The following is a 57671-nucleotide window of genomic DNA, read 5'->3' on the forward strand; positions in this document are numbered from 1 at the left end:
GTGAGTTCGGCGATGCCGTGCGCCCGCCCGTACCGCTCGACGGCTCCGGCCAGCGCGACGACCTCGCCCCCGCGCAGCCCGGGGTTGGCCCAACCCCACATCCAGCTCTGCTCGTTCATGTCGTACGTGCCGAGGACCCCGACCCTCAGCTCGACCGGGCCCTGCCGGTAGCGGCAGGCCGCCAGGTCGGCCGCCCAGTCCCCTTCGGGCAGGAAGTCCGTCAGGGCCTCGAGCTGCGCCGCGCCCCACGCGGCGTGCCGCTCGGCCTCCAGCAGGAACGCGTCGCTGAATTCGTTGGTGATCACTCGACCGACCCTACGGGGCGTCCCGCCGCACCTCGTAGTGGAAGCAGCCGTACTCCACGGCCCGTACGTGCACGAGCGCGACGGCCGGATCGGCGAAGGCCTCCGCGAAGGCCCGGTCGAAGCCCTCGTTCGACGCCTCCGGGATCTCCAGGAGCCGCCCCCCGACGATCCGCCCCGCGGCGTCGTAACGGCGCAGGGTGCGCAGCGCGCCGGGCCGGTCGAAGGGGTACGCCTCGGGCGCGGCGGGCGGACCCGCGCACTCCTCGGCGTGGATGAAGACCGGCCCCTGCTCGTCGTACGCCCCGGGCTCGGCCCCCGTCTCGGCGGCCCACCGCCGCAACGGGGCGTACGACACGAGCGCGATCCGCTCCCCCTCGCGCGAGGAGCGCAGACAGCAGCGCAACGGATTCCCGGCGGCCTCGGCGTCCGCCGTGAAAGGCCGGCACGCGCGGCCCGCGTCGTCGGTACGGCGGAGTTCGGCCAGGGCGGCGGGCGGGATGGCGCGTGGGGTGTAGGTCGTCGTGGTCATGCGCCCACCTTCACGCGGGCGCGGGACGCATGCTGGCGCTATTCGGACGCGAAGCTCACGAACCCGGCCCAGGCGCCGGGCCCGAAGGCGAGGCGCGGGCCTTCGGTGTCCTTGGAGTCGCGGACGTGGACGGTGCCGGGGGTGGCGGCGACCTCGACGCAGTCGTTGCCGTTGCTGCTGTCGCTGTAGCTGCTTTTGAACCAGTCCAGCTCGGGCTTGCCGATCATGTCTCTCCCAGCAGTTGCTCGATGAAGTCCCGTGACTCCCCAGGAGTGAGGGCCTTGGATCGGATGATGCCATAGCGCAGCTCCAAGATCCGGAGTCGCTTGAGGTCATCAACCGGGCGCCCGCCGAACTCTCCGTCGGTGCGCCCGACGGCGCTGCCGTCCTCGAACTTCAGCAGCGCAATCCGCCCCGCCGTCCCGGGGTGATCAGCGCGCTCCGTCGGCATCACCTGGATCTCGACGTTGGGCAACTCTCCCACCTCCAGAAGATGTTCGAGCTGGCGACGCAGCACCATTTTGCCCCCGATAGGCTGTTTGAGCGTCGCTTCTTCCTGGACGAAACTGAACTCGGGTCCGGGGGTCTTCTCGAGGACCGCCCGACGCTTCACCCTTGCGGCCACGTACCGCTCCAGCTCGTCCGGCTCGTACGCCGGACGCCAGGTTCGCAGCAGCGCCCGCGAGAACTCCTCGGTCTGCAGGAGACCGTGGATGTTGAAGTTGGAGTACATACAGAACTCGACGGCCCGGTCCTCCAACTTCGCCAGGCTCCGCACCTTCTTCGGGTAGCGGACCTCCTCGATGTCCTTCTTCATGGCCGAGATCAGCCCACCCGCCCCCAGCACCCCGTCCGCCTTGTCCAGGTACTCCGGGCGCGGAATCCGGGCACCCCGCTCGACTTTCCGGATCAAGTCCTCGCCGTAACCGATCCGCGCCCCGAAATCGACCGCGCTCAGCCCCTTCGCCTCGCGCCACAGCCTGATCTGGCGGCCCACCGCCGCGACCACGGCCGCGCCCGACTCGTCGCCGGGCTCCACCTCCCAGCCCGCGTCCTCTGTCCCCGTACCGTCAGCTTCGTTCACGCTCATGCGCGCCCACCTCCTTCGGGCAGAGCCCTTCCCGGAGCGTCGCGCGGGACAGTCGGGACACGGCCGGACAGTCCCGGGACAGTAACCGTACGTAAGGGCATGTTCGATGGGCAGCGTAAGCAGGCACGACCACGCTGGGTGACATGAATCAGGAACCCACCCAACTCTTGGCGTCCGTACGCCAATTCGGAATCCAGCTCTCCGCCACGCCCAGGGGTGCTCGGCTCGCTCGGCTGCTGGCCGTCGAGCAGCTGCGCTCCTGGGGGCTGGACGCGGCTTCGGGACCGGCGGCCCAGATCGTGGCCGAACTGGCCGCCAACGCCGTGACGCACGGCCGCGTGCCCGGCCGGGACTTCACTGTCGGGCTCTTCGCCGCCGAGGACCGTCTGCGCATCGAGGTCACGGACACGCGGGGCGACCGGCTCCCCGCCGTCGCGGCCGGTTACGGGCTGCCGCTCGTCGAGGCGCTGTCGCTGAGCTGGGGCGTCCGGCGGGGGCCGGTACCCCGGAAGACGGTCTGGGCCGAGCTGCCCTTGCCCGGAGCGGCGGCGTCGCGGCCGACCGCGACGCAGGTGCTCGCGACGCGGTGGCCCACGCCGTAAAAGACCCAAGTACCAGGGAAATCACCGATCCCTCCCCTCCAGCCTCCCCGCGTCCGGCACGTCACTCACTCGGGTGATTGGTACCAACTGGGCTGGATTTCATGCCGGTTGCCTGGCATATGCTCTCGCCACAACCCCCAGACATGCGTCGGCCCCCGGCCGGGACTAGCGATCCCGATCGAGGGCCTGACCACCGAGGAAGAAGCACCTTCCCGATGGCTTCCAATCACCCTAGCGTGCCCCCGCACACCTCCGGGCTCGTTCACGACAACGTCCGGCTCACGACCCACTACACGGTCGTCGGCAACCAGCTCGCCCAGAACCACAGGCTCTCGCTGGTCGCGAGGGGGCTGGCCCTCTACCTCCAGTCGCTGCCCGCCGGAGCCTCCGTGGGCATCAAGGCCATCGCCGCCGAAGTGCCCGAGAGCGAGCTGCGCATCGCACGCGCCATGCGGGAGCTGGAAGCGCACGGCTACCTGGCCCGTTTCCGGGAGCGCCTCCCCGACGGCCGGATCGTGCCGCGCACGGTCTCGTACAACCGCCCGAGGGCTGAGCGGACCCCCTCACCTGAGACACCCGCCCCCAAGACGCCCACTCCCGAGACGCCCACTCCTGAGACGCCCGCCCCGGAGACGCCCGCCCCGGAGACGCCGGTGGAACCTCCTCCCCCACCCAGGCCTCCCCGGCGCCCCGGCAACCCGCAGCCTCCACCGCCCGCCCCGGTCCCGGAACAGCACCGCCCCGCCGCGGACCTGCTCGCGCGGCTTCGTCTCCACAGCCCCCGGCTCCTCCTCGCCGGACGCGACATCCGGCGCCTCGCCCCGGCCGTCACCACCTGGCTCGAACGCGGAGCCCACCCCGACGCCATCCTGCGCACCCTCTCGGCGGGCCTCCCCGACGACCTCGTCCACCCCGCGGGCCTCGTCGCCCACCGCCTCGCCGCACTCCTGCCGCCGCCCCTCGCCGCCGGCCCCCCGGCCCCGGACCCCTTCCAGACCTGCGACACCTGCGACCTCGCCTTCCGCTCCCCGACACCGGGCGAGTGCGGGAAGTGCCAGGCCACGACCAGAGAGGCCGCTTAGCATGAAGCTGATGACTCGGGCCCCAGGGCACACACGAGGAGCCAGCGCGATGACGGCCGCATCCCCGCTCTACCTGACCATGCGCGACGCCCTGGAGCGCCTGGACGACACGGTCCCAGGCAAGTTCGAGATCACCAGTGAAGGAATCGTTCACGACATGATGGCCCCGAGTCGCCCACACGAGTTGACCGTGTTGCAGCTGCGTCGGCGCCTCGAGAAGGGGATGCCGGAAGAGCTCGTGGCCCATACGGGAGAGCCCGACGTCGAGAGCGAGCCGCAAGGCGTCATGCGCCATCCCGACATCATGGTGATCTCCATGGCGGACATGGAGGGCGAAGGCTCCTTCGACCCCCGTACGCTCATCGCCGCCATCGAAGTCGTCTCGCGTTCCAACCCGGACAACGACTGGGTCGGCAAGCTGCGCGACTACCCCCTCCTCGGCATCCCCGTATACGCGATCTTCGACCCCCGCACCGGCACCGGCGCCGTCTTCACCGACATCCACCCCACCCCCGACGGCCCGCGCTACGCGACCCGCAAGGACTTCTTCTACGGCGAGGACGTCACCATCGCCGACTGGACCGTCTCCACCGCCGACCTGCCCCGCTATCCGTAGGTCCTGGCATCGCCGCATGGCAACCTTCGTGCATCTGACCCCGGCCGTCCACGCCGCCCGCATCCGGCGCGGCGGGATCAAGGCGCTCGGGGACGGACGCGGGCGCGGGCGCGGGCGCGGGGTGTATCTGTTCCCCGTGCTGCCCTCGTACGCGCTGACGCACCAGTGGTTGCGCGAGCTGGCCCGGCGGCCCGGGCCGCGCGGGATCGTGGCCGTGCACGTGCGGCTGCCGGACGGCGAGACGGTGAGCGTCGGGCGGTACGGGCAGCGGGAGCCGGAGGTGACGACGGCGGCGGGGGCCGTGCGGCGGATCGGGGAACTCGACGACCCGCGCGGGTGGGAGGTGTTCCTGCCCCGGGCGGTCGCGCGCGGCGAGATCCGGCACGTCCGGGCGGTACGGCAGGTCAACGGCTGGCGGTACCGGCCCGACGCCCACGGCACCGCACCCTGCGTCTGCGACGCCTGTCAGCTGCCCGGCGAGTACGGCTCGCGGCGGCTGCGGGAGCGTCACGCGGATCCCGAGTACGGCCCCGCGCCGGCCGCCCGTCTGCTGCTCACCCGCCTCGACCGGGCCGAACTCGGCGGCGATGACCGTGAGTTGTGCGAGACGCTGCGCTGGTACAGGCTGCGCCGGCGCGGGCCCGTAGCGCGGCTCGCCCGGCTGGCCGGGCATCCGGACCCCGAGGTGCGGCAGCGGCTCGCCCGAGCGGTGGCGCGCTGGTCCACGCCCGGAGTGGACGCCCTGCTGCGGGAGCTGGCGGGCCACGCCGAAGCGCCCGTACGCCACGCCGTGGCCGAGAGCATCGCGTACCGCGACACCCCCGGCGCCGACGCCCTCCTGCTCGAACTGGCCGGCGACCCCGACCCCGCCGTGCGCGACGCCGTGGTCGAGGGACTGGTCCACCGCGAGACGCCCGCGGCCGACGCCCTCCTGACGGCCCTCGCGGACGACCCGGACGAGCGGGTGCGCGAGTCGGTGGCCCTGCTGTGGGACGAGGAACCGAGCCCTAGGCCGCTTCTTCCGGACCCGGCCGAGATCCGGAAGAGACGGCCTGGGAGCGTGCCCGGTGCGCCTCGCCGACGATCGGGGCGTCAGGCATCGATCAGCCGCCACGCCGTCAGCGCAAGCCGCGCCCTCGTCAGGCCCGTCGGGGCCGTGAGGTCCAGGCCGAGCATCCGCGACAGGTGGTCGAGGCGGCGCGAGACGCTGCTGTGGTGGAGGTGGAGCAGGTCGGCGGCGCGGCGGAGCGAGCCGGTGGCGCAGTAGGCGTCCAGGGTCTCCAGGTCCTCCGCGTTCGCCCCCTCGGCGAACCGGGCCAGGGCCGCCACGTCGGGGTTGGCCCTGGCGACCGCTTCCGGGAGCTCGGCGAGCAGCGCCAGGGCGCCCAACTCCGCGTAGTGGACGACGGGTTCGCGGGGGGACGTGAAGCGCAGTGCGGTACGGGCGCGGTGCCATGCCGTGTCGAGCGCCTCGTGCCCACCGGACGCGGTGCCGGTCGCGGTGCCGGCCGCGGAGCCGGCCGCGCCGGACGCGGAGCCGGACGCGGGGTTCGTACGCCCCGTCTCCCCCGTCCCGGCGACGGCGAGCCCCGCCCGTACCCCGTCGGGGAACGCACCGCTGTCCACGGCGGTGGCGAGCAGCACGCCGATCCCCTCGCACGGCGCGGCGAGCGTCGCCGCCTTCACCAGGCCGCCCGGGCAGACGTGCGCGCCGACCCGGTCGAGCGGTACGGCCGAGCGCACCGCGACGACGTGCAGCGGTGCCCCGGCGGCGAAGCCGAGCAGTCGCAGCGCGCGGGCCCGGGCCACCTCGTCCGTTCCGGCGCCGACGGCCAGTTCGACGAGGGCCGGGTCGGCCATGGTCGTGCGGGCCGGGCCGTAGCGTTCGACGGCCGCCGCTACGGCGATCGCGAGCCGGTCGAGCAGGACCTCGTCGAGCGGGTTCGGCGGGCCGGACCGCTCAAGCCACACCGCGCCGATCTCCTCCTCGTCGAGCGTGACCGGCACCGTCGTCGACGCGGGCGGCTCCGGGTCGGCCGTCTCCGTGCCCAGCGGAGACACGCGGACGGCCCGGCCGGTGCCGTGCAGCCGGATCCCGGTGACGCACTCCGCGAGACCGGCCGAGGCGCGGGCGAGCGCCGGGATGTCGACGCGGCGGCGCATCAGCGTGTCGTAGAACGCGACGATGCGGATCGCGCCGCCGACGTACGGATCGAGTCCCGACAACCGCAGGGCCAGTGCCTCCATGCCCCGAAGGATAGAAGGCCGGGCGGCGCGGCGGCCCGCGCCGATCGGTGCGCGATCGGGGCCGGAAGCGCGACGGACGGCGGCTGATCCGCCGGACGCCGGCCGCAAGGATGGCCGTCATGGATCCCGAACTCGAAGCATTCGTCCCGCTGTTCCCCCAGGCCGACTTCGCCGACCCGGTCGGCTCCCGCAAGCTCTTCGCCGAGCTCTCCGCCTCGGTCCCGGTGCCGGACACCTCCGGCATGGAGGTCGAGGACCTCGCGGCGCCCGCCACCGCCTCCGCGAACGCGCAGGACGCACCGAACGCGCCGGACGTGCCCGTACGCGTCTACCGGCCGCATGGCGCGCGGGCCGCCGTCGTCTGGCTGCACGGAGGCGGACACGTCATGGGAGACGTGCGTAGCGAACATCCGTGGGCGACCCGGCTCGCCGCCACCTCCGGCGCGGTGGTGCTCTCGGTCGGCTACCGGCTGTCGCCCGAGAACCCCTTCCCCGCCGCCCTGGACGACGCCTACGCCGTCCTCACCTGGGCGGCGGCGAACGCCGCCCGGCTCGGCGTCGACCCGGCGCGGATCGCGGTCGCCGGCCACAGCGCCGGCGGCGGGATCGCGGCGGCGCTGGCCCTGCGGGCGCGGGACGAGGCAGGCCCCGCGATCCGCTTCCAGCTGCTCAACCAGCCGCAGCTCGACGACCGGCAGGAGACCTGGTCGCAGCGGAACTTCACCGACACGCCGTGGGTGGACCGGGACAAGGTCGCGGCGTCGTGGCGGCACTACCTCGGCGGACGGCCCGCCGGCCCGTACGCCGCGCCGGCCCGCGCCGAGGACCTGACCGGCCTCCCACCCGCGTACATCGCGACGGCGGAGCTCTGCCCCAACCGCGACGAGGACATCGACTATGCCCTGCGGCTGCTCCGGGCCGGCGTGTCGGTCGAGCTGCACCAGTGGCCCGGCACCTTCCACGGCTCGCAGGCGATCGTCTCCGCCGACGTCTCGCAGCGGCAGAACGCCGAGCTCGGCGCCGTGCTGCGACGCGCCCTGGCCGACTGAGGCAGGCGGTACCGAACGCCCGGCAGCAGGCACAACCCGCACGCCCGGCGGCAAGCACCAAGCACTCAGCACCGCACAGCCGACACCAAGCACTCAGGCCTGGCACGCAGCACCGGCACCGGCACCGGCACCCAGCACCCACGCACGAGAGGACCGACCCATGAAACTGCGCCTGACACTCCTCGGGCTCGCCGCGTTCAGCCTGATGGCGGCGAGCACCACTCCCGCCGCCGCGGCCGACGCGCCCGGAACGGCCGGCACGGCCGACACGGCCCCCGCCCCCACTCCCGGGCTCGACCCCGTCGCGCTCCAGGCCGCCCTGGACGGCCTGCACGCCGCCGGCATGCCCGGCGCCTTCGCCGAGGTGCGGGACGCGGGGCGCACCTGGCGGGGCGCCGCCGGGGTCGCCGACCTGGAGACGGAGCGCCCGGTCCGGCCCGACCTGCTGCAACGGGTCGGCAGCATCACCAAGGTCTTCACCGCCGCCGCCGTGCTCCAGCAGGTCGAGCGGGGGCGGGTGCGGCTCGACGCGCCGGTCGGGGACTACCTGCCCGACCTGGTGCCGGGCGAGCGCGGCCGGGTGGTCACGGTGCGGATGCTGCTCAACCACACCAGCGGATTCGCCGAGTACATCCCGTACGCCTTCCCGTCCATATCCGGCGCCGACGGGCCGATCTCCTCGAAGAGCCTCGACGAGAACCGCTTCACGCGGTTCCGGGTGCCGGAACTGATCGCTCTCGGTCTCGCGGCGCCGGCGTCGGCCGAGCCGGGCGCGCTCCCCGGCGTCTACTCGAACACCAACTACCTCCTGCTCGGCGAGCTGTTGGAACGGGTGACGGGCGTGCCGGCGGAGGAGTACATCACCCGGAACGTCATCGGGCGGGCCGGGCTGCGGCACACCTTCTTCCCCACCGGGCCGCGGATCGAGGGCCCGCACTCGAAGATGTACGAGGCGCTGTGGGGCACGCTCGAACCGCCGCGCGACTACAGCGTCTACACCATGTCGTGGGACATGGCCGGGGGCGGCCTGGTGTCCTCGATGGAGGACCTGAACCGCTTCTACCGGGCGCTGCTCGGCGGCCGGATCATCGCTCCGGCCTCGCTGGCGCAGATGCAGCGGACGGTGCCGGTGATCGCCCTGGACGGGTCGACGATCTCGTACGGCCTGGGGCTGCAGAAGGTCGACGTGCCGGACTGTGGCACCTTCTGGGGCAACGAGGGCACGGTCTGGGGCGCCGGGACGATCTCCATGACCCGAGCGGACGGCAGGCGCCAGATGTCCATCGCCGTCAACCTCCAGAGGTGGAGCCGGCCTCATCCTCTCGACGACGCGATGTCGACGCTGCGACAGCGTGCGCTCGGATGTTCGGTGAGCGAACACCCGTGACCGGTTTCTGCTCTTGACGGGAAGTCAAACTCTCACTGAACATTCGTCACACACAGCGCAGCCGCACACGCTTCACTCATGCTCGAACAGCTCCAACGCCTCGCGCCACCCACGGCGCGAGGCGTCTCGCACGTTCCGTCCCATCCCCAGTTCGGAATCCGGAGCCCCCACATGAAACTCTCCGCGAGACTGTCCACGAGACTGTCGGCCCTGGTCGGCGCCTCGGCACTCGTCCTCGGCGCCTTCGCCGGCGCCGCCCCGGCCACCGCCGCGCCGGGCACCGCCGCCGTCACGCCGCCCGACATATCGGTGACCAACGTCAAGCAGCACCTGGCCGACCTCCAGACCATCGCCACGAACAACGGCGGCAACCGCGCCCATGGCCGTACGGGCTACAAGGCCTCCATCGACTTCGTGAAGGCCAAGCTGGACGCGGCCGGATACACCACCACGGTCCAGCAGTTCACGTACAACGGCTCCACCGGCTACAACCTGATCGCCGACTGGCCGGGCGGCGACCCGAACCAGGTGATCATGTCCGGCTCGCACCTGGACTCGGTCACCTCGGGGCCCGGCATCAACGACAACGGCTCGGGCTCCGCGGCCATCCTGGAGACCGCGCTGGCCGTCTCCCGCGCCCAGTTCCAGCCCACCAAGCACCTCCGGTTCGGCTGGTGGGGCGCGGAGGAGCTGGGCCTGGTCGGCTCGAAGTACTACGCCAACAACCTGCCCAGCACCGAGCGTTCGAAGATCAAGGGCTACCTGAACTTCGACATGATCGGCTCGCCGAACCCGGGCTACTTCGTCTACGACGACGACCCGACGATCGAGCAGACCTTCAAGAACTACTTCGCGGGCATCGGCGTCCCGACGGAGATCGAGACCGAGGGCGACGGCCGCTCCGACCACGCCTCGTTCAAGAACGTGGGCGTCCCCGTCGGCGGCCTGTTCACCGGCGCCAGCCGGGTGAAGACCTCAGCCCAGGTGCAGAAGTGGGGCGGTACGGCCACGGCCTTCGACCGCTGCTACCACTCCTCGTGCGACACCACGGCGAACATCAACGACACCGCCCTGGACCGCAACGCCGACGCCATCGCGTACGCGGTCTGGAACCTGTCGAGCGGCACGACCACCCCGCCGACCGGCACGGTCTTCGAGAACACCGCCGACGTGTCCATCCCGGACAACAGCACCGCGGTGACCTCGTCCGTGACCGTCTCCGGCATCACGGGCAACGCGCCGAGCAACCTCTCCGTCGGCGTGGACATCGTCCACACCTACGTCGGTGACCTCGTCGTCGACCTCATCGCCCCCGACGGCTCGGTCTACAACCTGCACAACCGGTCCGGCGGCAGCGCCGACAACATCAACCAGACCTACACCGTGAACGCCTCCTCCGAGGTCGCCAACGGCGTCTGGAAGCTCCGGGCCCAGGACAAGGCCGCGATCGACACGGGCTACATCAGCGGCTTCAAGCTGACGTTCCCGTAGGCCGGAGGGCCCCGAGGCCGGAAGCGCCGAGGCCGGAGGCCCGCGGTCCGTGGTCCGCGATGCGAGGCCAAAGGCCCGCGGCCCGCGATCCGGGGCCGCGGTCCGAGGGCCGAGGACCAAGGGCCGAGGGCCGAGGGCCGAGGCCCCGGTCCGGAGAAAGAAACTCCCGGGTGGGTCGGTGACCAACGCCCCGACCCACCCGGGGTCCCAACCCTCCGCCAGGTACGACTACTTGGCGGAGTTCGCCGCATTCACGAGCGCGTCCGGCGTGACGGCGCCGACGTAGACCTTGCCGTCGTCCGTCATCAGCGCGTTGACGATCTTCGTCTTGAAGACGGTGCCGGAGCCGAACTTGCCGCTCACCTTGTCGCCGAGGGCGTCCAGGAAGCCCTGGACCTCCTTCGGCGCCTCGCCCGTCTTGGGCGCGGGGGCGCCGGTGTCGAGCTGCGCGATGGTGGTCCAGCCCTCGCCGATGATGTTCGGGCCGCCCTTCCCGCCTTCCTCCAGGCCGCCGAACAGCCCGCCGAGGCCGCCCTTGCCGAAGTCCTTGCCGAACTCCTCCTCGGCGTCCTTCCCCGCCTCGTCCGCCGCGCCCTCGGTGACCTTCGCGCCCTTCGGCGCCTTGAAGTCGAAGGTGCCGGCGGCCGGCTTGGCGAAGTCCACCTTGGTGAAGCCCGCGTCGACGACCGGCTTGCCGCCGCTGACGGAGTCGAGGGTGAACTTCAGCGGCGTACCGGTGGACGCGTCCACCGCGATCTTGACCGACTCGACCGTGGAACCGGACTGCTTGGGCTTGATCACCAGCTGGTAGGCGTCCCGGCCGGCCACCTTGGCCGTACCGCCGACGGTGATCGAGGTCGTGTCGCCGGCCGCCTTCAGGACCTCGTCGGCGAGCTCCTTCGGGGTGGCGGGCAGCTTCTCGTCGTGCTCGCCCCCCTTGCCGTGCCCGCCGTTGGCGCCCTTCTCGTGGAAGACCTCGTTCGACTTGCTGTCGTACGCCCAGAGGTCGTCGCCGTTGTGGACCAGGCTGTACTCGTCCGAGCCGTCGAGCAGCGTCAGCTTCTGCCGGTCCGGGCCGTCGGCCGCGACCCGCAGCGTGTGCGAGCCGGACACCAGCTGGGTCAGCCGCTCCGACGGGTCCGCGGAACCGGAGCCGGAGCCGCCGGGCGCCGACGGGATCAGCCCCGCGAAGGACGGCAGCCCCAGGTCGGTGCTGATCCTGAACGTGCCGGACAGGGTCTGCGTGTCCGAGGCGGCGATCTTCTCGATGAGCTGCTGCGCGGTGATGTCCGGCAGATCCGGGTCACCCGACGCGGCGAGCGCCGGCACCAGCCCGATGGTCGCCGCGGCCACCCCGGCCACCGCGACCGGGACGACGTAACGGCTCGCCTTGCGCTGTCCTGCCATGTCTGCGTTCCCTCCGTGCCCTCGTGGACCCTTCTTGATGACTCCATCCCACCAGGACGACGGCCCGGAATCGTCAGCCCGCGGGCTCAACCTCGCGTACACCTACGGGATGACCCACCCCTAGGGCCCCTCACCCGCACGGGGGCCGGCAGAGATCCGCCCCTTTCCTCCCGCTCGCCCCGCTCGTCTCTCGCACCCCTCGCACCTCTCGCACCCCTCGCACCTCTCGCACCTCTCGCACCTCTCGCACCTCTCGCACCTCTCGCACCTCTCGCACCTCAACCCGCTACGCGATGCGCCGTAATCGTGCGAGGAAATTCCCACCCGACAAACCGAAATCACAACCGATCAATTCACCTGGTCGCCGCGAGCGCCTGCGACCGAATCGGATCGTTCCGGCCCTAACTTCTTCGATGCTCCCCACCATCGTTGACCGAGGAGACCCTCAGTGATCGGATCGGTACGGTCCTGCAATACCCCAGGGCGCCGCACGAAGAAGTCAGTCATCCGCGCGCTGGCGACAGCGGCCGTCCTGGCGGCCGCCGTGGCCCCGGCGATCCCGGCATCGAGCGCACCGCTGCCCGGCACGATCAGCCTGGACGGCAGCAACTTCGAGATCGAGAAGAACGCCAACATCATCGTGGACCACGGTGGCGACGACTGGGCGAGCATTCCGCAGGGCACCGGCGACAACCAGGAGCACCGCAAGGACGACCTGCTGTCCGGCCCGAGCGACAACTCGTTCGCCGAGGGCACCAAGGAGAACGACACCGCCGCCCCGAAGATCGGCACCGGCTCGATCCCGAACAACAAGAGCGACCTCAAGACGTTCGGCGTCTACACCGAGAAGACCGCCGCGGACCGCAATTTCCTGAACCTCTTCTGGACCCGTGTGCAGGACCCGACGGGCTCCACGAACATGGACTTCGAGTTCAACCAGAGCGCGACGCTCTCCTCGAACGGCGTCACCCCGGTCCGCACGGCGGGCGACCTGCTGATCGGGTACGACCTGCCCCAGTCCAGCGTGAACAACCCCGACCCCACCCTGGACCTGTCCCTGCGCAGGTGGACGGGCTCCCAGTGGGGTCCGCCGCAGATCCTGTCGCAGCAGGGCGACGCCACCGGCGGGATCAACACCACCGCGATCACCGCCGCCAACGCCGACGGTCTGGGCGCGCTCAGCGTGCGCACCTTCGGTGAGGCCCAGCTCGACCTGGACGAGATCCTCGGTTCCGGGTCGACCTGCACCACCTTCGGGTCGGCGTACCTGAAGAGCCGCGCCTCCCAGTCGTTCAGCTCCGTGCTGAAGGACTTCATCGCCCCGCAGTCGGTCCAGGTGAGCAACTGCGGCAGCGTCACGATCACCAAGGAGGACGACAACGGCGCTCCGCTCGCGGGCGCCGAGTTCACCCTCTTCCAGGACGGCCAGGCGACCACCTTCACCTGTACGACCAACGCCCAGGGCATCTGCGGCCCCATCACCAACGTGCCGGCCGGCGACTACGTCGTCCGCGAGACCGACACCCCCGACGGCTACGAGCCGGCGCCCGACGAGGCCATCACTGTCGAGGCCGGCGAGACGGTCACGGTCGGTCCGCTGGTCGACACCAGGCAGACGGGCGCGATCAAGGTCACGAAGGTCCGCAAGATCGCGGGCAGCGGCAACGACTCCTCCCAGCCGCACGAGGGGGTGACGTTCCAGGTCCTCGGCACCACCAAGTCCGGCGTGACCGCGATCGACGCCATGGGCGACGCCACGGTCTGCTTCGACGGCCTGCCCGTGGGCACCAGTTACACGGTGCACGAGGTCGTTCCCGCCGGCTACCGTGGCGAGGCCGACAAGATCGTCCCCGTGACCCGGGCGGCGAGCTGCACGGACCAGTCCTTCCAGGGCAGCACCGTCACCTTCCGGAACACCCCGCTGACGAACCTCACGCTCACCGCCACGCCGCAGGACCCCGGGGCCACGGCGTCCGAGTTCACCTGCACCAACGGCGGAACGCTGACGCCCACCTCCACCACGACGACCTCGGCGACGTTCAACGGCCTGGTGCCCGGTACGTACACCTGCACGGTGGTCATCGACCCGTGATCCCGTCCAGCACCACCTGAACCACCACTGACACCCGAAGGGGCTCCCCGCAAGAGCGGGGAGCCCCTTCGTCGCGTTCCTGCGGCCGAGTAACCGGCCGTGACGCACGGCCCGGGATCACCCCGCCCGGTGCACCACCGCGTCGCACAGCTCCTCCAGGGCCGCCTTCGCGTAGCCCTCCGGGAGCGGGGCCAGCATCGCGCGGGCCTCCTCCGCGTAGCGGACCGTCTCGCGGCGGGCCTGCTCCAGGGCGGGGTGGGCGCGGAGGCGGCGGAGGGCCTCGGCGTGGCGGGTGTCGTCGGTGAGGTCGCCGTCGACGAGGGCGAGGAGTTCGAGGTCCTCGGGGCGGCCGTGGGCGGCCGCGGCGGCGCGCAGGTGGAGCACCGGCAGGGTGGGGACGCCCTCGCGGAGGTCGGTGCCGGGCGTCTTGCCGGACTCGTGGGAGTCGGAGGCGATGTCGAGGACGTCGTCGGCGAGCTGGAAGGCGACGCCGAGCCGCTCGCCGTACTGGGTGAGGATGTCGACGGTGCCCTCGTCGGCGCCGGACATCATCGCGCCGAAGCGGCAGGAGACGGCGACGAGCGAGCCGGTCTTGCCGCCGAGGACGTCGAGGTAGTGCGCGATCGGGTCGCGGCCCTCCTGCGGTCCGGCGGTCTCCAGGATCTGGCCGGTGACGAGCCGTTCGAACGCCTCGGACTGGATGCGTACGGCCTCGGGTCCGAGGTCCGCGAGCGTGTGCGAGGCCCGGGCGAAGAGGAAGTCACCCGTGAGGACGGCGAGCGAGTTGCCCCAGCGGCTGTTCGCGCTGGCGACACCGCGCCGTACGGCCGCCTCGTCCATGACGTCGTCGTGGTACAGCGTGGCGAGGTGGGTGAGCTCGACGACGACGGCCGAGGGCACGACGCCCGGCGCGTAGGGGTCGCCGAACTGCGCCGCGAGCATCACGAGCAGCGGCCGGAACCGCTTGCCGCCGGCCAGCACGAGGTGCTGCGCGGCCTCCGTGATGAACGGGACATCGCTCTTGGTGGCGTCGAGGAGGCCCGCCTCCACGGCGGCCAAACCGGTCTGGACATCGGCTTCGAGAGCCTGGTCCCGCACGCTAAGACCGAACGGCCCGACGACGGTCACGAGGGGATCTCCTGTCTGCTGACGCCTACTGACGCTGACCTTGACGCTGTACTTCACGATGTCCGGACCGCACGCCGACGGCCTGCCGTCCGGCCTGCCGATCGACTCGTCGACGACCCGCCGACGACCCGGCCACGAGCAGTCGATGCCTCGGATTGTCGATGTGTCGGTCCATTCGCTCAAGCCAGCGTATCCGGTCACGTTTCGATCACCGTGGGCGCCTTCCCGTCACCCCCGGTATGTTCGTGATCAGCTCATACGACCAGGAGTAGGCGTTTTGTCCCGAACAGCGATCGACACCGGCCCGAACGGCGGGCCCGGCGACGGCGCGCAGCCGCCGCCCGGGGACGACCGCGCCTTCCCCGGCTCGTACCCCGCGGTGCTCCGGGGCGGGATCCCGATCGCCGGCCACCACTACGCCATGGCGGTGCCGGCCCAGGCCGCGCCCCGGGCCGGCCCCGGCCCACTCCCGTACGTGGCCGGCCGCCGCCACCTGGACGGGCGCAAGCACGCCGCCACGCTCAGGCATGCCGCCGGGCGCGGGCACGCCGCCACACTCGGGCACGCCGCCACGCTCGGGCATGCCGCCGAGTCCGCCCTCGCGCCGGACGCGACGCGCCGCGTGATCGCCCCGGCGCCCCGGCAAAGCCGCACCATGCACCCCGTCCCCAGAGGTACCGCCGCGAGGTGTCCGGAACCATGAAGACCACGAAGATCCGTACCGACTTCCCGTACGGGACCCGTCACGAGGACATCCGCATCCCGATGCCCGACGGCACGAGGCTCTACGCCCGTGTGTGGCGGCCGGTCACCGACGAGCCCGTACCCGCCCTGCTCGAATACCTCCCCCACCGCCTGACCGACTGGACCGCGCCCCGCGATTGGCAGCGCCACCCCTGGTACGCGGGCCACGGCTACGCCTCCGTACGGGTGGACGTGCGCGGCCACGGCAACAGCGAGGGGCTCCCCGGCGACGAGTACGACGCGACCGAGCTGGCCGACGGCGTGGCCGTCGTGCACTGGCTCGCCGAGCAGCCCTGGTGCACCGGCAGGGTCGGCATGTTCGGCATCTCCTGGGGCGGCACCAACAGCCTCCAGATCGCCGCGCTCGCGCCCGAGCCGCTGAAGGCGGTCGTCACGGTCTGCTCGACGGACGACCGCTACGACAACGACGTCCACTACATGGGCGGCTCCGTCCTCGCCGTCGACATGCACGCCTGGGCCGCCACCATGCTCGCCTTCGTGTCCCGGCCGCCGGACCCGCGGTACGTGGGCGATGAATGGCGCGAGATGTGGCTGAAGCGGCTGGAGGCCGTGGCGCCCTTCACCCACACGTGGCTCGCCCACCAGACCCGCGACGACTACTGGAAGCACGGCAGCGTCTGCGAGGACTACGCCTCGATCCGCTCGGCCGTCCTCGCCGTGGGCGGCTGGCACGACCCGTACCGGGACACCGTCCTCCGGCTCGTCGAACACCTCCCCCAGGACCGCGTCCGCGGCATCGTCGGCCCCTGGCCGCACCAGTACCCCGACCGCGGGCTGCCCCCGGGCCCGGCGATCGGCTTCCTCCAGGAGACCCTGCGCTGGTGGGACCACCACCTCAAGGGCGTCGAGAACGACGTGATGGCCGAGCCGCTGCTGCGCTCCTGGATCAGCGGCTCGCACCCGCCGGCGACGGTGTACGGGGAGCTGCCGGGCCGCTGGGTCACCGACCCGGCCTGGCCGTCGCCGAACGTCACTCCGGTGACGTACGGCTTCCAGGGCGACCCGGTGGAGGTGGCCTCGCCCCAGCAGACGGGCCTCGACGCGGGCCGCTTCCTCCCCTTCGGCAACGACGCCGACCTGCCGCCGGACCAGCGCGAGGAGGACGCCCACTCGGCATGCTTCGACTTCCCGGTGCCGGAGGCCCCGGAGGGCGGCGGCCCGATCGAGATCCTCGGCCGCCCGTCCGTCCGTCTCCGTCTGATGACGCCCGCACCCACCGGCCAGGTCATCGCCCGGCTCTGCGACATCGCGCCGGACGGCTCGTCCACCCTGGTCACCCGCGGCGTGCTGAACCTCTCCGCCCGTTACGGCCGGGACCGGGCGGTCGAGGCCCAGATCGGCGAGTGGGAGTCGTACGACCTCCGGCTGAACGGCATCGGCCACACCTTCCCGCCCGGCCACCGGGTCCGCCTCGCCGTCTCCTCCACGTACTGGCCGTGGATCTGGCCCCAGCCGGACGCCGCCGGCTTCACCCTCGACCCGACGGGCTCGTCCCTCACTCTCCCTGTCCGCGCCCGCACGGCCGACGCCGTCGAGTTCGGGGAACCCGAGCACGCCGAGCCGCTGGGCGTCACCTTCCCGCGCACCCTGGACGAGCCGCGCCCGGAGCGGGTGGTCGTCCGCGACGTGGCGAAGGGCGAGTGGCGCCTGGAGGTCGACCCGCGCTACGGCGGCACCCGGGTGTACCCGGACGGCCTGGAGTACACCGAGGACGCGCTGGACACCTACACGATCGCCGAGTCCGGCCCGCTGACGGCCCGCACCCGCTCGGACTGGACGATCCGCCTCCACCGCCCGGAACTGGCGTGGGACGTCCGCATCGAGACCCACTCGGAGATCACCTGCGACGCGGACGCGTTCTTCACGTCGGACGAGGTGGTCTGCCGGGAGGGCGGAGAGGTCGTCTTCCACCGCACGTGGGAGAAACGCATCCCGCGCACGGCGGGCTGATTCCCCGGGGAAATGGAAAAGGGCCCCTCCCGGAATCCGGGAGGGGCCCTTTCACCGTTTGCGTACGGGTTACGCGTCGGCGCCGGCCTTACGGCGACGCACGACCACCATCGCACCGGCACCGAGCACCACGGCCGCGCCGCCCGCGAGGGCGATCGGCATCGTGGAGGAGCCGGCACCAGTGTTGGCGAGCGTGCCGCCGGTGGTGCCGGTGGTCACCGGCGTGGTGGACGAGCCGCCCTGCTGGGTGGTGTTGCCGTTGCCACCGGTGGAGCCGGTGCCCGGCTTGGTGGGCTTGACGACGGCAAAGCCGGCGTAGGTGCCCTGCTCGGTCCAGCCGCAGGAGCCGTCCTCGTTGACGTAGCCGGCGCCCGCGGACACGGCACCGTCACCTGCGGGCGCCCCGGCGTCGACCGTGACCTTCAGCTTGAAGTCGAAGGACTTGCCCGGCTTGAGCGCGGAGGTGGAGAACATGTCCTCCTCCTCGATCGGCTGCCACTTCGGGTCGGTGGTGGAGGACCAGGACACGTGCAGGAACTTGTCGAGGCCGATGTGCTCGTACATGTACGCCTCGGCGGACCCATCCACCGACTCGATCTCGGTGTTGCCCTTGTTGGTGACGCGGAAGGTGAAGACACCGCTCTGACCGGCGGTGATCTCCTTCGGACCGGTCAGGGAGCCGATGAGGCCCTTGTCGGCCTCGCACTCTTCGCCCGGCTCCTCTTCCTCCTCCGCCAGCGCCTCGGCCAGCGCTGACTTCGCCGCGTCCAGCTCCTTGGCGGCCTTCTCCTTGGCGACCCGGGCCTTCTCGGCCTCACGGGCGCGCGCGACGCTCTCGTCGCCCAGGGCCTCCTTGGCCGCGGCCGCCTCCTTGGCCTTGGTCTCGGCGTTGGTCTTGGCGGTGGCGGCGGTGGCCTTCGCGTCGGCGACGGCCTTCTCGGCGAGGGCCTTCTCGTCCGCGGTGGCGTCCGGCTTGGCCTGGATCTCCACCAGCGCCTTCTCGGCGTCGGCCAGCTTGGCGTCCGCCACGTTCTTCTCGGCAAGGGCGAGCTCGGACGCCTTCTTGGCGTCGGCGGCCGCCTTGTTCAGCGGGTTGTCGGCCTTCTCCAGCGCGGCCAGGGCCTCCTCGGCCTTCGCGTGGGCGACGACGGCGGCCTCGTACGCGGTCTGCGCCTTGACGACGGCCTCGCGCAGCTCCTTGATCGTCTGCTTCTGGTCCTGCGTCTGCGTCGCCGGCTTGTCCTCGGCGAACGCGGGCGCGGCGGAAAGGAACATGACCGGCGTGGTCACCGCGGCGGCCACGGCCGTCGCGAGAATTCGGCGGATCTTCAAGATGGACCTTTTTCTGGTCGAACGAAGATGAAAGAAACGGAGTTGTGTGGGTCGCGCGCCTGCGGATACCTCACGCGGTGCGACGACGAGCTGATCGTATGACCGGAATAAGCCGCTGGAATAGCGGTATTGACGAGTCCGCGACAGGCTCGTCGGCGCACAGCGCACCCACAGGCGCCACAAAGCCCGCGAACCCGGACAGTTGCCCACGGAGGCCGCACTTTCTGTGTGACACATGTCATCAGCGCCTTGGCGCACGCCCCGTAACGTGTCCCCCACACACCTGGAAAGCGAGGCAAGCACCGATGCCCGAGCACAGCCCGCTCGACCTGCCCGAGGGCGACCCCTTCGGCCCGCACAACCTTCCGTACGGCGTCTTCTCCACCGCCGACGAGCCCGACCGCCGCCGGCTCGGCGTCCGGATCGGCGGGTACGTGCTCGACGCGGGGGCCGCGGCGCACGCCCTGGGGTCGCCGTACGCCGCGCTGCTCGCGCAGCCCAGCCTCAACCCGCTGCTCGCCGCCGGCCGCACCGCCTGGCGTGACGTGCGCCGGGCGCTCACCGGCTGGGTGACCGTGCCCGCGCACCGGCCCGTCGTGGAGCCGCTGCTGCACGAGCTGGACGCCGTCACGCTGCACCTGCCGTACGAGGTCGCCGACTACGTCGACTTCTACGCGAGCGAGCACCACGCCACCAACGTCGGCAAGATCTTCCGTCCGGACGGCGACGCGCTCACCCCGAACTGGAAGCACCTGCCGATCGGCTACCACGGCCGCGCCGGCACCGTCGTGGTCTCCGGGACCGACGTCGTGCGCCCGGCCGGCCAGCGCAAGGCCCCGGCCGACCCGGCGCCCGTCTTCGGGCCCTCGGTCAAGCTCGACATCGAGGCCGAGGTCGGCTTCCTCGTCGGCACGCCGTCCGAGCTCGGCCGACCGGTCGCCCTCGGCGACTTCCGCGAGCACGTCTTCGGTCTGACCCTGCTCAACGACTGGTCGGCGCGCGACATCCAGGCCTGGGAGTACGTGCCGCTCGGCCCGTTCCTCGGCAAGTCCTTCCAGACCTCCGTCTCGGCCTGGGTCACCCCGCTCGAGGCCCTGGACGCGGCCCGGGTCGCGCCGCCCGCCCGCGACTTCGCGCTCCAGCCGTACCTGGACGACTCCGCCGAGGAGGAGCCCGGCGGCTTCGACCTGCGCATCAGCGTCGCCATCAACGGCGAGGTCGTGGCCGAGCCGCCGTTCGCCTCCATGTACTGGACGGCGGCCCAGCAGCTCGCCCACATGACCGTGAACGGCGCCTCGCTGCGCACCGGCGACCTCTACGGCTCCGGCACGGTCTCCGGCCCCGAGGTCGCCCAGCGCGGCTCGCTCCTGGAGCTGACCTGGAACGGCCGCGACGCGCTCGAGCTCGCCGACGGCAAGCGGACCTTCCTGGAGGACGGCGACGAGGTCACCCTGACCGCCTGGGCCCCGGGCCCGGACGGCACCCGCGTCGCCCTCGGCGAGGTCACGGGACGCATCGCGCCGAACCCCGCCGTCTAGGCCGTTTCCTTCGGATCGCGGCGCGGACCCGGCCAAGATCCGGAAGTGACGGCCCAGGCCGCTCCTGCCATGTGTGCCTCGCCGTGGGGCACACATGGCACCGGCGGTGGGACGTCATCCGCACCACGCCGCCGTCGCGCCCGGTCAGCCGGGCCCTGTCACGCCGCCCGCCACAGCGCCGGGACCGCCGGCGGCTCCCAGCCGGGCTGGGCGGTGTGCGCCTGGAGGCACACGTAGCCCCGCCCGCCGTACGTGACGGCGTCACCCGCCCGGTACGCGGTGCCGACCGCCCAGGTGCCGCCGGGAGCCGTGGGCGTCGGCGTGGGGGTCGGTGTCGGGCCCGGGTCCTGGGGCACGTCCAGGACGAAGTCGAAGGCCGCCTCCTTCCCGCCGCCCGCGTCCCGCACGCTCATCAGCAGGCGCGCGTCGAAGATCGGGTCGGTGTTGTTGCGGGGCTCGCCCGGGAAGTACAGCTGCGTGGTGAGCACCGGCCGGCCCGGGGCCTGGACCTTGACGTGGATGTGCCGGGTACGGCCCGGATAGAGGCCCGGGACGATCGTGCTGAGCGCGAAGGCGCCGTCCGCGCCCGTGAACTGGTGGCCACGGAAGCGGAATCCGGTGTTGTCGTACGCGCCGTTCGTGTCGGCCTGCCAGAAGTCGAGCAGCGCACCGGAGACCGGTCGGCACGCCCGCCCGAAGACGTAGCCGCTCACCCGCAGCCGCACGCCGGGCACACCGGGCTCCAACAGGCTGCTCCTGCGGGGCGAGTTGGGCTTGAAGTAGGGACCCTCGGTCTGGGACGGCGTCGGGTCGTCGCCGTCGTCGCACGCCGGGGTGAGCTCCGGTGCGACGCCCGTGGCGTCGGTGACGGTACGGGCGAGCGCCGGGACGCCCATGAGCACCGCGGGCGCGGCCATGCCCGCCGCGAGGGCGGCGCGCAGGACGGTCTTGCGGGTGACGTGCCCGGTGCTGGTCTCGTGGTCCATGCCTGCTCCTGGGGTGGGGGGCCTGAGCGGTCGAGCAGAAACCTAGGCGCGGCCGGGGCCCTCTTCGATGGACGGAGCGCGGCAGTCGTGGTGCTTGTCGTGGTGTCCGTCGTGGTGCTTCCGGAAGTCTCCGGGGCTCATCCCGGTCTCCCTGCGGAAGAAGCGGCAGAAGTACGCGGGGTCGTCGAAGCCGGCCCTGGCGGCGACCTGACGTACCGACAGATCGGTTCGGGCGAGCAGTCGTTGAGCCTCCTGGGTGCGGGCCTCGCGGAGCATGCTGCCCGGGGTGCGGCCGACGGCCGCCCGTACCGCCTCGGTGAGGTAGCCGGGGCTGACCCCGAGCCGCTCGGCACACTCGCGGACGGACCGCAGGCCGACGCCCTCGGCCCCGCCGTCCCTCCCCACACGGGTGATCAGCCGGGCGAACGCGTCGGTGACGGCCGCGTGCCGCCCGGACGGCGCCACCGCTTCCGCGGGCCCGCCCAGGCGTGCCGTCCGGACGAGGAGGACGTGCAGCAGGGAACGGAGCACGGAGGCGAAGCCGGGGTCCCCGTGGCCGTACTCCTCGGCGAGTTCGGCGATCAGGCGGGCGGTGCGGGTGTGCGCGGCCGGGTCGAGGCGGAGCCAGGGGCGTTCGCCGATGCGGCGCAGGAACTCCTCGTCGCCGGGGTGGTCGACGAGGAACTCTGGGGTGAAGAGGACCACGGAGCCGTCGAGGTCCCGGGCGTTCTCCCAGTGGTGGACCTGTCCGGGCCGGATCAGACCGATGTGCGGCGGGCGGATCTCCCAGCGGTCGAGATCGACGACGTGGACGCCGGTGCCACGGGTGACATGGACGATCTCGTAGAAGGTGTGCCGGTGCGGGAAGTCCGCCCGGGACATCGGGCCGATGCCGTCGAAGGTGCCGACCGCGAACGGCACGTCGTCCGGCAGCCGCACCTCCAGCCGGTGCACGGGCGGTTGACCCGCTTTCGGTGTGACGCAGGGGGTCCCTGGTAAGGCGGTGGTGCCGCGCATCGCGCCGTCTCCCTCTCCTCGGTCTGCCCTCGACCGGCCCTCGGTCGACCAGGCCTCGACCGGCCCTCGGTCGACTGCCGACCGGCCCTCTGCCGGCCGTCGAGCGGCCCTCGACCGCCCTCTGCCGGCCCCTCGAATGGTTCCCCCGACTGGTACAGACCATTCGGCTCCGGACGGGCCGCGGCCGCCCCGCGGACCACCCTCCAATGGGTCACCCCGCGTGCGGCACCCGCCCCCGCCGTCCGATGCTGCTGGAGGTGGCGGGCACCGGGGAGAGCCCGCCCGCGTCAGGCGCCCCGCACACGGGCGCGCCCATCCTCCCGAGGAGCAGACACACATGTCCGCACGACCCCGCCCCCTCATGGCCGCACTCGCGCTGGCCGCCGTCACCTCGCTGGCCCTGGGGGCCGCCCCGGCCACCGCGCAGGCACCGGCCGGCAACGACTTCCCGCACCCGGATCTGAAGAAGACGTACGAGGCCACCAAGAAGTACAAGTCCGAGCAGGCCGCCATCGACGACGGCTACATGCGCACCGACGACTGCGTGGAGGACCCGGAGCTCGGCGGCATGGGGTACCACTACGTGAACCCCGCGAACGTCGGCTCCACCGACCCGACGAAGCCCGCCGCCGTGCTGTACGCACCGGACCACAAGACCGGGAAGCGCGAACTGGTCGCCGTCGAGTGGGTCGTCCCCAACACGGGTCAGCCCACGCCGCGGATCTTCGACCGCGACTTCGACGGGCCGTTCGACTTCCCGCCCGTGGGACCCCACTACTCGCTGCACGCCTGGATCTTCAAGAAGAACCCGAAGGGCGTCTTCACCCCGTACAACCCTCGCGTCCACTGCACCCCGTGCACGGAGGACCACGCGAAGCCGGACCAGCCGAAGCCGGCCCACCCGAAGTCGTAGGCGCACGGCAGAGGGGCCCGGCCCCGCCCTCGCGGCGGATCCGGGCCCCTCTCCTCGTACGGCGGCCTTCGCTACCGCACGAACACGCTCGCCTGGCTCGCCAGGTCCAGGAAGTACTGCGGCGCGAATCCGAGCGCCAGCGTCACGACCACGCCGGCCGTGATCGCCACCGAGGTGAGGCCCGAGGGCACGGCGACGGTGGGGCCGTCCGCCTTCGGCTCGCTGAAGAACATCAGCACGATCACCCGGATGTAGAAGAACGCGGCGACCGCCGACGAGATCACACCGACGACGACGAGCGCGCCGGCGCCGCCGTCCGCCGCCGCCTTGAAGACCGCGAACTTCCCGGAGAAGCCGGAGGTCAGCGGGATGCCGGCGAAGGCGAGCAGGAAGACCGCGAAGACCGCCGCGACCAGCGGCGAACGGCGGCCGAGCCCGGCCCACTTGGACAGGTGCGTGGCCTCGCCACCCGCGTCCCGCACCAGCGTGACCACGGCGAACGCGCCGATCGTCACGAAGGAGTAGGCCGCCAGGTAGAAGAGGACCGACGAGACGCCGGTCGGCGTGGCCGCGATGACACCGGCCAGGATGAAGCCGGCGTGCGCGATCGACGAGTACGCGAGCAGGCGCTTGATGTCGGTCTGGGTGATGGCGACGACCGCACCGCCCAGCATGGTGACGATGGCGACGGCCCACATGACCGGCCGCCAGTCCCAGGTGAGGCCCGGCAGCACCACGTAGAGGATCCGCAGCATCGCGCCGAACGCGGCGACCTTCGTGGCGGCCGCCATGAAGCCGGTGACCGGCGTCGGGGCGCCCTGGTAGACGTCCGGGGTCCACATGTGGAACGGGACGGCGCCGACCTTGAAGAGCAGCCCCATCAGGACCATGGCGAAGCCGATGAGCAGCAGCACGTCGTTGCCCATGGTCTCGGCGAGCGCCGGGTCGATCGCGGGGACGTCGCCGCTGACGACCTGGGCGATCGCGGAGTACGAGACGGAGCCCGCGTAGCCGTAGAGCAGGGCGATCCCGAAGAGCAGGAACGCCGAGGAGAAGGCGCCGAGCAGGAAGTACTTGACCGCTGCCTCCTGCGACATCAGCCGCTTGCGGCGGGCGACGGCGCACAGCAGGTAGAGCGGGAGGGAGAAGACCTCCAGGGCGATGAAGAGCGTGAGGAGGTCGTTGGCGGCCGGGAAGACCAGCATGCCGGAGACCGCGAACAGGGCCAGCGGGAAGACCTCGGTGGTGCTGAAGCCGGCCTTGACGGCCGCCTTCTCCTGCTCGCTTCCGGGCACGGCGGCGGCCTCGGCGGCGAAGGAGTCGACCCTGTGGCCGTGGTCGGCCGGGTCGAGCCTGCGCTCGGCGAAGGTGAGCACCGCCAGGACGGCGGAGAGCAGGATGACGCCCTGGAGGAACAGGGCGGGTCCGTCGACGGCGATGGCGCCCATGGCCGCGATGTGGGCCTTGGTGGAGCCGTAGCCCCCGGCGGCGAGGCCGACGACCGCGGCGAACGCGGCGACGAGGGCCAGGACGCTCAGGAAGACCTGGGCGTGGTGGCGGCCCTTGCGCGGCACGAAGGCCTCGACGAGGACGCTGACGACGGCCGCGCCGACGACGATGAGGACGGGCGAGAGCTGGGTGTACTCGATGTGGGGTGCCGGGATCTTGTCGATCGGCCCGGCGGCCGTCGTCCACAGGGTGTGGACAGCCGTGGCGCTCGCGTGGCTCACTTGGCCGCCTCCACTTCCGGGCTCGGGTCCTTCTGCTGGACATCGGACATGGTGTGCTGAACCGCCGGGTTGACGACGTCCGTCAGCGGCTTCGGGAAGACGCCGAGGAAGATCAGCACCGCGATCAGCGGGGCGACCACGGCGAGCTCGCGCGCCCGCAGGTCCGGCATGTTCCGGGTCTCCTCCTTCACCGGGCCGGTCATCGTCCGCTGGTAGAGGACGAGGACGTAGAGCGCGGCGAGGACGATGCCGGTGGTGGCGATGATCCCGGCCACCGGATAGCGGGAGAAGGTGCCGACCAGGACGAGGAACTCGCTGACGAACGGGGCGAGTCCGGGCAGCGACAGGGTGGCGAGGCCGCCGATCAGGAAGGTGCCGGCGAGGACCGGGGCGGCCTTCTGCACACCGCCGTAGTCGGCGATGAGCCGCGAGCCGCGCCGGGAGATCAGGAAGCCGGCGACCAGCATCAGGGCGGCGGTGGAGATGCCGTGGTTGACCATGTAGAGCGTGGCGCCCGACTGGCCCTGGCTGGTCATCGCGAAGATGCCCATGATGATGAAGCCGAAGTGGGAGATCGACGCGTACGCCACCAGGCGCTTCATGTCGCGCTGGCCGACGGCGAGCAGCGCCCCGTAGACGATGCTGATCAGCGCGAGGACGATGATCGCCGGGGTGGCCCACTTGCTCGCCTCGGGGAAGAGCCCGAGGCAGAAGCGGAGCATCGCGAAGGTGCCGACCTTGTCGACGACGGCGGTGATGAGGACGGCGACCGGGGCGGTGGCCTCCCCCATCGCGTTGGGCAGCCAGGTGTGCAGGGGCCACAGCGGCGCCTTCACCGCGAAGGCGAAGAAGAAGCCGAGGAACAGCCACCGCTCGGTGCTGGTGGCCATCTCCAGCGAGCCGTTCGCCCGCGCCGCGGCGATCTCGGTGAGCGAGAAGTTGCCGGCGACGACGTACAGCCCGATCACCGCGGCCAGCATGATCAGTCCGCCGACCAGGTTGTAGAGCAGGAACTTGACCGCCGCGTACGAGCGCTGGGCCGCCGCGTTCTCGTCGGTGCCGCTGTGCGCGCGGTCGCCGAAGCCGCCGATGAGGAAGTACATCGGGATGAGCATGGCTTCGAACAGGATGTAGAAGAGGAAGACGTCGGTGGCCTCGAAGGAGAGGATCACCATCGCCTCGACCATGAGGATCAGGGCGAAGAAGCCCTGGGTGGGCCGCCACCTCTTCGAGGAGGTCTCCAGCGGGTCCGCGTCGTGCCAGCCCGCCAGGATGATGAACGGGACGAGCAGGGCGGTGAGCCCGATGAGCGCCACCCCGATGCCGTCCACGCCGAGTTCGTAGCGGACGCCGAAGTCCTTGATCCAGGCGTACGACTCGGCGAGCTGGTAGCGGTCGCCGCCTGGTTCGAAGTCGACGAAAATGACCGCGGCGAAGGCCAGGGTGACGAGCGAGACCAGCAGCGCGAGCCACTTGGCGGCTGCTCTCCGGGCGGCGGGCACGGCCGCGGTGAGCACGGCGCCCACCGCGGGCACGGCCGCCGTCACGGTCAGGAGCGGGAAGCCCGCGTTGACCACTTGGGACATGTGGTTACACCGCCCTCATCAGCAGGGTCGCGGCGATGAGCACCGCCGTACCTCCGAACATGGAGACCGCGTACGACCGGGCGTAGCCGTTCTGGAGCTTGCGCAGCCGGCCGGAGAGCCCGCCGACCGAGGCCGCGGTGCCGTTGACCACCCCGTCGACGAGGCTGTGGTCGACGTAGACGAGGGAGCGGGTCAGGTGGGTGCCGCCGCGGACGAAGACGACGTGGTTGAAGTCGTCCTGGAGCAGGTCGCGGCGGGCGGCCCGGGTGAGCAGCGAGCCGCGCGGGGCGACCACCGGCACGGGGCGGCGCCCGTACTGGAGGTAGGCGACGCCGACGCCGAGGAGCATGACCACGACGGTGGCGGTGGTGACGGCCGCCGCGCTGAGCGGCGAGTGCCCGTGCTCGAAGCCGGTGACCGGCTCCAGCCACTCGACGAACCCTGCGTACTCGAAGAACGCGCCGGCGCCGACCGATCCGACGGCCAGCAGGATCATCGGCAGGGTCATCGACTTCGGCGACTCGTGCGGGTGCGGCATCTCGCCCGGGTGGGCCTCGGCGCCGGGTTCGACGCTGGGCGCCTTGTCCGGGTCGGGCGCGGGCTGCCAGCGCTTCTCGCCGAAGAAGGTCATGATCATCACGCGGGTCATGTAGTACGCGGTGATGGCGGCGCCGAGGAGGGCGCAGGCGCCGAGGATCCAGCCCTCGGTGCCGCCCTTGGCGAAGGCCGCCTCGATGATCTTGTCCTTGGAGAAGAAGCCGGACAGGCCGGGGAAGCCGATGATCGCGAGGTAGCCCAGGCCGAAGGTCACGAAGGTGACCGGCATGTACTTCCGCAGGCCGCCGTACTTGCGCATGTCGACCTCGTCGTTCATGCCGTGCATGACCGATCCGGCGCCGAGGAAGAGCCCGGCCTTGAAGAAGCCGTGGGTCACCAGGTGCATGATCGCGAAGGCGTAGCCGATGGGGCCGAGGCCGGCCGCCAGGACCATGTAGCCGATCTGCGACATCGTCGAGCCGGCGAGCGCCTTCTTGATGTCGTCCTTCGCGCAACCGACGATCGCACCGAAGAGGAGCGTGACGGCGCCGACGACGGTGACGACGAGCTGGGCGTCCGGGGCCGCGTTGAAGATGTCGGCGGAGCGGACGATCAGATAGACACCGGCGGTCACCATGGTGGCGGCGTGGATGAGGGCGGAGACCGGGGTCGGGCCCTCCATCGCGTCGCCGAGCCAGGACTGCAGGGGCACCTGGGCGGACTTGCCGCAGGCGGCGAGGAGCAGCATCAGGCCGATCGCGGTGAGCTTGCCCTCGGAGGTCTCTCCCGTCGCCTCCAGGACCGGGCCGAAGGCGAACGTGCCGAAGGTGGTGAACATCAGCATGATCGCGATGGACAGGCCCATGTCGCCGACCCGGTTGACCAGGAAGGCCTTCTTGGCGGCGGTGGCCGCGCTGGGCTTGTGCTGCCAGAAGCCGATGAGGAGGTACGAGGCGAGGCCGACGCCCTCCCAGCCGAAGTACAGCAGCAGGTAGTTGTCCGCCAGGACGAGCAGCAGCATCGCGGCGACGAACAGGTTGAGGTAGCCGAAGAAGCGGCGGCGGCGCTCGTCGTGCTCCATGTACCCGATCGAGTACACGTGGATGAGCGTGCCGACGCCGGTGATCAGCAGCACGAAGGTCATCGACAGCTGGTCGAGCTGGAAGGCGATGTCCGCCTGGAAGCCCTCGACCGGGATCCAGGTGAACAGCCGCTGGTACATGGCCCGGTCGTCGGCGCTCTTGGAGAGCATGTCGGCGAACAGGACCAGGCCGATCACGAAGGAGACGGCCGCGAGCAGGGTGCCGAGCCAGTGCCCGGTCCTGTCGAGTCGCCGCCCGCCGGTCAGCAGGACGGCCGCTCCGAGCAGGGGCGCCGCGACGAGCAGCGCAATGAGGTTGTCCACGGTCAGCCCCTCACAGCTTCATCAGGCTGGCGTCGTCGACCGAGGCCGAGTGGCGGGCACGGAAGACGGACACGATGATCGCGAGTCCGACGACGACCTCCGCGGCGGCCACGACCATCGTGAAGAAGGCGATGATCTGGCCGTCGAGGTTGCCGTGCATACGGGAGAAGGCGACGAACGCGAGGTTGCAGGCGTTGAGCATCAGCTCGACGCACATGAAGACCACGATCGCGTTCCGCCGGATGAGCACCCCGGTCGCGCCGATGGTGAACAGCAGCGCGGCGAGGTACAGGTAGTTGACGGGATTCATCGCGAGGCCTCCTCTTCGTCCCGGTCACGGTCCCGGACCTGGTCCCGGATGTCGCGGACGTCCTCCCGGTCCCGGCCCAGGCGCTCCTCGGAGCGCTGTTCCAGGGCCTTGAGGTCCGCCAGCGCCTCGCCGGACACGTCCCGGATCTGGCCGCGCTTGCGCAGGGTCGAGATCACGGTCAGGTCGGCGGGCGTGCCGTCGGGCAGCAGGCCGGCGATGTCCACGGCGTTGTGCCGGGCGTAGACGCCGGGCGCGGGGAGCGGCGGCACGTGCGTGCCTTCCCGTACGCGCTGCTCGGACAGCTCGCGCTGGGTGCGGGCGCGTTCGGTGCGCTCGCGGTGGGTGAGGACCATCGCGCCGACGGCGGCGGTGATGAGCAGGGCTCCGGTGATCTCGAAGGCGAAGACGTACTTGGTGAAGACGAGGGCGGCGAGGCCCTCCACGTTTCCGCCGTACGCCGCGTTGGCGGCGCCGAGGCCGTTGAACTCGGTCAGCGAGGCGTTGCCGATGCCGGCGGCCAGCAGGATGCCGAAGCCGAGCGCGCAGGCGACGGCCCACCAGCGCTGGCCCTTGATGGTCTCCTTCAGCGAGTCGGCGGCGGTGACGCCGACCAGCATGACCACGAAGAGGAACAGCATCATGATCGCGCCGGTGTAGACGACGATCTGGACGATGCCCAGGAAGTACGCGCCGTTGGCGAGGTAGAACACCGCCAGGATGATCATGGTCCCGGCGAGGCAGAGTGCCGAGTGGACGGCCTTCTTCATGAGGATGGTGCACAGCGCGCCGACGACGGCGACGGTGCCGAGCACCCAGAACTGGAAGGCCTCGCCGGTGGAGGTGGTGTAGGCGGCGAGCGCGCTCATCGGCCGACCACCTTCCCCGACGCCGGCTCGGACTCGCCGAAGGTCGACTCGGCCTCCTGCACGGTCTCGCCCTTGGAGACGGCGGGCTGGCGGACGGTCCCGGGCGCGGCCTCGGTGACCCGGCCCCGGTAGTAGTCCTGCTCGTCCGTGCCCGGGTAGATGGCGTGCGGGGTGTCGACCATGCCCTCCGTGAGGCCCGCGAGGAGCTGCTCCTTGGTGTAGATCAGGTTCTCGCGGGAGGAGTCGGCCAGTTCGAACTCGTTCGTCATCGTCAGCGCGCGCGTGGGGCACGCCTCGATGCAGAGTCCGCACAGGATGCAGCGGGCGTAGTTGATCTGGTACACCCGCCCGTACCGCTCGCCCGGCGAGTAGCGCTCCTCGTCGGTGTTGTCGGCGCCCTCCACGTAGATGGCGTCGGCGGGGCAGGCCCAGGCGCACAACTCGCAGCCGACGCACTTCTCCAGGCCGTCGGGGTGCCGGTTGAGCTGGTGCCTGCCGTGGAAGCGGGGCGCCGTCGTCTTCTGCTGCTCCGGGTACTGCTCCGTCAGCCGCTTCTTGAACATGGCCTTGAAGGTCACGCCGAAGCCGGCCACCGGATTCTGGAAATCAGACACCGTCCGTCTCCTTTCCATCACTCGCAGTAGCAGTATCGGGGCCACCACTGACAATCAGCTCCCGCTCGCTGCGGGGCCGACGCCGCGGTACGGGCGGCAGGGACTGTCCGGGCTTGGGCGGTACGGGGAAGCCGCCGGCCATCGGGTCGAACGGCGCCTCGGGCGCGGCCTTCTCGGCGGCGCCCTTCGCCTTCCTGTCGCGGAACAGGTCCGCGACGAAGGAGAGCAGCAGCACCGCGAGCACGGCCCCGGCGACGTACAGCACGATCGACTGGAAGTCGTAGTTCTCGTTGCGCAGCGCCCGGACGGTGGCGACCAGCATCAGCCAGACCACGGAGACCGGGATGAGCACCTTCCAGCCCAGCTTCATCAGCTGGTCGTAGCGGACGCGGGGCAGGGTGCCGCGCAGCCAGATGAAGAAGAACAGCAGCAGCTGGACCTTGAGGACGAACCAGAGCATCGGCCACCAGCCGTGGTTCGCGCCCTCCCAGAAGGTGCTGATCGGCCACGGTGCCCGCCAGCCGCCCAGGAAGAGGGTCACGGACACGGCCGAGACGGTCACCATGTTCACGTACTCGGCGAGCATGAACATCGCGAACTTGATGGACGAGTACTCGGTGTTGAAGCCGCCGACCAGGTCGCCCTCGGACTCCGGCATGTCGAACGGCGCGCGGTTGGTCTCGCCCACCATGGTGACGATGTAGATGATGAAGGAGACCGGCAGCAGGACGATGTACCAGCGGTCGGCCTGCGCCTCCACGATCTTCGAGGTCGACATCGACCCGGAGTAGAGGAAGACGGAGGCGAAGGCGGCGCCCATGGCGATCTCGTACGAGATCATCTGCGCGCACGAGCGCAGTCCGCCGAGCAGCGGGTACGTCGAGCCCGAGGACCAGCCGGCGAGGACGATGCCGTAGATGCCGACGGAGGCGACCGCGAGGACGTACAGCATCGCGATCGGCAGGTCGGTCAGCTGCATCGCGGTGCGGTGCCCGAAGATCGACACCTCGTTGCCGGCCGGGCCGAACGGGATCACGGCGATCGCCATGAAGGCCGGGATGGCGGCGACGATCGGCGCGAGCACGTACACGACCTTGTCGGCCCGCCGGACGATCACGTCCTCCTTCAGCATCAGCTTGATGCCGTCGGCGAGCGACTGGAGCATGCCCCAGGGGCCGTGCCGGTTGGGGCCGATGCGCAGCTGCATCCAGGCGACGACCTTGCGCTCCCACACGATGGAGAAGAGCACGGTCACCATCAGGAACGCGAAGCAGAAGACCGCCTTGATCGCGACGAGCCACCAGGGGTCCGTCCCGAACATGGACAGGTCCTCCGCGGCGAGCAGCGTGTTCACGCCTGCACCTCCGTCGAAGTGGTGGCCGGGCCGATGCGGACCAGGTCGCCGGGGCGGGCTCCGGTGTCGGTGAGGACGCCGTGGCCCGCGGAGTTCAGCGGGAGCCAGACCACGCGGTCGGGCATCTCGGTGACGGCGAGCGGGAAGGTCACCGCGCCGGCCGGGCCGGTGACTTCGAGCAGGTCGCCGTCCTTCACCCCCGTGTCGGCGGCGGTGCCGGCCGAGAGCCGCGCCACGGCGGCGTGCCGGGTGCCGGCCAGGGCCGTGTCGCCCTCCTGGAGGCGGCCGAGGTCGAGCAGCAGCCGGTGTCCGGCGAGGACGGCCTCGCCGTCGCCGGGCCGGGCCGCGGCCTGGCCGGGCTCGGCCGGCTCGGTGGCCCGTTCGCCGGTCCAGCCGCCGAGCCGGTCCAGCTCGCGCCGGACCGACCGCAGGTCGGGAAGGCCCAGGTGGGCGTCGAGCGCGTCGGCCAGCATGTGCAGGACGCGGGCGTCGGTCGGGGGGAGCGGCCGGGTCATCTGCTCGGGCTTGAGCGCGGCCTCGAAGAGGCGCGCCCTGCCTTCCCAGTTGAGGAAGGTGCCGGGCTTCTCGGCGACCGCGGCGACCGGCAGGATCACGTCGGCCCGCTCGGTGACCGCGCCGGGGCGCAGCTCCAGGGAGACGACGAAGGCCCGCTCGAGTGCTTCACGCGCGCGTGCCGGGTCCGGCAGGTCGTCGACGTCGACGCCGCCGACGACCAGCGCCGCGAGTTCGCCGGTGGCGGCGGCCTCGACGATCTGGCCGGTGTCGCGGCCGTAGCCGTGCGGGAGTTCGCGGACGCCCCAGACGGCGGCGACCTCTTCACGCGCGCGTGGATCGGTCGCGGGCCGCCCGCCGGGCAGCAGGGCCGGGACGGCGCCCGCCTCGACGGCGCCGCGCTCCCCGGCCCGGCGCGGGATCCACACCAGCTGCGCGCCGGTGGCGGTCGCGGCCCGGACGGCGGCGGTCAGCGCGCCGGGAACCCCGGCGAGCCGCTCGCCGACCAGGATCACGGCGCCGTCCTCGCGCAGCGCCTCGGCGGCGGCGAAGCCCTCGCGGGAGAGGCCGACGCGGGAGGTGAGGGCGTCGAGCCACTCGGTCTCGGTGCCGGGCGCGGCGGCAAGCAGCGTGCCGCCGGCCTTCTCGAGCCCGGGGGTGGCGAACGGGGCGACCGCGTACGTCCGCTGGCCCTTCTTCCGCCACGACTTGCGCAGCTTCAGGAAGACGCCGGGCGCCTCCTCCTCGGACTCGAGGCCGACGAGGAGCACCGCCGGTGCGGCCTCGAGGGAGCGGTAGGTGACGCCGCTGCCGTCGAGGTCGCGGCCCCGTCCGGCGACGACGGAGGCCAGGAAGTCGGCCTCCTCGCCGGAGTGGACCCGGGCCCGGAAGTCCACGTCGTTGGTGTCGAGGGCGACCCGGGCGAACTTGGCGTACGCGTAGGAGTCCTCGACCGTCAGACGGCCGCCGGCCAGGACGCCGGTGCGCCCGCGGACGAGGCCGCGCGCCGCCGCCTCCAGGGCCTCCGGCCAGGAGGCCTGCTCCAGGTGACCGGTCTCCGGGTTGCGGACGAGCGGGGTCGTGAGCCGGTCGCGCTGCTGCGCGTACCGGAACGCGAACCTGCCCTTGTCGCAGATCCACTCCTCGTTGACCTCGGGGTCCTCGGCGGCCAGCCGCCGCATGACCTTGCCGCGCCGGTGGTCGGTGCGGGTCGCGCAGCCGCCCGCGCAGTGCTCGCACACGCTCGGCGACGACACGAGGTCGAAGGGGCGGGAGCGGAAGCGGTAGGCGGCGGAGGTGAGCGCGCCGACCGGGCAGATCTGGATGGTGTTGCCGGAGAAGTACGACTCGAAGGGGTCGCTGTTGCCGAGGCCGACCTGCTGGAGCGCGCCGCGCTCGATCAGCTCGATCATCGGGTCGCCGGCGATCTGCTGCGAGAAGCGGGTGCAGCGCGCGCACAGCACGCAGCGCTCGCGGTCGAGCAGCACCTGGGTGGAGAGCGGGATCGGCTTCTCGTAGGTCCGCTTCTTCCCTTCGAAGCGGGACTCCGACTGGCCGTGCGACATGGCCTGGTTCTGCAGCGGGCACTCGCCGCCCTTGTCGCAGACCGGGCAGTCCAGCGGGTGGTTGATGAGCAGCAGCTCCATCACGCCGTGCTGGGCCTTCTCGGCGACCTGCGAGGTCAGCTGCGACCTGACGACCATGCCGTCGGTGCAGGTGATCGTGCAGGAGGCCATCGGCTTGCGCTGGCCCTCGACCTCGACGATGCACTGGCGGCAGGCGCCGGCCGGGTCGAGGAGCGGGTGGTCGCAGAAGCGCGGGATCTCGATGCCGAGCTGTTCGGCGGCGCGGATCACCAGGGTCCCCTTGGGGACGGAGACCTCGACGCCGTCGATCGTCAGCGTCACGAGGTCCTCCGGCGGAACCGCCGCGCTCCCGCCCCCTCCCGGGGCGGACGTGGTGACGGTCATGCGTTCACCTCCCGGTGCTTGTCCGCCCAGGCCGTCGACTTGGCGGGGTCGAAGGGGCAGCCCTTGCCCGTGATGTGCTGCTCGTACTCGTCGCGGAAGTACTTGAGCGAGGAGAAGATCGGCGAGGCGGCGCCGTCGCCGAGGGCGCAGAAGGACTTGCCGTTGATGTTGTCGGCGATGTCGTTCAGCTTGTCGAGGTCGGACATGACGCCGTTGCCGGCCTCGATGTCGCGCAGCAACTGGACGAGCCAGTAGGTGCCTTCGCGGCAGGGCGTGCACTTGCCGCAGGACTCGTGGGCGTAGAACTCGGTCCACCGGGTGACGGCCCGCACGACGCACGTGGTCTCGTCGAAGCACTGGAGCGCCTTGGTGCCGAGCATGGAGCCGGCGGCGCCGACGCCCTCGTAGTCGAGCGGCACGTCGAGGTGCTCGTCGGTGAACATCGGGGTGGAGGAGCCGCCGGGGGTCCAGAACTTCAGCCGGTGCCCGGGCCGCATCCCGCCGCTCATGTCGAGGAGCTGGCGCAGGGTGATGCCGAGCGGGGCCTCGTACTGGCCGGGCGAGGCGACGTGCCCGCTGAGCGAGTAGAGCGTGAAGCCCGGGGACTTCTCGGTCCCCATCGACGTGAACCAGTCCTTGCCCTTGTTGAGGATCGCGGGAACCGAGGCGATGGACTCGACGTTGTTCACGACGGTGGGGCACGCGTACAGACCGGCGACCGCGGGGAAGGGGGGTCGCAGCCGGGGCTGGCCGCGGCGTCCTTCCAGCGAGTCGAGCAGGGCGGTCTCCTCGCCGCAGATGTACGCGCCGGCCCCGGCGTGCACGGTGAGTTCGACGTCGAGGCCGCTGCCCAGGATGTCCTTGCCGAGGTATCCGGCCGCGTAGGCCTCCCGCACGGCCTCGTGCAGCCTGCGCAGTACGGGGACGACCTCGCCGCGCAGGTAGATGAAGGCGTGGCTGGAGCGGATCGCGTAGCAGGCGATCACGATGCCCTCGACGAGCGAGTGCGGGTTGGCGAAGAGGAGCGGGATGTCCTTGCAGGTCCCGGGCTCGGACTCGTCGGCGTTGACGACGAGGTAGTGCGGCTTGCCGTCGCCCTGCGGGATGAACTGCCACTTCATGCCGGTGGGGAAGCCGGCGCCGCCGCGACCGCGCAGACCGGAGTCCTTGACGTACGCGATGACGTCGTCGGGCGACATCGCGAGGGCCTTGCGGAGGCCCTCGTAGCCCTCGTGCCGCCGGTAGGTGTCCAGGGTCCAGGAGTCGGGCTGGTCCCAGAACGCCGACAGTACGGGTGAGAGCAGCTTCTCGGGGCTGCTGTTGTTGATCTCGGCTGCCAAGGTCATCACTCCCCCTCCCCACTGGCCGATTCGCCGCGCGGGTGGACGATCTTGTGGTGCGGGGTCTCGCCCTTGGCCAGCCGCAGCCCGACGAGCGAGGCCGGGCCGGCCCCTCCGGTGGCCGCGACGGCCCCCTCGCGCTCGTCGGGGAAGCCCGCCAGGATGCGGGCGGTCTCCTTGAAGGTGCACAGGGGCGCCCCGCGGGTGGGCGAGACGGGGCGGCCGGCCCGCAGGTCGTCGACGAGCTGCTTGGCCGACTCGGGGGTCTGGTCGTCGAAGAACTCCCAGTTGACCATCACGACGGGTGCGTAGTCGCAGGCCGCGTTGCACTCGATGTGCTCGAGGGTGACCTTGCCGTCCGCGGTGGTCTCGTTGTTGCCGACGCCGAGGTGCTCCTTGAGCTCCTCGAAGATGGCGTCGCCGCCCATGACCGCGCACAGGGTGTTGGTGCAGACGCCGACCTGGTAGTCGCCGGACGGCTTGCGCCGGTACATGGAGTAGAAGGTGGCGACCGCGGTGACCTCGGCGGTGGTGAGGTCCAGCATGTCCGCGCAGAACCGCATGCCGGTACGGGTGACGTGGCCCTCCTCGGACTGCACGAGGTGCAGCATCGGCAGGAGGGCGGAGCGGGACCCCGGGTAGCGGGCGATGATCGCCTTCGCGTCCTCCTCGAGCCGGGCGCGGACCTCGGCCGGGTAGTCGGGCGCGGGCAGCTGGGGCATCCCGAGACTGGTCTGTCCGTCCGTCATCGGTCGACGCCTCCCATCACGGGGTCGATGGACGCGACGGCGACGATGACGTCGGCGACCTGGCCGCCTTCGCACATCGCGGCCATGGCCTGGAGGTTGGTGAACGACGGGTCGCGGAAGTGGACCCGGTACGGGCGGGTGCCGCCGTCGGAGACGACGTGGACGCCGAGCTCGCCCTTGGGCGACTCGACGGCCGCGTACGCCTGGCCGGCCGGGACCCGGAAGCCCTCGGTGACCAGCTTGAAGTGGTGGATCAGGGCCTCCATGGAGGTGCCCATGATCTTCTTGATGTGGTCGAGGGAGTTGCCGAGTCCGTCGGGGCCGAGGGCCAGCTGGGCGGGCCAGGCGATCTTCTTGTCGGCGACCATGACCGCGCCGGGCTCGAGCCGGTCGAGGCACTGCTCGACGATCCGCAGCGACTGGCGCATCTCCTCCAGGCGGACGAGGAAGCGGCCGTAGGCGTCGCAGCTGTCGGCGGTGGGCACCTCGAACTCGTAGTTCTCGTAGCCGCAGTACGGGTCGGTCTTGCGCAGGTCGTGCGGGAGGCCCGCGGAGCGCAGGATCGGTCCGGTGGCGCCGAGGGCCATGCAGCCGGTGAGGTCGAGGTAGCCGACGTCCTGCATGCGGGCCTTGAAGATGGGGTTGCCGGTGGCGAGCTTGTCGTACTCCGGCAGGTTCTTCTTCATCGTCTTCACGAACTCGCGCACGGCGTCGACGGCGCCGGGCGGGAGGTCCTGGGCGAGGCCGCCGGGGCGGATGAACGCGTGGTTCATGCGCAGGCCGGTGATCAGCTCGTACAGGTCCAGGATCATCTCGCGGTCCCGGAAGCCGTAGATCATGATCGTGGTGGCGCCGAGCTCCATGCCGCCGGTGGCGATGCAGACCAGGTGCGAGGAGAGCCGGTTGAGCTCCATCAGCAGGACCCGGATGATGCTCGCCCGGTCCGGGATCTGGTCGGTGATGCCGAGCAGCTTCTCCACGCCGAGGCAGTACGCCGTCTCGTTGTAGAACGAGGTGAGGTAGTCCATCCGCGTGACGAAGGTGGTGCCCTGCGTCCAGGTGCGGTATTCGAGGTTCTTCTCGATGCCGGTGTGGAGGTAGCCGATGCCGCAGCGGGCCTCGGTGACGGTCTCGCCGTCGATCTCCAGGATGAGCCGGAGCACGCCGTGGGTGGACGGGTGCTGGGGGCCCATGTTGACGACGATGCGCTCGTCGTCGGCCTTGGCGGCGGACTGGACGACCTCGTCCCAGTCGCCGCCGGTGACCGTGTAGACGGTCCCTTCCGTGGTCTCCCGGGGGGAGGCAGAGGGAGTGTTCACGAGTACGACCTCCGCTGGTCCGGAGCCGGGATCTGGGCGCCCTTGTACTCGACGGCGATGCCGCCGAGCGGGTAGTCCTTGCGCTGCGGGTGGCCCTGCCAGTCGTCCGGCATCATGATCCGGGTGAGGGCGGGGTGGCCGTCGAAGACGATGCCGAAGAAGTCGTAGGTCTCGCGCTCGTGCCAGTCGTTGGTCGGGTAGACCGGGACGAGCGACGGGATGTGCGGGTCGGCGTCGGGCGCCGAGACCTCCAGGCGGATCAGCCGGCCGTGGGTGAGCGAGCGCAGGTGGTAGACGGCGTGCAGCTCGCGGCCCTTGTCGCCCCTGTAGTGGACGCCGGAGACGCCGGTGCACAGCTCGAAGCGCAGGGCCGGGTCGTCGCGCAGGGTGCGGGCGACCCGGACGAGGTGCTCGCGCGCGATGTGGAAGGTGAGCTCGTCGCGGTCGACGACCGTCTTCTCGATCGCGTTCTCGGGAACGAGGCCCTGTTCCTCCAGGGCGCCCTCCAGCTCGTCGGCGACCTCGTCGAACCAGCCGCCGTACGGGCGGGTGGCCGGGCCCGGCAGTCTGATCGAGCGGACCAGGCCGCCGTAGCCGGAGGTGTCGCCGCCCGTGTCGGCGCCGAACATGCCGCGCTGGACGCGGACCTCCTCGCCGTGCTCGCCGCGCTGCCCCGGCAGGTTCTGCGCGCTGAGCTCCTTCTCGGGATTGGGTGTCTCGTCGCTCACCGTGCTGTCCCGTTCCCTTCTCCGCCCGCGCGGCGCGGAGGCGCGGCTTTCGTCGTCGGCTGCGGCCCGGCGGCCGCGCGTGCGTCGCTCACCGGAGCAGACCCTTCATCTCGATCGTCGGCAGCGCCTTGAGCGCCGCCTCCTCCGCCTCGCGGGCCGCTTCCTTCGCGTTCACGCCGAGCTTGGAGCCCTGGATCTTCTGGTGGAGCTTGAGGATCGCGTCCATCAGCATCTCCGGGCGCGGCGGACAACCCGGCAAATAGATGTCAACCGGCACAACGTGGTCGACGCCCTGCACAATCGCGTAATTGTTGAACATTCCGCCGGAAGACGCACAAACCCCCATGGAGATGACCCACTTGGGGTTCGGCATCTGGTCGTAGACCTGCCGCAGGACGGGCGCCATCTTCTGGCTCACCCGGCCGGCCACGATCATCAGGTCGGCCTGGCGCGGAGAGCCTCGGAACACCTCCATGCCGAACCGGGCCAGGTCGTAACGGCCGGCGCCGGTCGTCATCATCTCGATGGCGCAGCAGGCGAGGCCGAAGGTCGCGGGGAAGACCGAGGCCTTCCGGACCCAGCCCGCGGCCTGTTCGACGGTCGTCAGCAGAAAACCGCTCGGCAGCTTCTCTTCGAGTCCCATGGGTGCTCCTCAGCCCCTCAGTCCCATTCCAGGCCGCCGCGCCGCCACACGTACGCGTAGGCGACGAAGACGGTGAGCACGAAGAGCAGCATCTCCACGAGCCCGAAAAGCCCCAGGGCGTCGAAGCTGACGGCCCAGGGGTAGAGGAAGACGATCTCGATGTCGAAGACGATGAAGAGCATCGCCGTCAGGTAGTACTTGATCGGGAAGCGGCCGCCGCCCGCCGGCGTCGGGGTGGGCTCGATGCCGCACTCGTACGCTTCAAGTTTTGCCCTGTTGTACCGCTTTGGCCCGATAAGCGTGGCCATGACCACGGAGAAGATCGCAAACCCCGCTCCCAGGGCACCGAGCACGAGGATGGGCGCGTACGCATTCACGCTCCTCGCTCCTTCCAGTCGTCCTTGACCGTTGGACCGCACCGTCGGCTCATGGGGCCCCTGCGAAAGATCGCCAACATGTGAGGCAGTTCACAAGCCCGACGCCGCGTATCTTAAGCCCGCCCCTCTGTGATCTGCGACACGGGGTACGCCAACGACTTTGTGATCTCTGCCACCTGACGAACGATCATGAAGTCGGATGAGCGGTGATCTTGCCACTCGAAGCGCCCAGGTGATCACCAGATGTGACATCCGCACCGGAAAACGCTGGTCGGAGGGGGTGTTGCACTATCAAGCGTTGGGGGCTACAAGCAAATTGGTCCTGGGACGCGGACGGGTGATAAAGGAACCGGCCGTCGCCCGGTCGAGGGGTCGCGCGTACCCGAGTGGACACGTGCACGCGTTCACGAGCCCGGATGTGACCTGCACCACACCGAAACGTCGAGCGGAAAACGGGGCTTGGCCATCGACGTGAAGAGGTGGTAAGCGACGGGCAATTCGGACCTTTCCTTGAAAACCCGTGATCAAGGGCCGAATGAGCCGTGCCCGATTTGCCCGTTACGGCGTCAATAAGGGCGCAGAGGAAGCGGATTAAGAGGTTCCGAACGTAACTGTGGCGCAACCCACGTTTCTTGAAGGGAACCGTGAAGCCCTGATAGCGGTTGTACTCATGTCCCAGACCGCTCCCATACGTAGCCACCGGAAGCCCCGCCGCAGCGCCTCGAAGATGGCGTTCCGGGCCGGAGTTGCCGGTGGCGTCTTCAGCACCATCGCGGTGGCCGGTGCCGCCGCGCCGGCGAACGCCGAGCCGGTGACCGAGACGACCCTCGAGATGCCCACCCTGGGCTCCCTCGACGCCGACCTCGCCAGCGCCGTCTCCGCCTCCGCCGAGGCGAGCCAGCAGGAGGCCCTGGACCAGAGCCTCGCCGCCCAGGAGAACGCGGCCCTGAAGAAGGCCGCCGCGGACGCCAAGAAGGCCAAGGCCGAGGCCGACCGCAAGGCCGAGGCCGAGCGCGCCGAGAAGGCCCGCGCCGAGGCCCAGGAGCGCGCCTCCCGCACCGCGACGCGCACCTCGCTCTCCGCGAAGTCCTCCTCCTCGGACTCCGTCGGCAGCTCCTCCTCCAGCAGCTCGCAGGTCGCCACCGGCTCCGCCGCCGCGATCGTGGCCTTCGCCAAGGCCCAGATCGGCGACGCCTACATCTCCGGCGGCACCGGCCCCAACTCCTGGGACTGCTCCGGCCTCGTGCAGGCCGCCTACGCCCAGGCCGGCATCGACCTGCCGCGCGTCTCCAGCTCGCAGTCGAGCATGGGCACCTCCGTCTCCCTGAGCAACCTGCAGCCGGGCGACATCCTGTACTGGGGCAGCCGCAGCGGCTCGTACCACGTCGCCATCTACGTCGGCGGCGGCAAGTACGTCGGCGCGCAGAACCCGTCGACCGGTGTCGTCGAACGCTCCCTGGACTGGGACATGCCGTCGGGTGCCGTGCGGATCCTCTGATCCCGTCACCCGTACGTACGAAGGGCCGTCACTCCTCGGGGGAGCGACGGCCCTTCGGGCGTTGCGGGCCGGCTACTCCGGCAGCGGCCGGGGCTCGTGGCCGCTGAGGTCGGTGCCCGGCTGGACCTCGTGGAAGTCCAGGCCCAGGTAGATGCTGCCGGCCCACTCCTCGGGCGTCTGGTGGCCGATGTAGTCGAGGGCTCCGGCCTCGGAATCGTCGGTGAGGTCCCAGGAGGCGAAGTAGTGCGCGAGCCGGGTCGCCGCCTCCTCGTCGCTGATCCCGAAGCGGCTGCCCATCGCCGCGGCGATCTCCCGCACCAGGTCGAGCCCGTCCTCGGAGACGGGCATCGGGAGCCCGGCGAGCACGGCGCCGAGGCGGTGGCCGCGGCGCCGCAGGTCGTCCCCGGCCCGGTCCGCGAAGGCACGCGCGCAGGCCTCGTCGCGCTCCAGCATGGCCAGGGTGTCCGCCGTCCGGCCCTCCGCGCGGGCGGCGGCCAGCTCCGCGAGGTCCCTCGACCGCGACGCCCGCTCCTGCTCGCCCCCGAGCCGGTCGGCGAGGGCGCAGGCGGCGTCGAACGGCGCCGGGTCCCCGGGGGCGGCCACGACGTCGTACACGGCCCTGGCCAGTTCCAGGACGAGCTCGACGGTCTCGTCCCGGGGGAAGGCGCCGTCGGCGATCTCCTGGAGCGCGTCCGCGACGTCCTGCCGGACGAAGCCGACCTGGTACGGCTCGACCTCGTCGTCCCCCTCCCCGTAGCCGAACCGCAGCATGGCCCCGGCCAGCCCGTGGGCCCCGCACATTCCGTCCCGGACCGCCCCGTACCAGGGTGAGGCGGCAGGCGGCTCCAGGAGGCCGCCGTAGCGGCGCAGCATCAGCAGCGCGGCGGTCACCGGGTCGGCCTGGGCGCCCTCCGGCAGCACCCGGGGCTCCAGCGGCCCCGGGGCGTCCCAGGGCTCGACGGCGTCCACGTCGTCCGCGTCGTTCATGTCGTGCGTGTCGTTCTCGGCGTCCGGCATGGGCTCCCCGTTCTCCTGTCTCCCGCCGTGAACGTACGACACCGCCCCGGCACACTCGACGACGAGCGTACCGGGGCGGTGATCAGGCATTTCGACCGCTGTGGGCCGTGTCCGCTAGAACCAGATCAGTCCGGAGAAGAACATGGCGAAGAAGCTCTTCGCCCAGCTCATGTGCCAGGAGATCTGGTGTCCGAAGGACGTCGGCTTGACGCCTTGGCTCTTCTTCGCCGGCCAGACCTTGCTGTTGCCCAGCATCGGACCCTCCACGTAGTCGTACTTGTGGTGGTTCTTCGCGTAGTCCTTCCTGCGGTGGGTCTCCACGAACTTCTCCCACGACTTGTCGGCCGTCTTGAAGACCCTTCCGTTGAGCTTCGCGAACTCCGACTTCGGGACCCGGTAGTGCATGACCACCGGAGCCGCCTCCGCCTCGCTCGCGCCGTCCCTCTTGGCCCGGCCGGACAGGTTCTTCGCCCACTTCTTCGCCTGGTCGAGGTCGTTGGTGGTGTAGAAGCCGACGCCGAAGTCCATCGGACGAGGACTGATCTTCGGATTGACCCCGTCCTCGAGAATGCGCATCGCGTTCTTCGTGGTCGTTCCGTGGTAGAGGTCGACGTACTCCTCGTCGTCGTCCTTGTCCTTCTTGCGCTGGCTCTTCTCTTCCTTCTTCTTCGGAGCCTCCTTGGTCGGAGGCGCCTTCTTGGAGAGATCGACGGCGTCGTCGGACTTCTTCGCCACGGCCGTGCCGGCGTCGACGGCCTTGGAGGCGTTCTTGACCAGCTTGGCGCCGGTCGCCACGTTGCCGGCGACCGGGACGGCCGCCGCCGCCGAGAGGGCCGCGTTCTTCCAGTCGCCCTCGGCCGCGTAGATGCCGGCGTTGGCCAGGTCCGCCGCCTCGCCGACGACCGGCACCATGCCGACGACGTCGAGGGTGGCGTGGGTGACGTCCGACCAGCCCCAGCGTCCGTCCGCGTCCATGAACGCGAGCGGGTTGTTGTAGCCGTAGTTGTACCCCTGCATCTGCAGGGGATCCATCATGTCGATGACCGGGTCGACGCTCAGGAAGCGGCCGAGCACGGGGTCGTACTCCCGGGCCCCCAGATGGGTCAGCCCGGTCGCGTCCGTGGTGCCGCCGACGAACCCGCGGGTGCCGGGCCAGTTGGCCGGGGCGGCGCCGCGCGGGACGCCGTAGGGCGACAGCTTGCGCCCGGTGGTGGCCATGCCGGGAGCCAGCGCCACCGCGAAGCTCGCGGTGTTGTGGTTGTCGCTGATCAGCGCGGAGACCTTGTCCGCGCCGGGCGCCTTGGTGCTCGCGGTGCGGATGACCGTGGGGGCGCCGGGGTGGGTGTAGTACCGGTTGCCGGTGACGGTGCCGTCGGGCAGCGCGGTGAGCTCGGTCTCGCCGAGGTACAGCGTGGTCCCGGTGGCGGTCCTGCCGATCAGCCGGTTGCCGTCCGCGTCGTAGACGTACGCGGCGAGCTCGGCCTTCGTGTCCTTGTTGCTGACGGACTTGAGGCGGCCCTCGGCGTCCCACTCCAGCTTCTGCCGGACACCGCCCTGCGTGCGCTCCTCCGTGTTGCCGGCCGCGTCGTGCACGAGCGTGGACGGGGCGGCGGGACCGCCCGCGCCCTCGGCGGTCACCGAGGAGAGCGTGTGCGGCTGCTTCGCCGTCGGAGCGGGGTAGCTGTAGGTGTTCTTGACGTCCTTGGTGGTGTCACCGGACGGGTCGTGCCGGGTCTCGGAGGTGCGGTTGCCCGTCGCTCCGAAGGTGTACGAGTGCCAGTACGGCGTCGGTCCGCCGACCTCGGTCGCCGTGGGCCTGGAGGCGCAGACGTCGGTCGTCTTCGCGGTCCAGGCCTCGGTGAGCTGCCGCAGGCCGTCGTAGGCGAAGCACTGGGTGTCGGAGACCTTGTTGGTCCCGCTGCCCGTGTGCTCCGTGATCTTCTTGACGTTGCCGATGGTGTCGTACGTGTACCGGACGTCGTTGATGCGGTTGTCCGCGACCTCGCGGTCGTTGACGGTCTGCTTCAGCTTGCCGGTGTGCGGGTCGTAGAAGTTGGTCGTCCACAGCCGGTACGGGGCGCTGCCCGAGTTCGTCTGGAGGACGCGTCCCTCCGGGTCGTACTTGGTGTCGCTGACGTACCAGTCGAGCCCGGACGTGGACAGGGCCAGGCCCTGGGCGTCGTAGCGGGTGACCAGCTTCTCGGCCGTCAGACCGCCGCCCGCGGGCAGGGTCGTGGTGGCCGGGCTGCCGGTGGGCGTGTAGGTGAAGGAGTAGGTGTACTCGCCCTGCAGGGCGCCCGCCGCGGCGGGGATCTTCACCTTGCGGCCGGTCGGCTGGTAGTCGGCGTCGTAGCCGGTCAGCTCGGTGGTGTACTCGGCGCCGCCCTCGTGCCGGGTGGACGAGGTGAGCAGGCCCTTGGCGAGCGTGTCGTACTGCCAGGAGGCCCGCAGGGTGCGGGTCTCGCCCTCGACCTGGTACTCGGCCTTCTTGCGGCCGAGTTCGTCGTACTCCGACTGGAGCTTGACGCCGCGCGAATCGGTGACGCTGGTCTGCCGGTCGGAGTTGTCGTACGTGAAGGACGACGTGCCCCGGTCCGGGTCGGTGGTGCTGGTCTCGCGGCCGCGGGCGTCGTAGAGCGAGGTCCACGCGACGCCGGAGTCGTCCGTGACCTTGCTGCGGTGGCCGCGGACGTCGTACTCGTAGTGGGTGCTGACGGCCTGCTTGCGCTCGGCGTCGGTGAAGTGGTCGATCTTGACGACCCGGCCGAGCCCGTCGCTCCAGGTCCGGGAGGCGGTGCCGCCCGGCGGCGGGATGGTGGTGGTGTAGTCGCCGCCGTACTCGGTCCGGGCCTCGAACGCGGTGACGTCGCCGTGGTGCGTGACCTCCTTGACCGAGCGGTTCATGCCGTCGTAGACCGAGGTGGTCCAGGCCGGGATCTCGGTGTCGCTCGACGGGACGTACAGCTTGTCGGTGAGCGCGCCCTTGACGAAGTACTTCGCGTTGGCACGGCGGACGCCGCCACCGGAGTTGTAGAGCGAGTCGGTGACGATCCGACCCGTGCCGACGGCCTGGGTCTGGGTCTGCCGCTCGCGCAGCCGGCCGTCGTAGAGGGTCTTGGTCACCTGGTACGAGCCGTTGTCACGGAGCGTCCTGGACGTGACCACGGTCGGCTGCCGGCCGTCCACCCGGTACTGGTACTCGATGTTCGGCGTCTGGGTCCCGGACGTACGGCCCGGCATCCAGACCTTGACCAGCCGGCCGAGCGGGTCGTGCTCGAGCCTGGTGAGACGGCTGTTGGCGTCGGTCTTGGTGAGCGCGAGGCCGCGGCCGGTCTCGAAGGCGGTGGTGACCTGGTGTCCCTTGGGGTTGGTCGTGACCGTCCTGGTCGGCACCGCGTCCGACGGCGTGAACTCCGTCCTGGTGGTCTGGCCGTCGGCGTCGACGATGGCCGTGGCACGGCCGTACCCGTCGTACGTCGTCCGCTCGGTCACGGCGTAGCCGGAACCGTCGCCCTCGATCTCCTCGACCTTGGTCACCGCGCCCTTGGTGGGTGCGGCGCCGTAGGCGAGGTCGTCGTAGTACGTCCTGGTGTCGCCCATGATCCGGTCGGCGCCGGCCGTGGAGGCGGTGGCGCAGGTGCCGGCGGTCAGCCGGACGCGCACCGGGTGGCCGAGCAGGCCCGCCGCGGTGTTGTGCCGGTAGGTGACCACCGAGCAGGTCTCGTCGCCGGGCTTGTCGGTGTCGCCCGTCGTCTCGACCTTCACCGGCAGCGGGTAGTCCGGATCGAACTCCAGCGTGCTGTTGACGGTCCGCCGGGTGCGGTCGCCGCCGAGGAACTGGGTCGACTCGGTCTCCTGCTGGGCGCCCTGGCGGGCGTACAGGTAGCTTCCGTCGGTCCGCTTGTGCTTTGCGGCCTCGCGGGTCCACGGCCTGGTGACGACGGTCGAGTCGATCACGGGGGTCGCGGCGTCGCCGCGGTACGTGATGGTCTCGGCCGTCTGGCCCTGGTAGGCGGGCAGGTCGTCGGCGATCTTCTTCTTGGCGTGGTCGACGACGGTCTCGGTCCGGGTGGCGCCGCCGGGCAGCGGGTCGCCGTGCAGACCGCGGAAGTAGCGGGTCTCGGTCAGCGTCCGGGTCGTGCCCTCGTCGGCACTGGTCTCACCGGTGCGGACGCGTACGGCCCCGTAGCCGCGCCACTCGTTCCAGGTGCGCTGCTTGACCTTGGTGAACTCGCTGTCGTCCTTGGCCCAGCCGGCGTCGCCCAGGTAGTCGTAGGTGGTCACGACCGGCGGTGCGCCGCCGACGTGGTCGTCCTCCTGGATCGCGGTGACGACGTACTTGTTGAACCACTCGGGCTTGGTGGTGTCCTCACCCGACGGCGTCCAGTTGACCGGGTAACAGCGGGTGCCGTTCGCCTCGGGCTTGGGCTTGGGGGCGTCCGGGTCGCAGGCCTTGGAGTAGCTGACCTTCACGCCGCCGCCGGTCTCGGTGTAGATCGAGGCGATGCGCAGCCGCTCGAACGGCGGGCGGTCGTCGGTCGGCTTGGAGACCCGGTTGGGCATCGGGTCGCCGTTGGCGTGGAAGACCACCGGGGGCAGCGACTTGGCCGCGCCGGCCGCGTCGTAGCCGGTGCGGACGATGCGGTCGAGCCAGAGCGGCGGGTTGGTGTCGTAGCGGGTGTGCAGGAAGTTCTGCTTCAGCTCCCAGTTGTCGACCTTGCGGTAGTCGGAGCCGCCCGGGGTCTTGGCGACCTCGGTGGTGACCTCGCTCAGCCGGATCCGGCTCCAGAAGGTGGGCGAGGTGACGAAGCACTTCTTCTTCTCGGCGCAGTACGTGTCGGACGGCGCGTCCGGCCACCGCTGGGCGTCCTGGCCCTTCTTGGTGAACTTCTCCGGGGCGCAGTCGAACGTCTCGGTCGTCATGCAGCGCTCGGGGGTCGTGAAGACCACCCGGGCGGGAGCGGACTTGGCGTAGACGTTGCCGCCCGCCGCGGTCAGACCGTACTCGATGCGGGTGGGGTGGCCGCCGCGCACGTAGGAGACCGGCGTCGTGGTCTTCTGGTTGCGTGCGTAGTGGTTGACCTCCCGCTTGTGGAAGACCGCCATGGCGTTCTTGTGCGGGTCCTCGACGTAGTCGAGGTTCCAGCGCCAGGCCTGGGTGCAGGAGGAGCCGGCGAAGTCGCCCGACTTGTAGCAGGGCTCGTCGGGGTGGTTGCCGAAGACGGGGGCCGTGAAGACGGAGTCGGTGGTGGCCTTGCCGTCGGTGTAGCCGGGCAGCCGGTTCAGGCCGAAGTGGTAACGGATGCCGTCCGGCGTGGTGATGATCCAGTACTCGCCGGTGTCCTTGCCGTCGGCGTCGCCCTTGTCGTCGTTCTCGGCGCCGGTCTTGTACTCGATCCTGGTGCCGTCGTCCGTGGCGAGCTTCCAGTCGCCGCCGGCGTCGTCCTTGACCAGCGGCATGGTGGAGCCGTTGAGGTTGAGGACCGCGTTCTCGGTCTTGCCCCACCAGCACAGGTCGCCGGTCTTCCGCTTGGCGTTGTTGGGCGCCCGGTCCTGGGCGTCCTTGCCGCGGTCGTCGGTGCAGGCGCGGAACTGGCGCTCGATGAAGCCGGGGTGGTAGTCCCAGCCGTCACCGATCCAGGAGGCCTGGTTGTTCGTCGTCGAGGTGCGGCCGTCGACCGACTGCGACGAGTAGTTCAGCGAGATCTCGGGCTTGGGGCCGGCAATGACCGGCGGCACCTGGAGGGGGTACGCCCAGTTGAAGCCGCCCGACGAGCCGCCGTGGCTCCACTTGCCCGAGGGCTGGAGCGGCGTCGCCGCGTAGTCGCCGGACGAGCCCGCGCCGCCGCCGGTCGCGGCGAGCACGAAGCCGCCGCCGGCCGCGGTCTGGACGGCGCTGTGGGACACCCGGGTGAAGCCGGAGGGGGTCACCTCGGGCTCGGGCGCCGTGGCCGCCGGGTCCACGGTGGTGGAGACGACGTCGGTGGCGGCGTCGTTGACCGATCCGGTCTCGACCGGGTCCGAACAGCCCTCGGCGTCGGGGGTGGTCAGGAAGCACTCGGGGAGCCGGATCAGCTGGAGCCGGGAGCCCCAGTCGGCGCCGTAGAGCTGTTCGAACGCCTTGTAGTTGACGCCGACCTGGACGGGGCCGGTCGTGCCGGCCTCGGGCTCCAGCTTCATCAGGACGCCGTCGATGCCCGCGGCCTCGGTCGTCTCGCGCGAGGCGACGGTGACCTGCCAGGTGCCGGCGGGCGCGGGGTCCTCGGCCGGGGTGGCGAAGGAGGCGTTCTTGGCGGACGCCTTCGCGTCCTTGGCGGGCGCCTTGGTCGTGGCGTCCTTGTCGAAGGTGCCGGGCACGGCACCGAGCATGACCGGCAGCCGGCCGACGCGGACCATCTCGCCGGGCTTGCCGGTGACGGGCGCCGGGGCGGTGCGGGGACCGCTCCATACGGCGTGCCGGACGGAGGAGGGCTGGACCTGCGACGACTGGGTGGCCGTCGCCGCACCGCCGTTGATGACGACGGTGCCGGTACCGCTCTCCGGGGCGGCCGTGCGCTCGACCGCGTATTCCCCCTGGGTGTCGGGCGCGGGCGGGAGCTTGAACTCCGCCTCGCTGTCGGCGCCGGGTACGGGCTTGGTGCTCTGCAGGTCGGGCAGGGTCACACCACCGCGTACCGGGCTGTCGGCCCACGCCTCGACGGGCAGGAGCGTGGCGGATATCGCGAGCGCCAGGACGGCCCCCGCCGCTCCGCGTGGTCTCCCGCCACCTCCCCTCGGTGGTCCGGACCGGAAGACAGACACGTTGTTTCCCCCAAAGTGTCGAACAAAGAAAGTCGCCGAAGTATGACCGGAATGACTCAGCACAGGGAAATCACCCCCATAAAGCGGGGATAAATATCCCTGATGATCATTAAACGGACATTGACCCTTGGTCAGGAAGCGGCTGATCAGAGGCGATTCGGCGCTTCCCGCGCGGTCGTGCAAAGATTCGGCCGCTATGCCGGGGGGCGCCGCGAGACGGCCCCGTTCCGGAAAACAGAAAAGGAATTGGGGGAGTGCCGTGACGACCACACGGCCCACATGGCCTCGACGACGCATACGCCTATGGGTGGCGGCGTCGTTGACGGCCGCCGTCACAGCGACGGGCCTCGCCGTGCTGCCACAGCTCGACGGCGAGGAGAACCGGTCCGCGTCGCCCGCTGCGGCGCCCAGGGGACCGTACGACGAGGACGGCGCGATGCGGGAGGCCCGCAGGACGGGCAAGCGCGTCGAGGCGACCGGACTCCGCACCACCCACGCCACCACGTATGCCAACCCCGACGGGACGTTCACCCGCGACCAGGCCACCGCGCCGGTCCGGCTGAAGGCCCCGGACGGCTCCTGGACCGCGATCGACACCTCGCTCCGGGCCGACGGCGCGGGCGGCTTCCGCACCAGGGCGACGACCGGAGCACTGACCTTCTCCGGTGGCAGCACGGGCCGCGCGAGCGCCGGGGGAACCGAGCGCGCCGCCCGTGCCGCCGCCCGTCCCGCCGCGCGCCCGGCCGCCGCACTCCCGCTGGAGCCCGCGGCCCCCGCCGGCAACACCCTCGTCCGCTTCGCCACCGGCGGCCACACGGTCGACGTGGGCTGGCCCGCGGCCCTGCCCGCTCCCCGGATCGCCGGCACCCGGGCGCTCTACCCGGAGGTCCTGCCGGGCGTCGACCTGCTCCTGACGGCGAAGAACGACGGCTTCGCGCAGTCGTGGATCGTCAGGACCCGTGAGGCCGCGGCCAGTCCGGCCGTCCGCTCGCTCACGCTGTCGCTGTCCTCCTCCACGCTCGCGCTGAAGCGGAACGCCGCGGGGGGCCTGTCGGGAACCGACTCCTCCGGCAAGGAGGTCGTCACCGCGCCCACGCCCGTGATGTGGGACTCCTCCGGCCGCAAGGACACCGCGAGCGACACCGGCGCCGCACCGGACCGCACCGACCTGCCCGCCGGCCTCGCCGGCCTGCACGCCCTGGAAGGCCCCGAACCCGGCACGCACAGCGCGCTCGTCGGCTCGGAGCTCAAGGGCGGCACCCTCACGCTGCGGCCCGACACCAAGCTCCTGGACGACCCGAAGACCACCTACCCGGTCTTCATCGACCCGTCGTTCAACGGCCACACCCAGGCCTGGACCCTCGCCTACAAGCGCTACCCGAAGTCCAACTTCTGGAACGGCGCCGGCTTCAACGGCGGCACCGACGAGGCCCGCGCCGGCTACGAGAACCAGACCAACGGCACCGGCCGGTCCTTCTTCCGGGTCGACTGGGACCTCGAGGACGCCATCATCAAGTCCTCCACGTTCCGGCTGTACGAGACCCACTCGTGGTCCTGCTCCAAGCGCGACGTCGAACTGTGGCTGACCGGCTCCATCTCCTCGTCCACCAGCTGGGACAACCAGCCGGACTGGGCCGACCAGCTGGACAAGGTCTCCGCCTCGCACGGCTACAGCTCCAGCTGCCCCGACGACTACATCGGCTTCGACGCGAAGGCCGCCGCGGTCAAGGCGAACGCGGCCGGCTGGCCCAACATCACGCTGGGCGTCAAGGCCAGCAGCGAGACCAGCGTCTACTCGTGGAAGAAGTTCCGCGACAACCCGGTCATGACGACCATCTACAACCGGCCGCCCCGCACCCCGAGTTCCCTGGCCACGAGCCCCGGCGGCAAGTGCGTCACCACGTCCCCGGGCCCGCGCCTCGGCATCGGTGACGTCACCGTCTCCGCCAAGTCGTCCGACCCCGACGACAACCTGGAAGCCGTCCACCTGAAGATCTGGCAGACCAGCCCGGCCGGCGGCCCCGTCCTGTACGACGGCAAGCCGACCCTCAGCGGCACCGGCGCGGTCAGCAAGCGGATCACCTCCGCGACCTTCCCGGCGAACAGCGTCCGCACCTACGCCTACCGGGCGCAGGCCTGGGACACCCAGGACGCCCACTCCGCGTACTCCGACACCTGCTACTTCACGGTCGACACCAGCAAGCCCGGACCGCCCGTCCTCGCCTCCACCGTCTGGCCCGACTGGGACGAGAAGGAGACGTGGGGCCCGGCGCTCGGCACCACCGGCAAGGTGACCATCACCGGCGGCGGCAGCGACGTCGGCGGCTACTGGTACAGCGTCGACACCACCACGTACGACAAGCCGGCGACGTACGCGAACGGCGTCTGGTACATCGACTTCAAGCCGGTGCACGCCGGTCCGAACGTCCTCTACGTGAAGACCAAGGACAAGGCGGGCAACTGGTCCGACCGCACCGACTACCTCACCTACGTCACGCCGCCCGCCGGCACCGACGGCCCGGGCGACACCACCGGCGACCGGCTGGCCGACCTGTTCGTCGTCGACGGCTACGGCGACCTGCGGCTCTACCCCAACATGTCCAAGGGCGACGTCAACTACTCCCTCGACGCGGCCGGCCAGGCCGACGGCAAGGTCGCGCGCGGCTACTGGAAGGGCGCGCTGATCACCCACAACGGCGACTACTGGGGCGCCGACGGCCTCCAGGACCTCGTCGCCCGCATGCCCGACGGCAAGCTGTGGATCTACCCCGGCGACGGCCTCGGCGGCGTCGACGTCAGCCGCCGCACCGAGATGCTGCTGCCGCCCGGTTCCCCGAACCCGGCCGGCCTCACCCAGCTCGTCTCCGTCGGAGACATCGACGGCGACCGCAAGCCGGACATGCTCGCCACCGAGGGCGACGCCTTCTGGGCGCTCCTCGGCTACACCGGCGGCAGCGTCTCGAAGTCGGTCCGCCTGTCCAGCAGCCCGTGGGCTGAGCGCGACATCGTCTCCGTCGGCGACCACAACAAGGACGGCGCGGTCGACCTGGTCTACCGCACCTACGCCTCCAACCGTCTCCTCATCCGCTACGGCAAGAAGGACGGCGACGGCAGCGGCACGAGCCTCACCTCGCTCGCCGCCGCCGCGGACTCGCTCAAGGGCGAGGACGGCGTGTACGGCACCGGCGGCTGGGACGCCACCAACGTGCGGCTGCTCACCGGCACGCCGGACGCCAACGGCGACGGCATCCCCGACATGTGGGCCGTGATGGGCGACAACTCCGCCCGCTTCTACCCGGGCGGCGCGGAAGCCCACGGCGCTCCGGCCACGATCGTCTCGGCCACCGACGGCGAGGTCGGCTGGAAGAACAAGCTGGCCATCGGCTGATCCCCGGATCCGCCACCCGCACCACGGCGAAGGGCCGCCGCTCCCCCGGGAGCGGCGGCCCTTCGCCGTGGTGTCCGGTCGCCGTGGCGTCCGGCGCGCGCTACTTCCGGAACGCCTCGATGATCCGGGCGTAGCTGTCGCCGCCGTGGCCGGCCTCGACGGCCTCCCGCATCAGCTCCAGGTGCAGCCGGGGCAGCCGGCCGTCGATCCCGCGCTCCTCGCCCGCGTGCAGCAGGTGCCCGATGCCCGCGACCTGGATGTCGATGGTGGCGTCGTCGCCCGGGTACTCCCCCGCGTCGATCTGGTCGGCGTACGTGGTGAGGAACCAGGACACCGTGCGCAGCCAGCGCACCGACACCGCCGTGAACTCCTTGGCCGGCACGCCGTCCGCGCCGACGAGCGCGGTCGCGTGCAGCCAGCCGCCGAACACCGACCACATCAGGCCGAGCAGACCGGTGTCGTAGAGCGAGGCGAGGCCCGCGTCCGGGCCCAGGTCGACCGGGTCGCCGAGCACGGCGAGCGTCGGGCGGTGCTCGGCCAGGAGCCCGGGACCGCCCGCGTAGAGGATCATGTTGGCGCTGTCGCCGATGCCGGGCGGGGTGGTCATGATCCCGCCGTCGAGGTAGCCGATGCCGTGCCCGGCGGCCCACTCCGCCTCCGCGCGGGCCTGTTCGGGCGAGCCGGAGGTCAGGTTGACGAGGACCTTGCCGCGCAGTGCTTCGGCGAGCGGACCGAGGAGACCGCGGACGGCGGCGTAGTCGAGGACGCAGACCACGACGAGCTCGCTCGCCTCGACCGCCTCGGCGACGGTGGCGGCGCGGCGGGCGCCGCGGGCGACGAGCGGTTCGGCCTTCTCGGGGCTGCGGTTGAAGACGGTGGTGGGGTGGCCGGCGTCGAGGAACGCGCCCGCGAGGGCGGCGCCCATCTGTCCGAGGCCGATGACGGTGACGTTGTCCTTGTGCTCGTTGTTCATGGCTCCACGCTCGCAGCGCGGGAATCCGGCCGACAGGAGCAGGACTGTCGCCCGGCGCACGATTCCTGCCATAGGCTCGCCGGCATGAGCGCAGGAGTGGTGGCCGTCGTCCTCGTACCCGACGAGCGGTCGAGGATCTCCGCCTGGGACCTGTACGAACTCTCCACCGCGTCCATGGTGTTCGGCATCCCGTACCCCGATCTGGCCGACCCCTGGTACGAGCTCCGCGTCTGCGGCCCGGCCCCGCACGCGAGCCACGGTCTGGACGGCCTCGCCGGCGCGGACACCGTCATCGTGCCGTCGGTACCGGACGCCGTGGTCGAGCGCCGCCAGGAGCTGCCGGACGACCTCGTGGCGGCGCTGCGCGCGGCGGCCGGGGCCGGGGCGCGGATGGTGTCGATGTGCAGCGGCGCCTTCGCGCTCGCCGCGGCGGGGCTGCTCGACGGTCGCAGGGCCACGCTCCACCACGCGTACGGGGCCGAACTGGCCGCCCGCCACCCGCGGGTCACCGTCGACACCGACGTCCTGTACACGGACGACGGCACCGTCCTCACCAGCGCGGGCGCCGCGGCCGGCCTCGACCTGTGCCTCCACCTCGTGCGCAAGGACCTGGGCGCGACGGTCGCGGGCGCGCTCGCGAGCCGGCTGGTCGTCCCGGCCCACCGGTCCGGCGACCGCCCGCAGTTCGTCGAGGCCCCGCTGCCCCCGTCCGAGGAGGACAGCCTGGGGACGGCCCTGCAGTGGGCCGTGGAACACCTCCGCGAGCCGCTGACCGTCGAGGAGCTGGCCCGCCGCGCCCACATGAGCCCGCGCACCTTCCACCGGCGGGTCCGCGAGGCGCACGGGACCACACCGCTGCAGTGGCTGCTCGGGCAGCGGGTGGCGCGGGCCCAGAGCCTCCTGGAGTCCACCGAGCTGCCGGTGGAACGCATCGGCGAGGAGAGCGGCCTGGGCACCGCGGCGAACCTGCGGCGTCACTTCACCCGCGCGGTCGGGGTGTCCCCGACCGACTACCGGCGGTCGTTCACGCCTTCGGGGCCACCTTCGAAAGACCGTTGATGATGCGGTCCATGGCGTCGCCGCCGGTCGGGTCGGTGAGGTTGGCCAGCATCTTCAGCGTGAACTTCATCAGCATCGGGTGGGTGAGTCCGCGCTGGGTCGCGATCTTCATGACCTTCGGGTTGCCGATGAGCTTCACGAAGGCGCGACCGAGCGTGTAGTAGCCGCCGTAGGTGTCCTTGAGGATCTGCGGGTAGTTCCGCAGGGCCAGTTCGCGCTGGGCGGGGGTCTGGCGGGCGTGGGCCTGGACGATGACGTCGGCGGCGATCTGGCCGGACTCCATCGCGTAGGCGATGCCCTCGCCGTTGAACGGGTTGACCAGACCGCCGGCGTCGCCGACGAGCAGCAGGCCCTTGGTGTAGTGCGGCTGCCGGTTGAAGGCCATCGGCAGGGCCGCGCCGCGGATCGTCGTGGTCATGTTCTCCGGCGTGAAGCCCCAGTCCTCCGGCATCGAGGCGCACCAGGCCTTGAGGACCTCGCGCCAGTCCAGCTCGCGGAAGGCGGAGGAGGAGTCGAGGATGCCGAGGCCGACGTTGGAGGTGCCGTCGCCCATGCCGAAGATCCAGCCGTAGCCGGGGAGCAGCCGGTCCTGCGGGCCGCGCCGGTCCCACAGCTCCAGCCAGGACTCCAGGTAGTCGTCCTGGTGCCGCGGGGTCGTGAAGTACGTCCGCACGGCGACGCCCATCGGCCGGTCCTCGCGCCGGTGCAGGCCCATCGCGAGGGAGAGGCGGGTGGAGTTGCCGTCGGCGGCGACGACGAGCGGCGCGTGGAAGGTGACCTCGCGCTTCTCCTCGCCGAGCTTGGCGTGGACGCCGGTGATCCGGCCGGTGCGGTCGTCGATGACCGGGGCGCCGACGTTGCAGCGCTCGTACAGCCGGGCACCGGCCTTCTGCGCCTGCCGGGCCAGCATCTCGTCGAAGTCGTCGCGCTTGCGGACGAGTCCGTAGTCCGGGTACGAGGCGAGGTCCGGCCAGTCGAGCTCGAGCCGCACACCGCCGCCGATGATCCGCAGCCCCTTGTTCCGCAGCCAGCCGGCCTCTTCGGAGATGTCGATGCCCATCGCGACGAGCTGCTTGGTGGCGCGCGGGGTGAGCCCGTCGCCGCAGACCTTCTCGCGCGGGAACGCGGTCTTCTCCAGGAGCAGGACGTCGAGGCCCGCCTTGGCCAGGTAGTACGCGGTGGTCGAGCCGGCCGGGCCCGCCCCGACGACGATCACGTCTGCGCTGTGCTCGGAGAGGGGCTGCTCGGTCACGGCGGGGTCTCCCGGAGGGGTCGAGGAACGGGGCGGTTGCAGTCTATTGCGGGGGGTTACGCCTTGAAGCCCCGGTGCATCGCGACGATCCCGCCGGTCAGGTTGCGCCAGGCCACCCGCTCCCAGCCGGCCTTCTGCAGCATCCCCGCGAGGGTCGGCTGGTCGGGCCAGGACTGGATGGACTCGGCGAGGTAGACGTACGCGTCGGGGTTGGAGGAGACGGCGCGGGCCACCGGCGGCAGGGCGCGCATCAGGTACTCCTCGTACACGGTGCGGAACGGAGCCCAGGTGGCGTGCGAGAACTCGCAGATGACGACCCGGCCGCCGGGCTTCGTCACCCGGTACAGCTCGCGCAGCGCCTGGTCGGTGTCCTGGATGTTGCGCAGGCCGAAGGAGATGGTGACGGCGTCGAAGACGTCGTCCTTGAAGGGCAGCTTCGTGCCGTCGCCCGCGGTGAACGGCATCCACGGGTGGTTCTTCTTGCCGACCCGGAGCATGCCGAGCGAGAAGTCGCAGGGCACGACGTACGCGCCGGCCCGGGCGAAGGGCTGCGAGGAGGTCGCGGTGCCGGCGGCGAGGTCGAGGATCTTCTGCGCGGGGCGCGGGTCGACCGCCTTGGCGACCTCCTTGCGCCAGCGCCGGTCCTGGCCGAGGGAGAGGACGTCGTTGGTGAGGTCGTAGTTCGCCGCCACGTCGTCGAACATCGAGGCGACTTCGTGCGGCTGCTTGTCCAGGGTTGCGCGGGTCACTGGCGTTCGCCTCACCTTGTGTCGTACGGCCGGATGACGTCCGGATGACGTTACGCCCGCATTGTCGCAGGGCGGCCCCGACGCTCCCGTCAGCGGGCCCGGTAGACCAGGCGGCCGCCGAGCACCGTGGCGACGCAGGTCGCCGGGCCCCGGCGGACGAGGGCCGCCCGGTCGGGCACGTCGAACACGGCGAAGCGCGCCGGCCCGCCCGCCGCCAGACGGGGCAGCAGCACGAGCGGCGTCGGCGAGAGGGACGGCGGCCCCGGCAGGTTCGGCGGGCGCTGCCCCACGGCGAGCCCGGCCCGGCGCACCGCGTCCAGGGCGGCCCGCCCGCGCAGCTCGCCGGCGACGGCGACCGTCCCGTGCGCGAGGAGCCGCTGCACCCCGCGCCGCGCGCTGGCGCCGAGCCGCGCGGGTTCGGCACGGAAGATCTCCCGCGCCCGCTCCCCCGTGATCGGCGTGGTGCCGTACACGTCGGCCTCGCGCGGGTCCGGATGGTAGGTCTGTTCGAGGAGTTCGGGGCCGTACGGGTTGAGCAGCCCGGGCGTGAGGATGCCGGGCCAGCGGCGCAGCCGCGCGTCCTGGTTGGCCGCGGCCAGCTCCTCGTACGGGCCGACGGCCGCGACGAGCGCGCCGTCGACCAGGACCGCGTCCTCGGGCGACGCGTCGGCGACGTGCAGCGTCAGCACAGTCCTTGCCCCTGTCCCTTTCCCGGCCTCAGTTCGCGTCGAGGAGCTTCAGCTCGGGGTGGGCGGTGCCGCCCTCGATCGCGATGGACGAGATGTGGGAGACCACGCGCTCGTCGACGGGGTCGTTCGCCGGGTCGTCGTGGACGAGCAGGTGCTCGTACGTCGTGGCGCGCTGGGCCGGTACGCGGCCGGCCTTGCGGATCAGGTCGATGATCTCCATGCGGTTGGAGCGGTGCTTGGCACCGGCCGAGGAGACCACGTTCTCCTCCAGCATGATCGAGCCCAGGTCGTCCGCGCCGTAGTGCAGCGACAGCTGGCCGGCCTCCTTGCCGACGGTCAGCCACGAACCCTGGATGTGGGCGACGTTGTCCAGGAACAGCCGCGCGACGGCGATCATCCGCAGGTACTCGAAGATCGTGGCCTGCGTGCGGCCCTTCAGGTGGTTGTTCTCGGGCTGGTACGTGTACGGGATGAAGGCCCGGAAGCCGCCCGTCCGGTCCTGCACGTCACGGATCATCCGCAGGTGCTCGATGCGCTCGGCGTTGGTCTCGCCCGTGCCCATGAGCATCGTGGAGGTCGACTCGACGCCCAGCCCGTGGGCGATCTCCATGATCTCCAGCCAGCGCTCGCCGGACTCCTTGAGGGGCGCGATGGCCTTGCGGGGGCGCGCGGGCAGCA

General features: G+C 71.2%; 45 protein-coding genes and 1 pseudogene (2 of these 46 cut by a window edge). 15 read left to right on the forward strand and 31 right to left on the reverse strand.

Translation table 11 applies throughout. From position 1 onward, the window contains the following. The 4 genes in view from ACFY8W_RS10705 to ACFY8W_RS10720 are tightly spaced (at most 38 nt apart) and all read right to left on the reverse strand, a layout consistent with a single transcriptional unit that may run on beyond the window. Positions 1–305 carry the 5' end (the start) of a DUF6882 domain-containing protein gene (locus tag ACFY8W_RS10705; RefSeq protein WP_391102852.1) on the reverse strand. It extends 397 nt beyond the left edge of the window, so only the first 305 of its 702 coding nucleotides appear in the window; the start codon lies at positions 303–305; its stop codon lies off the left edge, out of view. A gap of 10 nt (positions 306–315) precedes the next feature. Further along, the gene (locus ACFY8W_RS10710) at positions 316–834 is read right to left on the reverse strand and encodes a DUF1203 domain-containing protein (RefSeq protein WP_391102854.1); all 519 of its coding nucleotides are present in this window, start codon (positions 832–834) and stop codon (positions 316–318) included. A 38-nt stretch (positions 835–872) separates the two neighbouring features. Continuing rightward, on the reverse strand, positions 873–1061 hold the full coding sequence (locus ACFY8W_RS10715; protein ID WP_391102856.1) for a DUF397 domain-containing protein: 189 nt from the start codon (positions 1059–1061) through the stop codon (positions 873–875). Further along, positions 1058–1924 (reverse strand): Scr1 family TA system antitoxin-like transcriptional regulator, encoded by an 867-nt coding sequence (locus tag ACFY8W_RS10720; protein ID WP_391102859.1) that lies wholly within the window; start codon positions 1922–1924, stop codon positions 1058–1060. Before ACFY8W_RS10720 ends, ACFY8W_RS10715 begins: the two co-directional genes overlap by 4 nt. Before the next feature lie 143 nt (positions 1925–2067). Between ACFY8W_RS10720 and ACFY8W_RS10725 the strand changes: the two genes are divergently transcribed. The 4 genes and pseudogenes from ACFY8W_RS10725 to ACFY8W_RS10740 form a co-directional block, all read left to right on the forward strand. Beyond that, positions 2068–2526, forward strand: coding sequence for an ATP-binding protein (locus tag ACFY8W_RS10725; RefSeq protein WP_391102863.1), 459 nt, complete (start codon positions 2068–2070; stop codon positions 2524–2526). 215 nt (positions 2527–2741) lie between these two features. After that, a complete protein-coding gene (locus ACFY8W_RS10730) occupies positions 2742–3608 on the forward strand; it encodes a helix-turn-helix domain-containing protein (RefSeq protein WP_391102866.1) in 867 nt (288 codons plus the stop codon). Positions 3609–3618: 10 nt separating this feature from the next. Beyond that, positions 3619–4224 carry a Uma2 family endonuclease gene (locus ACFY8W_RS10735; protein ID WP_391102869.1) on the forward strand — a complete coding sequence of 202 codons (606 nt, stop codon included), beginning with the start codon at positions 3619–3621 and terminating at the stop codon, positions 4222–4224. A 16-nt stretch (positions 4225–4240) separates the two neighbouring features. Then, positions 4241–5194: pseudogene (locus ACFY8W_RS10740) on the forward strand (HEAT repeat domain-containing protein); the annotation flags it as partial. Positions 5195–5316: 122 nt separating this feature from the next. On the opposite strand, the gene ACFY8W_RS10745 reads toward ACFY8W_RS10740, so the two are convergent. Then, a complete protein-coding gene (locus ACFY8W_RS10745; protein WP_391102871.1) occupies positions 5317–6471 on the reverse strand; it encodes a helix-turn-helix domain-containing protein in 1155 nt (384 codons plus the stop codon). Positions 6472–6590: 119 nt separating this feature from the next. Here ACFY8W_RS10745 and ACFY8W_RS10750 point away from each other — a divergent pair, with 119 nt between their 5' ends. From ACFY8W_RS10750 to ACFY8W_RS10760, 3 genes are all read left to right on the forward strand, one after another. Then, the gene (locus ACFY8W_RS10750) at positions 6591–7520 is read left to right on the forward strand and encodes an alpha/beta hydrolase fold domain-containing protein (RefSeq protein WP_391102873.1); all 930 of its coding nucleotides are present in this window, start codon (positions 6591–6593) and stop codon (positions 7518–7520) included. 160 nt (positions 7521–7680) lie between these two features. Then, a complete protein-coding gene (locus tag ACFY8W_RS10755; protein ID WP_391102876.1) occupies positions 7681–8907 on the forward strand; it encodes a serine hydrolase in 1227 nt (408 codons plus the stop codon). A 171-nt stretch (positions 8908–9078) separates the two neighbouring features. Then, the gene (locus tag ACFY8W_RS10760; protein ID WP_391102878.1) at positions 9079–10398 is read left to right on the forward strand and encodes a M28 family peptidase; all 1320 of its coding nucleotides are present in this window, start codon (positions 9079–9081) and stop codon (positions 10396–10398) included. Between the two features lie 228 nt (positions 10399–10626). On the opposite strand, the gene ACFY8W_RS10765 is transcribed toward ACFY8W_RS10760, so the two are convergent. Beyond that, entirely contained in the window at positions 10627–11805 is a 1179-nt protein-coding gene (locus tag ACFY8W_RS10765; protein WP_391102880.1) for an outer membrane lipoprotein carrier protein LolA, read from the reverse strand. A gap of 448 nt (positions 11806–12253) precedes the next feature. On the opposite strand from ACFY8W_RS10765, the gene ACFY8W_RS10770 reads away from it, so the two are divergent. After that, complete coding sequence (locus ACFY8W_RS10770; RefSeq protein WP_391102883.1) at positions 12254–13897, forward strand: SpaA isopeptide-forming pilin-related protein; 1644 nt, start codon at positions 12254–12256, stop codon at positions 13895–13897. 117 nt (positions 13898–14014) lie between these two features. On the opposite strand, the gene ACFY8W_RS10775 is transcribed toward ACFY8W_RS10770, so the two are convergent. After that, positions 14015–15025, reverse strand: coding sequence for a polyprenyl synthetase family protein (locus ACFY8W_RS10775; protein ID WP_391102885.1), 1011 nt, complete (start codon positions 15023–15025; stop codon positions 14015–14017). Between the two features lie 277 nt (positions 15026–15302). On the opposite strand from ACFY8W_RS10775, the gene ACFY8W_RS10780 reads away from it, so the two are divergent. Both ACFY8W_RS10780 and ACFY8W_RS10785 read left to right on the forward strand, forming a co-directional pair. Continuing rightward, the gene (locus tag ACFY8W_RS10780) at positions 15303–15728 is read left to right on the forward strand and encodes a hypothetical protein (protein ID WP_391102888.1); all 426 of its coding nucleotides are present in this window, start codon (positions 15303–15305) and stop codon (positions 15726–15728) included. Further along, positions 15725–17740, forward strand: a complete 2016-nt coding sequence (locus tag ACFY8W_RS10785) for a CocE/NonD family hydrolase (protein WP_391102890.1) — start codon at positions 15725–15727, stop codon at positions 17738–17740. Before ACFY8W_RS10780 ends, ACFY8W_RS10785 begins: the two co-directional genes overlap by 4 nt. Before the next feature lie 69 nt (positions 17741–17809). Here ACFY8W_RS10785 and ACFY8W_RS10790 read toward each other — a convergent pair whose 3' ends face one another. After that, the gene (locus ACFY8W_RS10790) at positions 17810–19072 is read right to left on the reverse strand and encodes an LPXTG cell wall anchor domain-containing protein (RefSeq protein ID WP_391102892.1); all 1263 of its coding nucleotides are present in this window, start codon (positions 19070–19072) and stop codon (positions 17810–17812) included. Between the two features lie 305 nt (positions 19073–19377). On the opposite strand from ACFY8W_RS10790, the gene fahA reads away from it, so the two are divergent. Next, positions 19378–20610, forward strand: a complete 1233-nt coding sequence (fahA, locus tag ACFY8W_RS10795) for a fumarylacetoacetase (protein WP_391102894.1) — start codon at positions 19378–19380, stop codon at positions 20608–20610. A 158-nt stretch (positions 20611–20768) separates the two neighbouring features. Here fahA and ACFY8W_RS10800 read toward each other — a convergent pair whose 3' ends face one another. Together ACFY8W_RS10800 and ACFY8W_RS10805 are read right to left on the reverse strand one after the other, a co-directional pair. Further along, a complete protein-coding gene (locus ACFY8W_RS10800; protein WP_391102897.1) occupies positions 20769–21596 on the reverse strand; it encodes a carbohydrate-binding protein in 828 nt (275 codons plus the stop codon). Between the two features lie 42 nt (positions 21597–21638). After that, the gene (locus ACFY8W_RS10805) at positions 21639–22613 is read right to left on the reverse strand and encodes a helix-turn-helix domain-containing protein (protein ID WP_391102899.1); all 975 of its coding nucleotides are present in this window, start codon (positions 22611–22613) and stop codon (positions 21639–21641) included. A 337-nt stretch (positions 22614–22950) separates the two neighbouring features. Here ACFY8W_RS10805 and ACFY8W_RS10810 point away from each other — a divergent pair, with 337 nt between their 5' ends. Continuing rightward, on the forward strand, positions 22951–23526 hold the full coding sequence (locus ACFY8W_RS10810; RefSeq protein WP_391102901.1) for a hypothetical protein: 576 nt from the start codon (positions 22951–22953) through the stop codon (positions 23524–23526). A 71-nt stretch (positions 23527–23597) separates the two neighbouring features. Here the strand turns inward: ACFY8W_RS10810 and nuoN are convergent, their stop codons facing one another. The 14 genes from nuoN to ACFY8W_RS10880 form a co-directional block, all read right to left on the reverse strand. Beyond that, complete coding sequence (gene nuoN, locus ACFY8W_RS10815) at positions 23598–25256, reverse strand: NADH-quinone oxidoreductase subunit NuoN (protein WP_391102904.1); 1659 nt, start codon at positions 25254–25256, stop codon at positions 23598–23600. Further along, a complete protein-coding gene (locus tag ACFY8W_RS10820) occupies positions 25253–26842 on the reverse strand; it encodes an NADH-quinone oxidoreductase subunit M (protein ID WP_391102907.1) in 1590 nt (529 codons plus the stop codon). Before ACFY8W_RS10820 ends, nuoN begins: the two co-directional genes overlap by 4 nt. A 4-nt stretch (positions 26843–26846) precedes the next feature. After that, positions 26847–28784, reverse strand: coding sequence for an NADH-quinone oxidoreductase subunit L (gene nuoL, locus ACFY8W_RS10825; protein ID WP_391102909.1), 1938 nt, complete (start codon positions 28782–28784; stop codon positions 26847–26849). Between the two features lie 10 nt (positions 28785–28794). Beyond that, a complete protein-coding gene (nuoK, locus tag ACFY8W_RS10830; RefSeq protein WP_067240510.1) occupies positions 28795–29094 on the reverse strand; it encodes an NADH-quinone oxidoreductase subunit NuoK in 300 nt (99 codons plus the stop codon). Continuing rightward, positions 29091–29960, reverse strand: coding sequence for an NADH-quinone oxidoreductase subunit J (locus ACFY8W_RS10835; RefSeq protein WP_391102911.1), 870 nt, complete (start codon positions 29958–29960; stop codon positions 29091–29093). Before ACFY8W_RS10835 ends, nuoK begins: the two co-directional genes overlap by 4 nt. Continuing rightward, a complete protein-coding gene (gene nuoI, locus ACFY8W_RS10840; RefSeq protein WP_391102913.1) occupies positions 29957–30574 on the reverse strand; it encodes an NADH-quinone oxidoreductase subunit NuoI in 618 nt (205 codons plus the stop codon). The genes ACFY8W_RS10835 and nuoI overlap by 4 nt, the downstream gene beginning before the upstream one ends. Further along, positions 30567–31895: an NADH-quinone oxidoreductase subunit NuoH gene (gene nuoH / locus ACFY8W_RS10845; RefSeq protein WP_391103866.1), complete on the reverse strand. Its 1329-nt coding sequence runs from the start codon at positions 31893–31895 to the stop codon at positions 30567–30569. The genes nuoI and nuoH overlap by 8 nt, the downstream gene beginning before the upstream one ends. A 29-nt stretch (positions 31896–31924) precedes the next feature. Further along, entirely contained in the window at positions 31925–34411 is a 2487-nt protein-coding gene (locus tag ACFY8W_RS10850; protein ID WP_391102915.1) for an NADH-quinone oxidoreductase subunit G, read from the reverse strand. Further along, on the reverse strand, positions 34408–35757 hold the full coding sequence (nuoF, locus tag ACFY8W_RS10855; protein ID WP_391102918.1) for an NADH-quinone oxidoreductase subunit NuoF: 1350 nt from the start codon (positions 35755–35757) through the stop codon (positions 34408–34410). Before nuoF ends, ACFY8W_RS10850 begins: the two co-directional genes overlap by 4 nt. Then, the gene (gene nuoE, locus ACFY8W_RS10860; RefSeq protein WP_391102920.1) at positions 35757–36500 is read right to left on the reverse strand and encodes an NADH-quinone oxidoreductase subunit NuoE; all 744 of its coding nucleotides are present in this window, start codon (positions 36498–36500) and stop codon (positions 35757–35759) included. The genes nuoF and nuoE overlap by 1 nt, the downstream gene beginning before the upstream one ends. Continuing rightward, positions 36497–37819 (reverse strand): NADH-quinone oxidoreductase subunit D, encoded by a 1323-nt coding sequence (locus ACFY8W_RS10865; protein WP_391102923.1) that lies wholly within the window; start codon positions 37817–37819, stop codon positions 36497–36499. Before ACFY8W_RS10865 ends, nuoE begins: the two co-directional genes overlap by 4 nt. Further along, the gene (locus ACFY8W_RS10870) at positions 37816–38547 is read right to left on the reverse strand and encodes an NADH-quinone oxidoreductase subunit C (RefSeq protein WP_391102926.1); all 732 of its coding nucleotides are present in this window, start codon (positions 38545–38547) and stop codon (positions 37816–37818) included. The genes ACFY8W_RS10865 and ACFY8W_RS10870 overlap by 4 nt, the downstream gene beginning before the upstream one ends. Positions 38548–38635: 88 nt before the next feature. Further along, entirely contained in the window at positions 38636–39190 is a 555-nt protein-coding gene (locus ACFY8W_RS10875) for an NADH-quinone oxidoreductase subunit B family protein (protein ID WP_356061230.1), read from the reverse strand. 17 nt (positions 39191–39207) lie between these two features. Then, positions 39208–39567, reverse strand: a complete 360-nt coding sequence (locus ACFY8W_RS10880; RefSeq protein ID WP_003956195.1) for an NADH-quinone oxidoreductase subunit A — start codon at positions 39565–39567, stop codon at positions 39208–39210. 670 nt (positions 39568–40237) lie between these two features. Here ACFY8W_RS10880 and ACFY8W_RS10885 point away from each other — a divergent pair. Next, positions 40238–41065, forward strand: a complete 828-nt coding sequence (locus ACFY8W_RS10885; RefSeq protein ID WP_391102930.1) for an NlpC/P60 family protein — start codon at positions 40238–40240, stop codon at positions 41063–41065. 72 nt (positions 41066–41137) lie between these two features. Here the strand turns inward: ACFY8W_RS10885 and ACFY8W_RS10890 are convergent, their stop codons facing one another. Continuing rightward, on the reverse strand, positions 41138–42082 hold the full coding sequence (locus ACFY8W_RS10890) for a hypothetical protein (protein ID WP_391102932.1): 945 nt from the start codon (positions 42080–42082) through the stop codon (positions 41138–41140). A 114-nt stretch (positions 42083–42196) separates the two neighbouring features. Then, positions 42197–48745, reverse strand: a complete 6549-nt coding sequence (locus ACFY8W_RS10895) for a DUF3990 domain-containing protein (protein WP_391102934.1) — start codon at positions 48743–48745, stop codon at positions 42197–42199. 445 nt (positions 48746–49190) lie between these two features. Here ACFY8W_RS10895 and ACFY8W_RS10900 point away from each other — a divergent pair, with 445 nt between their 5' ends. Next, on the forward strand, positions 49191–52271 hold the full coding sequence (locus ACFY8W_RS10900) for a VCBS repeat-containing protein (RefSeq protein ID WP_391102936.1): 3081 nt from the start codon (positions 49191–49193) through the stop codon (positions 52269–52271). Between the two features lie 100 nt (positions 52272–52371). Here the strand turns inward: ACFY8W_RS10900 and ACFY8W_RS10905 are convergent, their stop codons facing one another. Further along, positions 52372–53244: an NAD(P)-binding domain-containing protein gene (locus ACFY8W_RS10905; RefSeq protein ID WP_391102938.1), complete on the reverse strand. Its 873-nt coding sequence runs from the start codon at positions 53242–53244 to the stop codon at positions 52372–52374. A gap of 84 nt (positions 53245–53328) precedes the next feature. Here ACFY8W_RS10905 and ACFY8W_RS10910 point away from each other — a divergent pair, with 84 nt between their 5' ends. Then, positions 53329–54303, forward strand: coding sequence for a helix-turn-helix domain-containing protein (locus ACFY8W_RS10910; protein WP_391102940.1), 975 nt, complete (start codon positions 53329–53331; stop codon positions 54301–54303). Here ACFY8W_RS10910 and ACFY8W_RS10915 read toward each other — a convergent pair. The 4 genes from ACFY8W_RS10915 to mqnC all read right to left on the reverse strand — a co-directional run. After that, entirely contained in the window at positions 54269–55555 is a 1287-nt protein-coding gene (locus ACFY8W_RS10915; RefSeq protein ID WP_391102942.1) for a geranylgeranyl reductase family protein, read from the reverse strand. The two genes, ACFY8W_RS10910 and ACFY8W_RS10915, sit on opposite strands and share 35 nt — an antisense overlap. A 56-nt stretch (positions 55556–55611) precedes the next feature. Beyond that, positions 55612–56304 carry a demethylmenaquinone methyltransferase gene (locus ACFY8W_RS10920; RefSeq protein WP_391102944.1) on the reverse strand — a complete coding sequence of 231 codons (693 nt, stop codon included), beginning with the start codon at positions 56302–56304 and terminating at the stop codon, positions 55612–55614. A gap of 89 nt (positions 56305–56393) precedes the next feature. Further along, positions 56394–56993, reverse strand: coding sequence for a hypothetical protein (locus tag ACFY8W_RS10925; RefSeq protein ID WP_391102946.1), 600 nt, complete (start codon positions 56991–56993; stop codon positions 56394–56396). 28 nt (positions 56994–57021) lie between these two features. After that, positions 57022–57671, reverse strand: the 3' portion of a protein-coding gene (mqnC, locus tag ACFY8W_RS10930; RefSeq protein ID WP_391102949.1) for a cyclic dehypoxanthinyl futalosine synthase. Its footprint extends 550 nt past the window's final position; only the last 650 of its 1200 coding nucleotides appear in the window; its start codon lies off the right edge, out of view; its stop codon occupies positions 57022–57024.

Origin of the sequence: Streptomyces sp. NPDC012637 (assembly GCF_042954805.1) — a bacterium.
GTDB lineage: Bacteria > Actinomycetota > Actinomycetes > Streptomycetales > Streptomycetaceae > Streptomyces.

Bases quoted from the DNA above. Each gene is read 5' to 3' on its own strand.
- ACFY8W_RS10710 (WP_391102854.1), bottom strand. From the start codon at position 834: ATGACCACGACGACCTACACCCCACGCGCCATCCCGCCCGCCGCCCTG.
- ACFY8W_RS10715 (WP_391102856.1), bottom strand. From the start codon at position 1,061: ATGATCGGCAAGCCCGAGCTGGACTGGTTCAAAAGCAGCTACAGCGAC.
- ACFY8W_RS10720 (WP_391102859.1), bottom strand. From the start codon at position 1,924: ATGAGCGTGAACGAAGCTGACGGTACGGGGACAGAGGACGCGGGCTGG.
- ACFY8W_RS10725 (WP_391102863.1), top strand. From the start codon at position 2,068: ATGAATCAGGAACCCACCCAACTCTTGGCGTCCGTACGCCAATTCGGA.
- ACFY8W_RS10730 (WP_391102866.1), top strand. From the start codon at position 2,742: ATGGCTTCCAATCACCCTAGCGTGCCCCCGCACACCTCCGGGCTCGTT.
- ACFY8W_RS10735 (WP_391102869.1), top strand. From the start codon at position 3,619: ATGACTCGGGCCCCAGGGCACACACGAGGAGCCAGCGCGATGACGGCC.
- ACFY8W_RS10745 (WP_391102871.1), bottom strand. From the start codon at position 6,471: ATGGAGGCACTGGCCCTGCGGTTGTCGGGACTCGATCCGTACGTCGGC.
- ACFY8W_RS10750 (WP_391102873.1), top strand. From the start codon at position 6,591: ATGGATCCCGAACTCGAAGCATTCGTCCCGCTGTTCCCCCAGGCCGAC.
- ACFY8W_RS10755 (WP_391102876.1), top strand. From the start codon at position 7,681: ATGAAACTGCGCCTGACACTCCTCGGGCTCGCCGCGTTCAGCCTGATG.
- ACFY8W_RS10760 (WP_391102878.1), top strand. From the start codon at position 9,079: ATGAAACTCTCCGCGAGACTGTCCACGAGACTGTCGGCCCTGGTCGGC.
- ACFY8W_RS10765 (WP_391102880.1), bottom strand. From the start codon at position 11,805: ATGGCAGGACAGCGCAAGGCGAGCCGTTACGTCGTCCCGGTCGCGGTG.
- ACFY8W_RS10785 (WP_391102890.1), top strand. From the start codon at position 15,725: ATGAAGACCACGAAGATCCGTACCGACTTCCCGTACGGGACCCGTCAC.
- fahA (WP_391102894.1), top strand. From the start codon at position 19,378: ATGCCCGAGCACAGCCCGCTCGACCTGCCCGAGGGCGACCCCTTCGGC.
- ACFY8W_RS10800 (WP_391102897.1), bottom strand. From the start codon at position 21,596: ATGGACCACGAGACCAGCACCGGGCACGTCACCCGCAAGACCGTCCTG.
- ACFY8W_RS10805 (WP_391102899.1), bottom strand. From the start codon at position 22,613: ATGCGCGGCACCACCGCCTTACCAGGGACCCCCTGCGTCACACCGAAA.
- ACFY8W_RS10810 (WP_391102901.1), top strand. From the start codon at position 22,951: ATGTCCGCACGACCCCGCCCCCTCATGGCCGCACTCGCGCTGGCCGCC.
- ACFY8W_RS10820 (WP_391102907.1), bottom strand. From the start codon at position 26,842: ATGTCCCAAGTGGTCAACGCGGGCTTCCCGCTCCTGACCGTGACGGCG.
- nuoK (WP_067240510.1), bottom strand. From the start codon at position 29,094: ATGAATCCCGTCAACTACCTGTACCTCGCCGCGCTGCTGTTCACCATC.
- ACFY8W_RS10835 (WP_391102911.1), bottom strand. From the start codon at position 29,960: ATGAGCGCGCTCGCCGCCTACACCACCTCCACCGGCGAGGCCTTCCAG.
- nuoH (WP_391103866.1), bottom strand. From the start codon at position 31,895: ATGTTCGGGACGGACCCCTGGTGGCTCGTCGCGATCAAGGCGGTCTTC.
- ACFY8W_RS10850 (WP_391102915.1), bottom strand. From the start codon at position 34,411: ATGACCGTCACCACGTCCGCCCCGGGAGGGGGCGGGAGCGCGGCGGTT.
- nuoF (WP_391102918.1), bottom strand. From the start codon at position 35,757: ATGACCTTGGCAGCCGAGATCAACAACAGCAGCCCCGAGAAGCTGCTC.
- nuoE (WP_391102920.1), bottom strand. From the start codon at position 36,500: ATGACGGACGGACAGACCAGTCTCGGGATGCCCCAGCTGCCCGCGCCC.
- ACFY8W_RS10875 (WP_356061230.1), bottom strand. From the start codon at position 39,190: ATGGGACTCGAAGAGAAGCTGCCGAGCGGTTTTCTGCTGACGACCGTC.
- ACFY8W_RS10885 (WP_391102930.1), top strand. From the start codon at position 40,238: ATGTCCCAGACCGCTCCCATACGTAGCCACCGGAAGCCCCGCCGCAGC.
- ACFY8W_RS10890 (WP_391102932.1), bottom strand. From the start codon at position 42,082: ATGCCGGACGCCGAGAACGACACGCACGACATGAACGACGCGGACGAC.
- ACFY8W_RS10905 (WP_391102938.1), bottom strand. From the start codon at position 53,244: ATGAACAACGAGCACAAGGACAACGTCACCGTCATCGGCCTCGGACAG.
- ACFY8W_RS10910 (WP_391102940.1), top strand. From the start codon at position 53,329: ATGAGCGCAGGAGTGGTGGCCGTCGTCCTCGTACCCGACGAGCGGTCG.